Here is a 55983-nt window from a genome sequence, read left to right on the forward strand (position 1 = left end):
GCAGCAGGCGCAGTATCAGTCGCCGTACGCGCCGACCGGTGCTCCCACGCAGACGAACCCCTACGACGCCACGCCGCCGACGGACGCGGGAGCGATGCCCGGACCGGCCTACGCGCCGGCGCCGCCCCCGCCGTACCTGCCGCCGGTCGCGTACCGCCCGCAGAACCCGCGCAAGCGCGGCCCGATCCTCTTCTGGTTCACGCTCGCGCTCATTGTCCTCGCCGAGGGTGTCCTGGGCATCGTCGACCTCGCCGGCGGCGCGGTCGCCGATCCGGCGTACCCCGCGCTGGCGGTGGCGATCTCCGGCGTGATGCTGCTGGTCGGGGCCTTCTACGGGCGCGCGGGCGGCATCATCCTGCTCGGCCTGCTCTCGACGGTCGGGCTCGTCGGCGCCACCGCGGCTCACGAGTGGGACGGCGAGCGGGTCACCGAGCGTCCGACGTCCGCGGCGGCGCTCGCCGACCGCTATTGGGTGGGCGCCGGTGAACAGGTCATCGACCTGCGCGACGTGGCCGACCTGGAGGCGCTCGACGGCCGCACCCTCGAGGTCGAGGGTGGCGTCGGTCGCATCGAGATCATCCTGCCCGACGACCTCGCTGCCACGGTCGCCGCCGACGTCGACGGCCCCGGCCACATCGAGCTGTTCGGTGAGGAGCGCGGCGGGATCGACGTCAGCTTCTCGACCTCACAGGGATCCGTCACGGACCCGGAGGTCGTCATCCGCGCCCAGCTGGGCGTCGGCGAGATCGAGGTGAGCCAGCGATGAGCACCATGTCCCTTCCCACCCAGCCCCAGGCCGAGCGCCCGAGCGGCCGGCACCCCGTCAACGTCGGCCACCTGGTCATGGGGATCGCGTTCCTCGGCCTGGTCGGCGTCTGGGCGCTGATCCAGACCGATGTCGTCGGCGACGGCGACGTGCGGTGGCTGCTGCCGGTGCCGTGGGTGCTGGCGGGCCTCGCCGGCCTGCTCGCCCTGAGCCTGTCGTCGCGGCGCAAGTGGTCGACCCGCCAGGTGGGCTGGGTCGACGAGCCGCGGGCCGACGAGCCGGCGCCGGACGGCGCCGCCGAGATCCCCGACGCCCCCGAGACCACCGACGCCCCTGACACCACTGACACCCCCGACACTCCCGAGGAGCACCGATGAACACCAGCACTACCCGCCGCCTGACCCGCCGCCGCGACGACCGCATGATCGCGGGCGTCTGCTCCGGCGTGGCCTCCTACACGGGCCTCGACCCCGCGCTCGTGCGGCTGCTCACGGTCGTGGCCGCGATCTTCAGCGTCGGCACCGTCGCCCTCGCCTACATCGCCGCGTGGATCCTGATGCCGGAGGCGTAGCGGCGCCTGGCCTCCAGGGTCGTGTCCGGCTGGTCGGTGAAGAGCCCGTCCACCCCGGCATCGAGGAACGCCTGCGTCTCCTCGACGGAGTCGTGCTCGTCGCGCATCGTCCACACGTGGACCAGCAGTCCGGCCGCGTGGGCGTCAGCCACCAGGTCGGTGGGGTCGCCGAGGGTGCCGGTCGTGGGGTGACGTGGCAGCACGAGGTCCTTCTCGACACCCACCGCGTCGGCCCAGGCGGCGACCCGCCGCAGGCCGGTCGAGGTCACCAGGTCCCGCTGATCGTGAGGGAGACCGGTGGCCCCGACCAGCTGCACCAGCGGCAGCCCGGTGCGTGACCGGAGCCACTGGAGACTGACCGGGTCGAAGGACTGGACGAACACCGGCGCATCCGGCCCGCCCGACCCGTGGCGCGCCAGGGCCTCGAGGAGCGGCTCCTCCAGCCCGAGGCCGAGCTCGGCGAAGTACGCCGGGTGCTTGGTCTCGGGGTAGACACCGATCGGGCGGCCGAGCCGCTCCGACTCCGCGGCCACCAGGCCGAGGATCTCCTCGAAGGTCGGCACGTCGTACCGCCCGTCCCACCTCGCGTTGCGCGGTCGCAGCGCGGGCAGCCGCTCGACGACGCGCAACGTCTTCAGCTCCGCGAGCGTGAAGTCGTCGACGAACCACCCGGTCGCCGCGCGACCGTCGACCTCCTTGGTCGTGAGCCGGCCGGCGAACTCTGCCCGGCGGGCGACGTCCGTGGTACGCCCGATCTCCGCCTCGTGCCGGGCCACGAGCACGCCGTCCCGGGTCGACACGAGGTCGGGCTCGACGTAGTCGGCGCCCAGCGCGATCGCGAGGCGGTACGACGCCAGGGTGTGCTCCGGACGGTAGCCCGACGCTCCCCTGTGGGCGATGACGATCGGCTCGCGCATGCCCCCAGCAGACCCCGCGCGGGTGACGCCGCGACGGGCGCGACGTGAACCGGCGGTGAAGTCGGGACGGAAGCGTGGTGCCGTGCAGGATGTCCTCATGACCCCCACGCTCGGCCGCATCACGACCGTCCCCGCGCTCGACCGCCCGGACCTGCTCGCTCCGCCCGTGGCCGCGGCTCTGCGGGCGTGGGAGCACGCGGACCACGTCGGGGTGGTGGAGATCGACCCGAAGGTCGCGGACACGGCCGCGATGGCGGCGGCGTACGACATCGGGATGGACACCGGTGCCAACTGCGTCGTGGTCGGCGGGAGCCGCGCGGGCGACGAGCGGATCGCAGCCTGCCTGGTGCGCGCTGACACCAGGGCCGACGTCAACACCCGCGTGCGCAAGGAGCTCGACGTGCGGAAGGCCTCCTTCCTGTCGATGGATCGAGCGGTCGAGGAGTCCGGGATGGAGTACGGCGGGATCACGCCGGTCGGCCTGCCCGCCGGCTGGCGGCTCCTGGTGGACACCCGGGTGCTCGACATCGAGGTGGCGGTCATCGGGTCCGGCGTACGCCGCTCCAAGCTGCTGCTCCCGGGGGCACTGGCCGCCGACCTCCCGGGCGCCGAGGTGATCGAGCATCTCGCCGGCTGAGTTTGGGTAAGACTGGGCCCATGGAGGACGGAGCTTCGTCGACCGGGCGCGACGAGACCGACGACGAACGGCTCGACCGCAAGTTCAACGACCTGCTGCAGGAGCTGCGCGTGATGCAGACCGGCGCGCAGCTGACGGCCGGGTTCCTGCTCACCCTGCCCTTCCAGGACACGTTCGAGGACCTGGACGACTTCCAGGTCGGGCTGTACCTGGTCCTGGTGCTGCTGGCCGCGCTGTGCACCGCGCTCGTGATGGGCCCGGTCGCGATCCACCGCCACCTGTCGGGCCGGCACGTCAAGGAGCGGGTGGTGCGGTCCGCCCACCAGATCGTCTACGGCGTCATCGCCTCGATCTCCCTGCTGGTCGCCGGCATGGTCCTGCTCATCTGGGATGTGGTCGCCGACCGGATCTGGGCCGCGATCGCCTCCGGCGCCATCGCCGTCGTGCTGGCGCTCCTGCTCGTGGTGCTCCCCCGCCGGCTGGACGACGGTGCTGCGTAGCGTCGCGGCCCTCGTCGCGCTCGGCAGTGCGCTCGCCCTCGTCGGCTGCTCCGGCGACGGGGCGTCGTCGGGCTCGCCGACCCCGTCGCCGTCGCGCTCGGTCCGCACCCTGACCCCGCTCCCGCCTCCGCCCGAGACACCGCCGAGCGGTCGGCTGCGCGCCGACATGCGGCAGTCCTCGCGCGACGCCGCCGCGGGCCGGATGGAGGTGTGGATCGACAACGACACCGCCGACCAGATCCGGCCGACGCGCCTCACGTACGCCGACCCGCGCTACCGCACCACGCTGCCCGGCACCCGCCTGCGCCCGATCCCCTCGCAGTCAGAGCGCGGCTTCCCCCTCCGCCTCCCCCGGCGTCCTGCGTGCGACCACCCGCGAGGCTCCGGCACCGTCACCGTGACGTACGGCGACACGACGAGGACGCTCCGCGTCGCCGACTCCACCGACGTCGCCGGTCGCCACAGCCGGGCGCGCTGCCTCGAGATCGCGATCGCCCAGGTCGCCGACCTCTCCTGGGCCGACGTGGTCCCGTCGTCGGGCCGGCAGGGCGACCCGGGCACGCTCTCGCTCGTCGTACGTCCGACCGGGACGAGCGGACCGACCCTCACCATCGACACCGTCTCCGGCACGCCCGTCCTCGCTCCCGTCGGCGCCGACGTGTGGCGCCCCGAGGCGACCGTCCGCGGCACCGACCGGCCATCGCGCATCGCGCTGCCGATCAAGCCCAACCGCTGCGACGCCCACGCCTTCGCCGAGTCCGGAGGAGCCACGGCCTTCAAGATCGGACTGCACCTCGACGGCGAGCCGGGGCAGATCACGCTGCGGATGAGCGTGCCGGGCGCCAAGGCCGCCATCGACTTCGCGCGCGCCTCCTGCAGGATGCTCGAGGACATCACCGACCAGTGAGCGCCGTCACCGCGAAAACGATTCGCTGACGGCGGGGGCCGCTCCGTAGCGTTGGAGGGTGCGCCACCTGCCCCTCGACCACCCCGGAACCGCCGCCCACAGCTCGCCGGGGCGGTTCCTCTGGTGGATGGCGGGCCAGCAGTGGGTGACCCTCGCCGGCGGCATGCTCTTCGGCATCGTCTGGATGAGCGCGCAGGCCGTCATGCCGGCCGTGATCGGCCGCGCGATCGACGAGGGCGTCGCCGCCAAGGACAGCGCCCGCCTCGTCGAGTGGGCCGCCGTGCTCTTCGGCATCGGCCTCGTGCAGGCCGTCGCCGGCATCATGCGGCACCGGTTCGCGGTGACCAACTGGCTGCTCGCGGCGTACCGCGTCGTCCAGCTGGTCACCCGCCAATCGGTGCGGCTCGGCGGCACCCTGCCCCGGAAGGTCTCGACCGGCGAGGTCGTGGCGATCGGCACCAACGACCTCTCCCACATCGGCCAGGTCATGGACGTGTCGGCGCGGTTCGCGGGAGCGGTCGTGTCGTTCTTCGTGGTCGCCGCGATCCTGCTCCGGACGTCGACGACGCTCGGTCTCGTCGTGCTGATCGGTGTCCCCCTGCTCATGCTCGGCGTCGCGCCGATCCTCGGCCCGCTGCAGCGACGCAGCGCCCACCAGCGCCACCTGATGGGCCGCCTGTCCAACACCGCCAGCGACATCGTCGGCGGGCTGCGGGTGCTGCGCGGCATCGGCGGCGAGCAGGTGTTCGCCGGCCGCTACCGCCGCGAGTCGCAGACCACCCGCACGGCCGGCGTCCAGGTCGCGAAGCTCCAGTCGGTGCTCGACGCGCTCCAGGTCTTCCTTCCCGGACTCTTCGTCGTGGTCGTGGTGTGGATCGGCGCCCGGTACGCCGTGGCGGGGACGATCACCCCGGGCGAGCTGGTCGCGTTCTACGGCTACTCGGCCTTCCTGATGATCCCGCTGCGCACCGCCACGGAGTACGCCAACAAGGTCATCCGCGGCCGCGTCGCGGCCACCCGCATCTGCCGGGTGCTCGCGCTCGAGCCCGAGGTCGCCGCGCCTGCCGACCCGGCGCCGTCGCCGGCGCCCGGCTCCGACCTCGTCGACATCCGCACCGGGCTCGTCGCGCGCGCCGGGCTGCTCACCGCCGTCGTCAGCGAGCAGCCCGACGACTCCGCCGAGCTCGCCGACCGCCTCGGCATGACGGCGTCCCCCGTCGACGACGAGGTGCGGCTCGGCGGGGTGCCGCTCACCTCGCTCGACCCGGCGGAGGTCCGCGCGCGGATCGTCGTGTCCGACACCGGCGCGCTCTTCTTCTCCGGTCGGCTCGGGGACGGCCTGGACCTCAGCGGCCGCGGTGACGTGCGCCGGGCGCTCGAGACCGCCTCGGCCGGCGACATCCTCGACGCGCTCGACGACGGACTGGACACGGTCGTCGCCGAGCGGGGACGCAGCTTCTCCGGTGGTCAGCGGCAGCGACTCGTGCTCGCCAGGGCACTCGCGATCGACCCCGAGATCCTGGTGCTCGTCGAGCCGACCTCGGCCGTCGACGCCCACACCGAGGCCCGCGTCGCCGCCCGGCTGCGCGGCCACCGCGCCGGTCGCACCACCGTCGTGACGTCGTCGAGTCCGCTGGTGCTCGACGCCGCCGACGCCGTCGCGTTCCTCGACGGCGGCCGGGTCGTCGCCGTCGGGACCCATGCCGAGCTGCTCGGGTCGAGCGCGGCGTACCGGCGCGTCGTCACGCGCGAGTCCGAGCCGGAGCTGTCGGTCAGCGAGGTGTCGCGATGATCACCCCTCGACGTTCTCCGCTCCCCCGCTTCGCGCCTCCGCGAACAACGCCGTGGGGAGCCCGATGAGGACGCATCTGCCCGTCGCCGACGGACGCGCCGTGCGCGCCTACGTCGGCTCGCTGGCCCGACGGCACCCGAGGATGCTTTACGGCGCGCTGTCCCTGCACGTCTCGGCTGCGCTCGCCGCGCTCGCCGCGCCACGCCTGCTCGGCGACCTCGTGCAGGCCGTCGAGAACGGCACGACGACCGACCACGTGGACCGGATCGTCGCTCTGCTCGCGGTCTTCCTGGTGGTGCAGACCGTGCTCACCCGCTTCGCCCGCTACCTGAGCCAGGTCCTGGGAGAGCAGGTGCTGGCCGAGCTGCGGGAGGACTTCGTCGACAACACGCTCGCGCTGCCGGTCGGCGTGGTCGAGGACGCCGGCTCGGGTGACCTGCTCACCCGCACGAGCCGCGACGTCGACCAGCTCGGCTGGTCGGTGCGGATGGCCCTGCCCGAGTGGACGATCGCGGTCATCACGGCCATCGTCACGTTCGTCGCGGCGCTCAGCGTGGGCTGGTGGGTCGCCCTCCCCTGCGTGTTCGGCGTGCCGCCACTCGTGATCGGCCTGCGGTGGTACCTGCGCCGCGCCAAGGACGGCTACCTGCGCGAGAGCGCGACGTACTCCCAGATCAACGCCACCCTCACCGAGACCGTCGAGGGTGCGCGCACCGTCGAGGCGCTCGGACTCGGCCCGAGGCGCATCGCGGCGATCGACGAGGACATCGCGGCGTCGTACCGGGCCGAGCGCTACACGCTCTTCCTGCGCACCGTGTTCTTCCCGAACATGGAGATCGCCTACCTGATCCCGACGGTGCTGACGCTGCTCTTCGGCGGCTACCTCTACACGCAGGGCGAGGTCTCGCTCGGCGCGGTCACCGCGGCGACGCTGTACGTGCAGATGCTGATCGACCCGGTCGACCGGATCGTGTCGATCCTCGACGAGCTCCAGCTCGGCGCCGCGTCCCTCGCACGCCTCCTCGGCGTCGCGCAGGTGCCCGACGACCGCGAGGTCAGCGGCCGGCTCCCGGCGGGCGAGGCGATCGAGGCCGACGACGTGCGGTTCTCCTACGTCGAGGGGCGCGACGTGCTGCACGGCGTGTCGCTGGACGTCGGGGTCGGCGAGCGGATCGCGATGGTCGGGCCGTCGGGCGCCGGCAAGTCGACGCTGGGGCGCCTGCTCGCCGGCATCCACCCACCTCGCACGGGCGCGGTGACCGTCGGCGGGGTCGGGCTGGTCGAGCTGCCGCTCGACGACCTGCGCGGCCACGTCGCGCTCGTGACCCAGGAGCACCACGTCTTCGTCGGCACCGTGCGCGAGAACCTCGTCCTCGCCCGCCCCGGCTCGACCGACGCCGACGTACGCGCCGCTCTCGCCGCCGTCGACGCGCTCGACTGGGTCGACGCGCTGCCCGAGGGCCTCGACACCGAGGTCGGCTCGGGCGGGCGGTCGGTCACCGCCGCCCAGGCGCAGCAGATCGCGCTCGCCCGGCTCGTGCTCGCCGACCCGCACACGCTGGTGCTCGACGAGGCCACCTCGCTCATCGACCCGCGCGCCGCGCGCCACCTGGAGCGCTCGCTCGCCGCCGTGCTCGAGGGCCGCACCGTGATCGCCATCGCCCACCGGCTCTTCTCCGCCCACGACGCCGACCGCGTCGCCGTGGTCGAGGACGGCCGGATCTCCGAGCTCGGCTCCCACGACGACCTCGTCGCCGCCGGTGGCTCCTACGCCGCCCTCTGGGACTCCTGGCACGGCCGGGGCTGACGAGACCGGTCCCGCGGGTCGGCCGCCGGCGGCCCGTGACGGTTTCCCCGGCCCACCGGGGAAACCCGAACAGTTGGGGCGAAACTTCGGCCGACAGGCTCCGGTTTGGCCCGAGGAGTACGCCGCCGGTCAGGCCGCGCGGTCGGCCGGGAACAGCACGCTCCGGATCAGGGCCGCGGTGCGTGCGGGGTCGAAGAGGTCGGCCCAGACGATGCGGATGCACTGCCAGCCCGTGAGTCGGCAGATCAGGTCCTGGCGACGCTTCTCGCGCACCACGACATCGGAGGCGCTCTCACCGTCCCGGAGCAGCTTCTCGTACTTGACCATGCCGTCGAACTCCAGGAAGACCCCGAGCTCGGGCCAGGCGAAGTCGACGCGAGCGACGACCCGGCCGTTGTCGTCCTTGATCTCGTACTGCGGTTCGGGCATCGGCAGACCCTGGCGAAAGCACAGGTAGTAAGTGCGGCACTCCCCCACCGACTCGAACCGCGGGTCCGCCAACCGGAGGACGAGGTCCGTGCTCAGCGTGTGCGGCCACTGCTGCATGTGCTGCTGGTAGCGCGCGGCCAGCGCCTCGGGCGTCGTGTGGCGTTCGTGGAGGAGGTGGCTGACCACACAGAGGCTCGCCTCCGCGTCGGCCACGGTGGTGACCTCGAGACCCAGCCTCGTGGCAGCCATGACCGGCAGGTCGTCGCGCCGGCAGGCGTCGTCGGGCAAGATCACCCCGCTGTGCTGCTGCACACCGGCCTCCTGACGACCGGCCTTGTGGTCCTCGCGCGTCACGTGCACCTGGCTGAGGTCGATACCCCAGGTCGGGGCGTCGTAGAAGGGAAGGCCCGACGTGTGCGAGACGACAACGGGCGTCCGCGCTTGGGCAACGACGGCGCGCGTCACCAGGGCGTGCCGGTTCGCGTGGTCGAGCGCTCCCCAGGTGTGCGCCTCCGTGTAGGCACCGTGGCGGAGCTTCACCCAGGTCCCGTCCTGCACCAGCCGCGCGATGGCCTTGTCGTTGTAGCCCTCCTCGAGAAGCTGACGGCGAAGCATCACCCGGCCGCGGCGGGCGTCGTTCATCGGGATCATCATGCTGGCGGTCTGCCCACGGCTCCGCCCGCCCACGCCGGCCAATCGAGGCCTGTGGACAACCGGCGAAGCCCGCTCTTGGCCCAGAACCGGAACCTTTCGGGGGGAGTTTCCGATCAACAGTTCCGGTTTCCCCGGCCCACCGGGGAAACCCGCCTCAGGGCGCCGCCCCGAGTGGCAGGCCGAGGCGCGGCCTTGCCACCCCCGAGACCGTGACAGTTATGCTGTCACAATGAAGCTCTCGACGCCGCTGATGTACGCGGGCAACCCACGCGAGTCCGCCGACCAGGTGGTTGCCCTGGAGAAGGCCGGACTCGACACCGTGTGGGTCGCCGAGGCGTACGGGTTCGACTCCCCCACGCTGATGGGATACCTCGCCGCCAAGACCGAGACCGTCGAGATCGGGGCGGGCATCCTCAACGTCTTCTCCCGTACTCCGAGCGCGCTGCTGCAGACCGCCGCCGGACTCGACAACGTGTCGGGTGGCCGTGCGGTCATCGGGCTCGGCGCGTCCGGCCCGCAGGTGATCGAGGGCTTCCACGGCCTGCCCTACGAGAAGCCGCTCGGTCGCACTCGCGAGGTCATCTCGATCCTGCGCCAAGGGCTGCGGCGCGAGCGGCTCGAGCACGACGGCAGGATCTTCACCCTGCCGCTGCCGGCCGACCAGGGCCTCGGCCTCGGCAAGCCGCTCAAGCTGCTGACCAAGGTCGAGCGCAACAGCATCCCCGTCTGGGTGGCCGCGCTCGGCGACGGCAACGTCGCGATGACCGCGGAGCTCGCCGACGGCTGGCTGCCCTTCCTCTTCCTGCCCGAGAAGGCGCACGAGGTCTGGGGCGACGCACTCGCCAAGGGCGCCGCCAAGCGCTCCCCCGACCTGGCGCCGCTGGAGGTGTCCGCGGGCGGCATGGTCGCGATCGGCGAGGGCGAGGACACCAAGAAGCTGCTCGACCTCATGCGCCCGATGTACGCGCTCTACGTCGGCGGCATGGGCGCTCGCGGCAAGAACTTCTACAACGAGCTCGCGTGCCACTACGGCTACGAGAAGGAGGCCAGGCAGATCCAGGACCTCTACCTCGGCGGCAACAAGCGCGACGCCGAGGCGCTCGTGCCCACCGAGTGGCTGGAGGCCGGCAACCTGGTCGGCCCGGCGTCGTACGTCCGGGAGCGCCTCGCCGCCTTCCGCGAGGCCGGCGTCACCAACCTGCAGATCAGCCCGGTCACCGAGGACCCCGCTGCCACCGTCGCCCAGATCAAGGAGTGGGTGTCCTGATGGACCGTCCCAGCATCTACGAGCAGGAGCACGAGGACTTCCGCCAGACCGTGCGGGCCTTCTGCGAGAAGGAGGTAGTCCCCTTCCACGACGAGTGGGAGCAGGACGGACAGGTCAGCCGCGAGGTCTGGCTCAGGGCCGGCGAGGCGGGGCTGCTCTGCTTCGACGTCGAGGAGGAGTACGGCGGTGCCGGGGTCCGGGACTTCCGCTACAACACGATCGTGGCCGAGGAGCTGGCCCGGATCGGCGCCAGCGGCCCCGGCTTCCCGGTGCACAGCGACATCATCGTCCCCTACATCTCCTCGCTGGCGACGCCCGAGCAGAAGCAGCGCTGGCTGCCCGGCCTGGTCAGCGGCGAGCTCATCTCGGCGATCGCGATGACCGAGCCCGGTGCCGGCAGCGACCTGCAGGGCATCCGCACCAGCGCGGTCGACAAGGGCGATCACTACGTGCTGAACGGCTCGAAGACGTTCATCAGCAACGGCATCATGTCCGACCTGGTGATCGTGGTCTGCCGCACCGATCCCGACGCCGGCCACAAGGGCATCAGCCTGCTGGTCGTCGAGCGCGGCATGAAGGGCTTCGAGCGCGGCCGCAACCTCGACAAGGTGGGCATGAAGGCCCAGGACACCGCGGAGCTGTTCTTCGACAACGTCGAGGTGCCCAAGACGAACCTGCTCGGCGAGGAGGGCTCGGGCTTCATCTCCCTGATGATGAACCTGCCGCAGGAGCGCATCTCCATCGCCGCCATGGCCGTCGCCGCCATCGAACAGGTGCTGGACCTGTCGCTGTCCTACGCCAAGGAACGGCAGGCCTTCGGCAAGCCGATCGGCTCCTTCCAGCACAACCGGTTCGTGCTGGCCGAGATGGCCACCCACGCCCACGTGGCGCGGGTCTTCATCAACGACTGCATCCTCAAGCTCAACGCCGGCGAGGTCGACCCCTCGCTCGCCTCGATGGCGAAGTGGTGGACGACCGAGCTCCAGAAGCAGGTCGTCGACGCCGGCGTGCAACTGCACGGCGGGTACGGCTACATGATGGAGTACCCCATCGCCAGGGCCTTCACCGACAGCCGGATCCAGACGATCTACGGCGGCACCACCGAGATCCAGAAGGAGATCATCGGGCGCTCGCTCGGCGTCTGAGGGTCGACGTACGACGGACGGCCCCGGGCAGCTGCCCGGGGCCGTTCGGCGCATCGCTAGGGAAGCGGAGGCTCCTCACACAGGGGGTCGCTCGGGCGGACCTCGATCCAGTCCGCGATGGAGCGAACGCCGTCGGCATCGACCGCACGGAGCCCGATCCACTGCGTCGACTGGCACAGGTCGGCGATCGTGACCTCGGGCGTGCTGTAGAGGGACCCACTCTCCTGGGTCGCCGGCACCGACGCCCACGAGCCGTGGTGGTCCTCGTCCGGTCCGAAGGCGAACTCGTACGTCGTCTCCGCGGTCGCATCCGCGCCGCGGTTGAACCAGAGCCTGACCAAGGGGAGACCGGAGTCGGTGACGCTGGAGAGCTGCGGCTTGTCCGGTCCCGCGAGGCAGACGATGTCGGCAGAGTTGCTGGACGGCGAGGTCACGGTCCCCGTCACGGCCCGCAGCTGGAACGGCACCGTCCGGTCGAGGGTCTTGCTGTCGGCGCACGCCGCGGCGAGGCCGGGACTCGTGAGCGTCCCGAACCAGAAGTCGTCGATCATCAACGTGACGGACAGCGGCACCCAGTCGGTGCCGTTGATCGAGAGCTCGTAGCTGGCGGCGTCCGACGCGGACGACGGCTCGAAGACGACGCCGAAGTCGTTCGCGGCGCTCTGCTTGGCGTGCGACGCCGTCGGGGCGGACGGGACGCTGGTCGTCGGGGTGGTCACGTCGGGGACTGGGGCCGGGGCCGGAGCCGGAGCCGGAGCCGGCGCTGGCGCCGGAGCCGGGGCGGGCGCCGGGACCGGAGCAGGCGCGACCGCGCGGGTCATCTCGACCACCACGCGGCGGTTGAGCGCGCGGTCGTGGGCGCGGCCGCCCACGACGGCGGGCAGCCTGAACCCGTGGCCACGGACGGTGGTCCGCACTCCCGGCAGCAGCCTCTCCAGGCGGTCGCACACGGCGGCGGCGCGGCCCGCGGCGAGCTCACGGCCGTGCTCGCGAGTGGAGCCGTAGTCGGCGTGACCCTCGCAGCGGATCGCCGCCGCGCCCGCGAACGCCTTCGCGACACCCACCAGCTGGGTCTTCGCGACCGACGTCAGCGAGGTCGTGTTGATCACGAACAGGCCGCGGCCGTCGAGCGTGAGGGCCTGGCCCTCCTCGACCCGGTGACCGAGCGCGACACGCATCGGCACCGCCAGGCCACCGTCGGCGGTGCGGTACGCCGCGCGGGTGAGCTGAAGACGCTCGCCGGCAGCCTTCCTGCCGAACTTCTTCGGGCGAGCCGGCACCGGGATCGCACGCTTGCGCTCGGCGGGCGTCAACGGGTCGACGAACCACGCCGACGTCGACTCGGCGGTCGGCCCGCGGTGCGAGCCGGTGGGGGCCGCCGAGGCGGAGCCGCCGGCGGTGAGGACAAGGGCGGATGCCGACGCGGCGGCCGCGACCGCGGCCAGCAGCCGGCGCGAACACAGGGACACGCTCAGACCGATCTGTTGAAGACGAAAGGCAGCGCAACCACTGCCAGAAGTCAGCAATCGACCGGATCACCCGGAATCGGAGAGGTGGACCCGGGATTTCGCAGGCTCCTCTGGTGCCACCGCCCGCGATGGGCGAGGCTGTGACCCTCGCCACTTCGACTCCGTCCCCGAGGAGCAGCCGATGTCCGACGACGTACTCACCGAGCGCGCCCGCATCCAGGCCGAGATCGAGGGGCGCACGCTCGTCGACGCGCTGGCCGACACCGTCGGCGCGCACGCCGGGCAGCCGGCGTACTCCGACCGGCACCACGTGCCCGAGGGCGAGTCCTGGCGCACGCTGACCTGGGCGGAGACGCGCGAGCGGGCGCTCGACGTCGCGGCCGGGCTGATGGAGCGCGGCGTCGTGGCCGGCGACACCGTCGCGATCATGGCGTCCAACCGGATCGAGCACTTCCTCGCCGACATGGGTGCGGTGCATGCCGGGGCGACGCCGATGTCGATCTACAACACGCTGTCGCCCGAGCAGGTCGCCTACGTCGCGGGGCACGCCCGGCCGACGGTCGTCTTCCTCGAGACCGCGGAGCACCGGGCGCGCTGGGAGAAGGCGCTGGCCGAGGTCGACAGCCTCCACACGGTCGTGATGCTCGACGAGGACTGGGACGGGCTGGTGGCCGCGGGTGCGGCCCACCGCTCCGCGAACCCGGGCTCGGTCGAGGCGCGGGCCGGCGAGGTCACGCCGGACTCCCCCGCGACGATCCTCTACACGTCCGGGACGACGGGGAACCCCAAGGGCGTGGTGCTCACCCACCACAACGTGCTCTACGAGGCGATCTCCACCCAGGAGAAGGCCGGGCTGACGGATCCGCAGCGGTCGGTGAGCTATCTGCCGCTCGCCCACATCGCCGAGCGGGTGCTCGGCCTCTACGGCCCGCAGATCCAGGGCAGCCACCTGCACGCGATCGGCGACCCGGCCGAGTTGCTCGGCGCACTGGGCGAGGTGCACCCGACGGCGTTCTTCGGCGTCCCGCGCGTGTGGGAGAAGATCAAGACCGGCCTCTCCGCCAAGCTCGCCGCCGACCCCGACGCGGCCAACCGCGAGATGGTTCAGAGGGCCATGGCCGCGGGGCTCGCGTGGGTGCAGGCGCAGGAGGTCGGCGGCACGATGACGCCCGCGATCGAGGAGGCCTACCGCCAGGCCGACGAGCAGATCCTCGGCTTCCTCAAGCTGCTGCTCGGTCTCGACCAGGTCACCTGGGCGGGTTCGGCGGCCGCCCCGATGCCGCTGGACGTCGCGCAGTTCATGGCCGGCCTCGGCCTCAAGGTCTACGACGTCTACGGCATGACCGAGACCTGCGGTGCCGTCACCGCCAACGGCCCGGGCGGCTTCCGGTTGGGCACGGTCGGCCGCGCCAACCCGGGCATGGAGGTCCGGCTCGGCGACGACGGCGAGATCCTCGTGCGCGGCCCGGTGAACACGCCCGGCTACCACCTCCAGGACGACGCGACCCGCACGCTCATCGACGACGACGGCTGGATCCACACCGGCGACATCGGCACCCTCGACGACGAGGGCTTCTTCTCGGTCGTCGACCGCAAGAAGGAGCTGATCATCACCTCGGCCGGCAAGAACGTCGCACCGTCGAACATCGAGAACTACCTCAAGGAGTCGCCGCTCATCGGCCACGCGATGGCGATCGGCGACAACCGGCCGTACGTCGTCGCGATCCTCACCCTCGACGGCGAGATCGCGCCGCTGATGGCCCAGCAGATGGGCATCGAGTTCACCGACCTCGCCGACCTCGCGGAGAAGCCGGAGATCCGCTCGATCGTGCAGCAGACGGTCGATGCGGCCAACGAGCGGCTGTCGCGGCCGGAGCAGGTGAAGTCGTTCGAGCTGCTGCCCGTCGAGTGGACCGCCGAGTCCGAGGAGCTCACCCCGACGCTGAAGCTCAAGCGCCGGATCGTGAACGCGAAGTACTCCGACGTCGTGGACCGCCTCTACAGCTGAGTCGAGGCGGTCCACGACGGGCGGCTACCGGTTGCGCCTGCGCTTCGGCAGCTCGGCCGGGTTCGTGCCCTCCCGGATCTCGCGCTTGTCGCCGATCTTCCCGTGGTCGGAGTTCCAGTCGAGCGGGTTGGTCGGCATCCTGTTGAACCGCTTGTTCCTCTTGCCCGTCACCTCGGGCCGGTCGCGCAGGCCGTCGCGGTCGGAGTCCTTGCGGCGCGGGTTGCTGACGAAGCGCACGTGGTAGCGCTTGTTCTTGAACCCGCGGATCTCCTTGCGGTCCCGGATCCGATCGCGGTCGGAGTCGGCGCGCCTGGGGTTGGTGCGGACGAGACCGATCCGATGAGCCGGCTTGTGCCGCACCACGACCTTCGTGCGGATCTTCGTGCCGCGGACCTCCTTGCGGTCCCTGATCCCGTCGTGATCGGTGTCGGCGCGGCGCGGGTTGGTCGTCACCCGGCCGAGCGTCCTGACCTTGAAGCCGTTGACCTCGCGGCCGTCGTTGATCCGGTCACGGTCGGTGTCCTTCTTGACGGGAGAGGTCTTGATCAGCACCTCGCGACCGTCCGCGAGCTTGTCGCCGTCGGAGTCGGCCCGCGTCGGGTCGGTGCCGAACGTGGACTCGTTGCCGTCGGAGACCAGGTCGCCGTCGGTGTCGGGGCTCAGCGGGTCGGTGCCCTGCTGACCCTCCCGGCCGTCGGGTACGCCGTCGCCGTCGGTGTCGACGCCCGGCACGCCCGGTCCCGGCGAGGCGGGGTCGAGCGGGTCGGAGCCGTTGACGACCTCGTAGCCGTCGCCGTACCCGTCGCCATCGGTGTCGGCGTTGCCCGGGTCGGTCCCGTGGTCGGCCTCCTCGCGGTCGGTCAGGCCGTCGCCGTCGGGGTCGCGTCCGGTGCCACCGCCACCGCCACCGCCACCACCGCTGGCGCAGTCGACACCGCCGGCGGGCGCCGTAGCGCTGGCGGTCAGCGGGATCAGGTCGAGGCCGAGGATCGTGGTCGTGCCCTGCGCGACCCCGACGTGCAGGACCGTGGCCGCGCCCTCGGCCCCGGTGCCGTCGGCCGAGACGTCGTTGGTCTGCAGGCCCGGTGCCGACACCTCGAGGGTGAGGCCCGGGTTGCCCGGGATCGGAAGCGAGACCGGCGCCCCGTTCGACGGCACCTCGACGGCCTGACCACCCGCGACGAGGGTGATCGCCGGCGCGTCGTAGGTGACCGAGGCGTCGCCGGCGCTGCCACCGGCAAGCGCGGTGAGCGTCGGGACCGAGCCCACCCTCACCTGAGCGGCGCCGCCGAAGAGGCGGAGATCGAGGGTCGATGCCGACGCGGTGGCTCGTACGGCGTGGCCGCCGTCCCGCCCCACCAGCTCGGTGCGCTGGGACGTCGCCACGTTGTCGGGCAGGGTCAGCAGGTCGCCCACGCCGGGGACGCCGTTCGGCAGGACGGCGGCATCGGCGGTGCTGGCCACCGAGGCCGAGGACGCCTGTCCGCTGGGAACGCACGAGCCATCGGCCGTCGCGCGCGCCTGCGCGGTCGAGGTCGACACCCCGAGGTCCAGCAACGGCGCCGCGTTGGCCGGGACCGTGGTCTGCGTCGTCGGGCCCGGGTCGGGCGACGTCGGCGTCGCCTCGCTGTGGGCCGCGGAGAGCAGCGGCAGCAGGGTGCCGGCGACTCCGGAGCCCCCGATGTTGCGTGCGTCGGCCACGGCCCGCGGACTGATGGTCGCACCGCTCGAACCGGTGACCGCGGCCACGGAGAGGTCGGCCAGCGTGGGCGCGGGCAGGCCACCGACCGCGGTCACGTGGGCCACCTGCGCGCTCGTCGCGGCGGCGTACGCGCCCGGGTCGCGGGCGGCGGCGGCCGCCGTCGTCGTCCCGCCCGCGCCGACCAGGAGACCCGTGCAGCCCACCGCCAGGGCCGTGGTCGCAGCAGAGACCTTCTTCCTTCGCGTTCCAGTCATCGTCATCCCCATGTGTTCCGATGCCGACGCGGCGACTCCGCGCCGTTGCCCGGTCGGTGACCGATCCGTGCCGCGCTAAACCGTCGCACCGGGCGCGCGAATTGGACGGCCACGAGCCGGCCGAGGCCGTAGCCTCACTCACACGCCCGCCTTCGACCTCGGGAGGACCGCTGCCATGAGCACCCTGTCGACCCACGTCCTCGACACCAACGCCGGCGTGCCGGTCGTCGGGCTCCGGGTGCACCTCGGCAACGCCGCCGACGAGGCGCTGGAGACCGGCTCGACCGACGACGACGGCCGGGTGCGCTTCGCCGCCGACCTCCCGGGCGGCGTCTACGTGCTGACGTTCGAGACCGGGCCCTGGTACGGCGGCCAGGGACGCGAGACGTTCTTCCCGGTCGTCGGCATCGCCGTCGAGATCGATCCCGGCCGGCCGCACCACCACGTCCCGCTGCTGCTCAGCCCGTTCGCCTACACCACCTACCGAGGGAGCTGACGTGGCCGACGACCAGTGGCTCGCGCGGGCCGTCGAGCTCGCCGTCGAGAACGTCGCCGCCGGCGGCGGGCCGTTCGGGGCCGTCGTCGTGCGCGACGGCGCACTGCTCGCCACCGGGCAGAACCGGGTCACCCGAGACCTCGACCCGACGGCCCACGCCGAGATCGAGGCCATCCGCGCCGCCTGCGCCGAGGTCGCCGACTTCTCGCTGGCCGGCTGTGAGCTGTACACCTCCTGCGAGCCCTGCCCGCTCTGCGTCGCTGCCTGCCTGTGGGCGCGCCTCGACCGGGTCGTGTACGCCGCCGACCGCCACGACGCCGCCCGCGGGGGCTTCGACGACCGGGAGTTCTACGAGCTGTTCGACCGCGACCGCTCGACGTGGCCGACGCTGGTCCAGCCCGGCTCCCACCCCGCCTCGTTCGCGCCGTTCGACGCCTGGCTGGGCAGGTCCGACCGCGTTGACTACTGAACCCCGGCCAGCGCCTGGGCCGCGCGGGCGAGGTCGTCGACGCCGCGGGCGAGCTCGTCGGGACGGTCGGTGGCGAGATCGAGGTGGAAGCCGTACAGCGCCGAGTCGACCAGGGTGACGATCCGGCCGGCGCGACGCGCGGGCGCGCCGCTGCGCACCAGGTAGGCGCGCAACGACGCCGACCAGTGCTCGTTGCTGGCACGGGCCTCGCTCAGGTAGGGCTCGCTCCCGAAGAGTCCGGTGGCGGCCGCCTGCACGTAGACGTGCATGCAGCCGGCAAGCGGCTCCTCGCCGTACGCCGTCCAGAGCCGGTTGATCGCCGCTCGCACCGACGGAGCGGCCGGCAGCGCGTCGATCACCGCGACGCTGCGCTTGCCCGTGCGGGCGACGACAGCGGAGACCAGGCCGTCGCGGCTGCCGAAGTGGTAGATCAGCATCCGGTCGCTGGTGCCGATCGCGGCCGCCACCGGGCGCAGGGTCAACCCGACCAGCCCGTGCTCCAGCACGTGGTCGGTCACCAGGTCGAGCAGCTCCTCGCGACGGCTCACGGCGCCAGCGTAGCGAATGCTACAGTCATGTAGCAGTCGCTACACACGGAGGGAAGACAGTCATGCTCGCCGGGATCCTGCTGACGCTCGCCATCGCGGTGGAGGTCGCATCGAGTGCCCTGCTGCCGAAGGCCAAGGGCTTCACCGACATCCCGTGGACGATCGCGGTGGTGATCGGGTACGCCGTGGCGATCTGGCTGCTCACCGTCGTCGTGAAGACCGTGCCCGTGTCGATCGCCTACGCCATCTGGGCCGGCGCCGGCACCGCCCTCGTCGCCGTCGTCGGCTACCTCTTCCTCGGCGAGTCGATGGACTGGGTCAAGTTCGCGTCGCTGACGATGATCGTCGCAGGCGTGATCGGCCTGAACCTCACCGGCGCCCACTGATCGCCCGGGCGCCTCGCTCGTCTCCCCGGCCGCCCGGTGAAACGAGCTCGACACGACGTGCTTCTGCGGCAATGCCTGCGGTTCTCGGGTGTTGCGTTGCCCCAGAAGTGCGGGAATACCCGGTGCACCGGGTATTCCCGCACCGGGCGCCAGCCCGCTACACAGCGCCGGCGGCCGCGCGGCCCGCCGTACGCCCGGAGAAGAGACAGCCACCGAGGAAGGTGCCCTCCAGCGCGTTGTAGCCCATCATGCCGCCACCGCCGAAGCCGTTGACCTCGCCCGCGGCGTAGAGGCCGGGCAGCGGCTCCCCGGCAGACGTCAGGCAGCGACCGTCGAGATCGGTCTCGAGGCCGCCGAGCGACTTGCGGGTGAGGATGTTGAGGCGGACGGCGATCAGCGGGCCGGCCTTCGGGTCGAGCAGCTTGTGCGGGGTGGCGACGCGGATCAGCTTGTCGCCGCGGTACTGCCGGGCGCCGGATCGCGGTCACCTGCGCGTCCTTGGTGAACGCGTTGTCCATCTCGCGGTCGCGCTGCTCGACGAGCTCCCGCAGCTCGGCCTCGACGATCGACGGTGCCTCGGAGTCGCCGATCTCGTTCATGCCCCGCACCAGCTCGGCAAGGGTGTCGGCGACGACGAAGTCGTCGCCGTGCTGCTTGAACGCCTCGATCGGACCGGGTGCGCCCTTCCGCACCCGCGACAGCAGGAGCTTGAGGTCCTTGCCCGTCAGGTCGGGGTTCTGCTCCGAGCCGGAGAGCGCGAACTCCTTCTCGATGATCTTCTGAGTGAGCACGAACCACGAGTAGTCGTAGCCCGTCCGGCGCAGGTGCGCGAGCGTGCCGAGGGTGTCGAAGCCGGGGAAGTACGGCGCGGGCAGCCGCCTGCCGGTCGCGTCGAGCCACAGCGACGACGGACCCGGGAGGATCCGGATGCCGTGGTTGTCCCAGATCGGGTCCCAGTTGCGCAGCCCCTCGACGTAGTGCCACATCCGGTCGGGATTGATCACCCGGGCCCCGGCGGACTGGGAGATCTCGAGCATCCGGCCGTCGACGTGCGCCGGCACGCCGGACACCATCGTCTTCGGGGGCGTGCCGAGCCGGGCCGGCCAGGTCCTGCGGACCAGGTCGTGGTTGCCGCCGATGCCGCCGCTGGTCACGATGACCGCCTGGGCGCGCAGCTCGAAGTCGCCCGCACCGGTGCGGCTCGACGCCTTGCCCCGCTCGACGGAGCTCGGCTCCAGCACGGTCCCGCGCACGCCGACCACGACGCCACCCTCGACGACCAGCGCGTCGACCTGGTGGCGGAAGGCGAACCGCAGCCGGCCGGACGCCGCGTGCTCTCGGCAGCGCCGCTCGAACGGCTCGACCACGCCGGGACCGGTGCCCCACGTGATGTGGAAGCGCGGCACGGAGTTGCCGTGGCCGTCGGCCCGGCCGTCGCCGCGCTCGGCCCACCCGACCACCGGGAACACCCGGAGCCCCATCGCCCGCAGCCACGCCCGCTTCTCGCCGGCGGCGAAGTCGACGTAGGCCTCGGCCCAGCGCCGCGGCCAACGGTCCTCGTCGCGGTCGAACTGCGCGCTGCCGAGCCAGTCCTGCAGGGCGAGGTCGCGCGAGTCCTTGATGCCCATCCGGCGCTGCTCGGGGCTGTCCACGAAGAACAGGCCGCCCAGGCTCCAGAACGCCTGGCCGCCCAGCGACTGCTCGGGCTCCTGGTCGAGCAGCACGACGCGCTTGCCGGCGTCGGCGACCTCGGCGGCCGCGGTCAGGCCGGCGAGCCCGGCGCCCACGACGATGACGTCAGCGATCTCGTCCACGGCGGGATCCTCGCAGATCCGGCCGTCCCGGCGAACGCCAGGTTACTCGTCGGTCAGCCGAGGCCGACGAGGCGCAGGTACGCCGAGGCGAGCGGCTGCCCCGCGATCAGGCCGAGCAGCGCACCGCTGAGCAGGAACGGTCCGTGCGGGACCGCGGTGCCCCGCCGCGCGACTCCGCCGGCGAGGAGCACCCCGCCGACCAGCGCACCGACGACGAACCCGGCCGCCAGTCCGACCAGGGACGCGCCCCAGCCGTGCCAACCCAGGGCGAGGCCGAGGACGGGCGCGAGCGCCACGTCGCCGAGGCCCATCCCGCGTCCGCGGGTCGCCAGCCACACGCCGCCGTAGACCCCGAGCCAGAGCAGCAGCGACAGCAGGGCGACGGGCACCGGACCGGTGCCGTGGAACGCGACGTCGATCGCCAGCGCGACGACCGTCCCGACCGCCATCGCCCCGGTGACGGGGAAGGGCAGCCGGCGGTGGTCGAGGTCGATCATCGCCAGCGCGACCCCGGCGGCGACGACGACCAGCACCGCGGCGGCGTACGGCGTGGCTCCGAACCGCCAGCCCGCCACGACGAAGAGCGCACCCGTCGTTGCCTCGACGAGGGGGTAGCGCACCGCGATCGGCGCCGCGCAGTCGCGGCAGCGACCGCGCAGCAGCAGCCACGAGACGACGGGCACGTTGTCGATCGGACGCACGGCGTGCGCGCACGCCGGGCAGGCCGAGCCGGGTGAGACGACGGACAGGCCGGCGGGCACCCGGTGGATCACCACGTTGAGGAACGACCCGACGACGAGCCCGAGCAGGCCGAGGGACGTGAGGTACGCCGAGGTCACCGCGCCTCGCCGGTCAGCTGTCGGAGGAGCGCGGTGCGCTCGGCCGCGCCGACCACCGCGGCCAGTCGCTGCCGTCGTCGGTCGCCGGTGCGCTGCTCGCCGGCGACCAGGGCCCAGCGCAGCTCGACGGTGGCCAGCGCCTCGTCACCCGCGGTCGCGGCCGCCGCGCGCAGGTAGGACTCGAACGCCGCCGCGTCGGACCGCGTGGCGAGCAGCTCCGCGGCGTCCGCATCGCCCTCGGCGGCGAGCGCGCCCGCCGCCGCCGCGCAGTCGGCGGCCTCGACCGCCAGCAGCTGCGCACGATCGGGGTCGGGGGTCCTCGGTGGTGGGGTCGGGACGACACGCGCACCGAGGCCGCTCAGGTGGTCGAGGCTCGGGAGTCGAGCGGCGAGCAGGTCGTGCACCGACTCGTCGAAGGCGTGGACCAGCGCCCGCCGCGCGATCTCGGCGACCTCGCGGGCGTCGAGACGGGCCTCGGGCCGAAGGTCCTGGGCCACCGCCTCGAGGGAGGCGGCCACGGAGTCGCCGACGGCGGCGAGCTCGGCCGCAGGGTCGGGGGCGAGGTCGAGTCCGTTCTCCATCAGCAGGTCCTCGAGCGCGTGCACGTCGGCGAGCCAGGCGGCGAGCTGGGCACGCCGGACGTCGCCCTGGCGGGCGTGGGCCTGCGACAGCGCGGCGTACTCGTCGGAGAGACTCATGCGGGGTCCCCGCGGAATCGTGCGCTGGAGGAGCGCAGCGGGGGAAGCGTGCGATTTCGTGGGGTGCTCATGCGGCACTCCCGCGGTGCCGACGGCGCTGGCGTCGCGGCTCGGGGCTGGCCGGCGGCGGCACGGGCAGCACCACCTCCGGCGTGTCCACGGCGGCGAGCACCGGTACGGCGGCCGCCTCGGCGACCTCGGGACCGTCGACGACGACCTCGTCGAGCTCGCCCGACGTCGCCTCCAGCACGGGCATCTCCTCGCCGGCGACGAGGGGTCGGGCCAGGCCCGGCTCGGCCGACAACTGCTCGAGGCAGGCCGTCACGCGTGCGGCGGCGAGCCTCGGGTCGTCGTCCGGCGCGATGCGCGAGGCGACTACGCGGGCGACGAGCAGGGCGCGGCGCAGCCCGTCGCCGGCGTCGGCGGCCACGGCGGCCACGGTGGGCGCGGGTGCGGAGACCGGCGGCGCGGGCGCCGGGTCGGTGACGGCGGCCAGTGCCTGCTCGAGGGAGCGGACCTGCGCGCGCAGCACCCGCAGCTCGGTCTCCGGTGCCAGGTCGGCGGTCAGGTCGACGGTCGGGTCGGCGGCGACCTCGGTCGCCGGCTCGGCTGCTCGGGTGCGGCGCGATCGCAGGCCCATCTCAGTCCTCCTCCGGGGTAGCGCTGACCAGGTCGACGACCTCGCCGGGATCCGGCACCGGTGGCATCACGAACATGTCACCCGACACGGTGGTCGTGTAGATGCCCGACTCGGTCGCCGCAACGTCCAGCCCGGTGATCAGGTAGGCGCGGTCCATGTGCTCGAGGTTCTTCAGCAGCTTGCGGGTCTGGTCGTAGCTGCCGGTGATCGAGACCGTCACCGTCTGCCGGGCGAGGCCGGACCGAGGCTCCGGGGCGGGCGTCGTCGTCCCTTCGGCCTGGGTGGCGTCGCCGACGACCGGCGGCGTCGGGGCCAGGGTGGTGACCCCGTCGGATCCGATGCCGGCGTCGACCGCCGCCGCCGTGACCTGCTCGAACAGCCCGGGCTGGTCGGCGGTCGCCGGGAACGACGCTGCCAGCTTGCTCGCCGTACGCCGGGTCTCCTCGAGGCCCTCCTGCTGCCGCTGCAGCTGGGCGAGCTGGAGCGTGAGCAGGGCGTTCTGGTCCTGGGTGGTGGTGATCTGCTCGCGGACCTCCGCGAGGTCGTCGGTCTCGGGTCCGACCACGAGGATCCAGCCGAGCGCTGCCAGCACGAGCATCGTGAGGCCGCCGACGACCTTGGTGGCGGCGGGGCTGCGCAGGTTCATCACGAGCCACCCTTCGTCGGGTCGGCGTACCTGCGGCTGTAGACGCGGTCCGACAGCCCCACCGAGCCGCTGAACGTGACCTCGGAGGAGTCCGCCGTCGTGGTCGTCGAGATGAACGGCTCGACGAAGCGCCGGGACTCGCCGAGCGCGATGACGAGCTCGCCGACGTCGGCGCGGCTCGGTGCCGTGCCCGACAGCAGGACGCAGCCGATCACGGGGTGCGTGGCGAAGGGGTCCGGTCCGGGGCACGCGTTGACCGAGGCGTCGGCGGCGGGGTTCGGCGCCGTACCTTCGCCGGCCGGGTCGGTGGCCACGGGCGGGGCGACGGTCACCGCGATCGTGGTCAGCTCCGCGCCGTCGGGAGCGGCGTCGCGGATGCCCTCGAGCACCTCGGAGAGGTGGACGTCGCCGGCCATCGCCAACGCGGCCATCGCCTGCTGTGCGGCGATGCCGTTGACGAACGTGCGCACGGGCGCGAGGCGCTGCGTCTGGACCGTGAGACGGTCGGTCTCGGCCCGCTCGACCGCGAGGGCGTCCTCCGCGTCCCGGACGCGCAGGTGCTGCGCGCCCCAGGCGAGGCCGACGACGAGCAGCACGGCCAGGCCTCCGGCCACGAACCACCGTCGCAGCCGGCGCGCGGCGAGTCGGGCGAACGCCGGCTCGGAGAGCAGGTTGACCGACGGCAGGGTCGGCGGGGCGGGCGAGCGGGTCATCGCGGCACCCCCAGCCCGAGGCCCGAGGCGACCGTCAGCGCGGGGGCGTCCGCCTCGGTGATCCGCAGCCGGCCGGGCACGCGCAGGCCGGGGCGCACGTCGAGGTGCTCCACCGGCACCTGGAGGGCGGCCGTGAGGTGCTCGTCGAAGCCGCCGAGCCGCGAGGCGGCACCGGTGAGCACGATCCGCTCGATGCCCGCGACGGCGGGGTCGGCGCTGTCGCGGTAGAAGTCCAGCGTGGTCGCGATCTCCGACACGAGCCGGTCGACGGTGCCCGCGACGACCTGCTGTGCCGCGTGGTCGAGGCCGTCGCGGCCCGGACCGAGGACGCTGCGCTGCGAGTCGTCGAGGCGCGCGTGGCCGGGAAGGCCGACGAACACCTTCGTCCGCTCGGCGTCCTCCCAGGCCCACTCGTAGGTGTCCTGGATCGCCTTGGTGATGGCCTCACCACCGACGCCCGGGATGATGCGTGCGTACGCCGGGACGCCGGCGGTGTGCACGACGACCGCGATGACGTCGGAGCCGACATCGATGAGCGCCTCTGGTCGGTCGCAGGCCGGTCCGAGGCGGTGCCGGGCGCGCAACGCGGCGAACGGCACCAGGTCGACGCCGCACACCCGGAGCCCGGCGCGCTCGGCCGCGGCCACCAAGCCGTCGATCATCTCGCGGGACGCGGCGACGAGCAGGATCCGGGCGACCCGACGCGGCGTACCGTCCACGCCGGCGACCTCGAGGTCCTCGACGAGGTGGTAGTCGAGGTTGGCCTCGTCGACCGAGAACGGCAGCACGTCCTGCACCTGGTAGCGCAGGGCCTTGCGGAAGTCGGCCGGCGGCATCCAGTCGAGGTCGAGCTGACGCACCAGCACCGCGCCGTTCGCGACCCCGAGCCGCACGTCCTTGGTCGAGAAGCGACCCCGCGACCACAGCTCACGCAGCGCGCCCGCGAGCGCTTCGGGGTCCCCCACGGTCCCGGCGCGCACGACTCCCGGCCGCAGCGGCACCTGCGCGAACCGGCGCAGCTGCGGGCGCCGGCCGCCGGCCAGCTCCGCTGCTCGGACGCCGGAGCCGCCGACGTCCAGGCCGATCTGAGTCCGGGACATGGATTCCTCTAGTTCGGGATATCGAGGCCGATGGGAAGCACGTGACATCTCCCCTATCGCCCGGTACCGCCCGGACCTGACCCCCGCGACCCAGAAATCTGATGACACTCCAGATCACGCCGCTTCTCCAGGCGGTCGTCACCCACCAGGGGTCCGACCTGCACCTGAAGGCCGGCGTCGCGCCTCGAGTCCGCATCTCCGGCACGCTCGTCCCGCTCCAGTGCGACCCGCTCGGCGGCGACCAGCTCGAGGCCCTCGTCCGGGAGACGATGACCGCCGAGGTCGCGGACGGCTTCGCCGCCACCAACGAGGCCGACTACGCCCTGCACGTCGACGGGGTCGGCCGGTTCCGGGTCAACGCGTTCCGCGCTCGCGGCGGGGTCGGGTGCGTCCTCCGCTCGGTCGGCGACGAGCCGCGCACGCTGGCCGAGCTCGAGATGCCCGAGGCCGTGCACCGGCTCGCTCTCGAGCACCGCGGCCTGGTGCTGGTCACGGGCCCCACGGGGTCGGGCAAGTCCACCACGCTCGCGGCGATGATCGACGCGGTCAACGAGACCCGCGCGGCCCACATCCTCACCGTCGAGGACCCGATCGAGGTCGTGCACCGCGACAAGCGCGCGAGCATCAGCCAGCGCGAGCTCGGCACCGACACGGCGAGCTGGCCGGTCGCGCTGCGCGCCGCCATGCGCCAGGACCCGGACGTGATCCTGATCGGTGAGATGCGTGACGCCGACACCGTCCGGGCGGCCGTGTCCGCCGCGGCGACCGGCCACCTGGTGCTCTCGACGCTGCACACGACCGACGCCCGCGAGACCGTCAGCCGGGTGGTCGACTTCTTCCCGCCGTACGAGCAGAAGCAGGTCCGCCTCGCGCTCGCCGCGTCGCTGCGCGGCATCGTCTGCCAGCGCCTCGTGCGTCGCGCCGACGGCTCCGGGCGGGTGGCGGCGCTCGAGATCGCGGTCAACACGCCGCGGCTGGCCGAGGCGATCGCCACGCCAGACCTGACCGAGACGATCCCCGCGCTCGTCGCCGAGGGCGGCTACTCGGGGATGCAGACCTTCGACGACCACCTGGTGCGGCTGGTGCTCGACGGCACGGTGACCATCCGCGACGCCAAGGCGACCTCGTCGAACCCGCACGACTTCTCCGTGCTGCTCAAGCGCGCCGGGGTCGACCCGACGCTGGTGGACCAGACGTGATGCAGGAGTGATGCAGGAGTGATGCAGCCATGACGATGCGCGCCAACCCCTCCGTCGACACCGTCCGCGCGCTGCTCGAGAACGGCCTGATCACCCAGGCCCAGCTGGAGCAGGCGGAGGCGCGCGCGGCCGAGCACGGCCAGCCGGTGCTCGAGGTGCTGCTCGAGAGCGGCTGGGTCGAGCGGGGCAGTGTGCTGGCCCTCGCGGCCGCCTCGGTCGGGCTGGACTACGTCGACCTGTCGGACTTCATCGTCGACATGTCGGCGGTCAGCCTCCTGCCGGCGGAGTTCGCGCGGCGCGCCCGGGTGCTGCCGATCTCCCGCGACGACGGTGAGCTCGTGGTCGCCGTCGGCATCCGCCAGGCGGGCGACATCGACCTCAAGGACGACCTGGCCCGCCTGACCCGCTGCCGGGTCCGGTTCGCGATCTCGACGCGCGCCGAGATCGACGCCCGGATCAACCAGGTCTACCGCGCCGAGGGCGAGCTCGACGACCTCACCTCCGACCTCACGCTCGAGGAGGAGGTCGACGACCTGGCGACGCTGACCCAGGTGTCCGACGAGGCGCCGGTCGTGCGCTTCGTGAACCTGCTGATCAGTCAGGCGATCAGCGACCGCGCCTCCGACATCCACATCGAGCCCACCGAGCGCGACATGCGGGTCCGCTACCGCATCGACGGCGTGCTGCACGACGCGCACCGGTCCCCCAAGAACATCCAGAACGGCGTGGTGTCGCGGCTCAAGATCATGGCCGACATGAACATCGCCGAGCGGCGGCTCCCCCAGGACGGACGACTCTCGGTCACCCACGAGGGACGCCGCGTCGACCTGCGCGTCGCGACCCTGCCGACCGTGTGGGGCGAGAAGGTGGTCGCGCGCATCCTCGACACCGAGCACGCCCACCTGGGGCTCGACGAGCTGGGTTTCAGCCAGGACAACTTCGAGCGCTACCAGGCGGCTTACACCAAGCCGTACGGCATGATCCTCGCCACCGGCCCGACCGGGTCGGGCAAGTCGACGACGCTCTACGCCACGCTGAACCTGCTCAACCGCTCCGACGTCAACGTGATCACGGTCGAGGACCCGGTCGAGTACCGGCTGCCCGGCACCAACCAGGTGCAGACCAACGTGCGGGCCGGCCTCACGTTCGCGTCGGCCCTGCGCTCGATCCTGCGTTCGGACCCCGACATCGTGCTGATCGGCGAGATCCGCGACCGGGAGACCGCGCAGATCGCGGTCGAGGCGGCGCTGACCGGGCACCTCGTGCTGTCCACGCTGCACACCAACGACGCGCCCTCGGCGCTGACCCGGCTGGTCGAGATGGGCATCGAGCCGTTCCTGGTCGGGTCGGCGCTCGACGCCGTACTCGCACAGCGGCTCTGCCGTGCGCTGTGCGAACGGTGTCGGGAGGCGTACGTGCCCGAGCCCGCCGAGCTGGTCCGGGTCGGCTACCCGTGGCAGGAGGACCGGCCGCTGCCGACGCTCTACCGGCCGGGCGGCTGCTCGGCGTGCGCAGGCACCGGCTACCGCGGCCGGATGGCGCTGCAGGAGGTGATGACGGTCAACGAGGAGATCTCCCGGCTCGCCGTCGCCCGGGTGTCCACCGACGAGGTGGCCCACGTCGCGCGCACCCACGGGATGGCCACGCTGAAGCAGGACGGCTGGCTCAAGGTCGCCCAGGGTCGCACCTCGATCGAGGAGATCCTCCGCGTCGTCGCCTGACCGCAGCCCCGACCGCTCAGGTCGGCAGTCCGGCCTGCCGATAGGGGCAGGGAGCACCGTCCGCCCTGCTCGGAGGAGACCCGTGACCGAACAGCCTCGCAGCGGCTTCGGGCTGCCGCTCGCCGGCGCCCGCCGGGCCGCGCCCGTCCCCGTCGTCGCCGCCGTGCCTGCGGTGCCTGCCGTGCCTGCCGTGCCTGCCGCGCCCGTCACGACGCCCGTGGCGGCCACGACCGCGCCCCCTCTCGCCGTCGCGGACCGCCCGCTCGTCCTCGACGACCTGCTCGGTCAGGTGCTCGACCTCGGCGCCTCCGACCTGCACCTCACCGTCGGCGTACCGCCGTCGGTGCGCCGCCTCGGCGAGATGGAGCCGCTTCCCGGCTACGCCCCGCTGGGCGCCGAGCAGCTGCGCGGCCTGCTGTACGGCGTCCTCACCGAGCGGCAGCGCAAGGCCTTCGAGGAGGACCTCGAGCTGGACCTCGCGTACGCCGTGCCGGGACGCGCCCGGTTCCGCGTCAACCTCTTCCGGCAGCGGGAGGCGGTCGGCGCCGTGCTCCGCACGATCCCCTGGAGGATCGTGCCGCTGGAGGACCTCGGCATGCCCGAGGCCGTCTCGTCGTTCGCCTCGCTCAAGCGCGGCCTCGTGCTGGTGACCGGACCGACCGGCTCGGGCAAGTCCACGACGCTGGCGGCGGTCATCGACCAGGTCAACCGCTCCCGCCGGGGTCACATCGTCACCGTCGAGGACCCCATCGAGTTCCTGCACGAGCACCGTGGCTGCGTGGTCAACCAGCGCGAGGTCGGCAGCGACACCCACGACTTCCGCGCCGCGCTCAAGCACGTGCTGCGCCAGGACCCGGACGTGATCCTGGTCGGCGAGCTGCGCGACCTGGAGACCATCTCGGTGGCCCTCACGGCGGCCGAGACCGGCCACCTGGTGCTCGCCACGCTGCACACGCAGTCGGCGCAGGACACCGTGAGCCGGGTGGTCGACGTCTTCCCCGCCGACCAGCAGCAGCAGGTGCGTACGCAGCTCGCGGCGACGCTCCAGGGCGTCGTCTGCCAGACGCTCGTGCCCACCATCGACGGCGACGGCCGGGCGGCAGCGGTCGAGGTGATGGTCTGCACGCCGGGCATCCGCGCGATGATCCGCGACGACAAGCTCCAGCAGATCCAGGGCGCGCTCCAGGCGGGCGCGAAGGAGGGGATGCAGACACTCAACGCACACCTGGCCACCCTCGTCCGATCGGGCCGGATCTCCTTCGCCGCCGGCCTCGAGCACTGCTCGAACCGCGACGACTTCGAGACGCTCGTCGGGCCCGCGGTGACCCGCTCCGCGTCGGCGTGGCAGTGACCATGGCCGCGACGCAGTACAGCTACAAGGTCCGCGACACCCAGGGGCGGTTCGTCGAGGGCAAGGTCGAGGCGGCCTCCGAGGCGGCGGTCGCCGACCGGCTGCGGTCGATGGGCTACGTGCCCCTCGAGGTGCGGCCGGCCAACGTCGGCCTGCAGCGCGAGATCTCCTTCGGCCTGCGCAAGCGGATCAGGACCAAGGACCTCGCCATCTTCTCGCGGCAGTTCGCGACGATGATCGACGCGGGGCTGACGATGCTGCGCGCGCTGACGATCCTGGCCGAGCAGGTCGACAACACCGAGCTGCGCCGGGTCCTGCACGGAGTGAAGCAGGAGGTCGAGGCGGGACAGAGCCTATCGGCCGCGCTGGCGCGCGAGCCCGGCGTGTTCCCGCCGCTGATGGTGAGCATGGTGCGAGCCGGCGAGGCCGGCGGATTCCTCGACACGGCGCTGCGCCAGATCGCCGAGAACTTCGAGGCCGAGGTCAAGCTGCGCGGCAAGATCAAGGCCGCGCTGACCTATCCGGTCGTGGTCTTCTGTCTCGCCATCGCGATGTGCATCGGCCTGCTGGTCTTCGTCGTCCCGGTCTTCGAGGGGATGTTCGAGGACCTCGGCGGCGAGCTGCCGGTGCCCACGAAGGTCCTGGTCCTCCTCTCGCAGGCGATGCGCTACCTGCTGCCGGTGCTGGTCGTGCTCGGCATCGGCGCCGGGTGGCTGTGGCGCAAGTACGGCCGCACCGAGCGGGTCCGCAACGTCGTCGATCCGCTCAAGCTCCGGCTCCCGGTCTTCGGCAAGCTGGTGCAGAAGCTCGCGCTCGCCCGCTTCGCCCGCAACTTCGGGACGCTCCTGGCCTCCGGGGTGCCGATCCTCCAGTCGCTCGACATCGTGTCGGAGACGACCGGGTCGGTGGTGATCTCGCGCGCCCTCGAGGAGGTCAAGCGCTCGGTGAGCCAGGGCGAGTCGGTCGCCGGACCGCTGGCCGCGCACGACGTCTTCCCCCCGATGGTCGTGCAGATGATCGCCTCGGGTGAGGAGTCCGGCTCGATCGACCAGATGCTCGCCAAGATCGCGGAGTTCTACGACGAGGAGGTCGAGGCCACGACCGAGGCCCTCACCGCGCTGATCGAGCCCCTCATGATCGCTGTCCTCGGCGCCATCGTCGGGTCGATGATCATCGCCCTCTACATGCCCATGTTCAAGATCTTCGACATGATCGGTTGACTCGTGGGCGACAGCGGGAGCAGGAGCCGGCGCCACGCCGACGAGGGGATGACCCTTGTCGAGGTCGTCGTCGCGTTCGGCCTCTTCGCGGTCATGGCGACCGCCGTCCTCGCCGTGCTGGGGGCGGCGATCGCGACCACGATCGACGACAAGGCGCGCCTCACCGCGGTCAACCTCGCGACCCGCGAGATCGAGATCGTCCGCGACGCGTTCAACGACATGAACCCGACCCGGGCCCGCGGCCCGGCGTTCGCCGAGGCGCTGCAGGGCACCAACCGCAACCCGTTGGCGGGCGGGGTCGACGGCGATCCCTACGAGGTCGACGGGGTGCCCTACACCGTGGAGCTCGAGGCGCGCTGGGTGTCGGTCGGCAGCGCCGAGAGCGACCGCGGCTCGGCCTGCGACGACGCCGACGCCGACACCAACGACGACGCCGAGGACGAGCTGCCCTACCTGCACGTGACGGCGAACGTGACCTGGCCCGCGCTCGGCGACCGCCCGCCCGTCACGGTGGACACCCTGATGACGCCCGAGCTCCAGTGGTCGGGGACCAGCCACATCGCGCTGCGGGTCATCGACGCCGCCGGCCAGGGCCAGCAGGGCGTCACCGTGACTGCGTCGTCCCACGCTGCGCCCACCACCGCGGCCCGCTACACCGACAGCAGCGGGTGCGTGACGATCCCCGTCGAGCCGGGCCGCTGGACGGTGTCCGCCTCCCACCCCGGCTTCAGCACGCCGGCGGGCGAGCCGACCGCCCAGGTCGACATCACGGTGGAGCGCAACGAGCTCGCCGGGGAGACCGTGGAGTACGGCATGCCGGCGACGATCACGGCCGCCCTCGGCTGGCATCCGGGGTACGCCCCCGCCGACGCGGTGCTCGCACTGCCGATCACTCTCGGCCACAGCGCCCTCCAGCCGATCGGCGCCGGCGTCACGTGTCTCGACGAGCCCGCCGACCCCGACGACGCGCCCCGGTGGCCCTGCCAGCGCACGGGCGACACCCGCACCATCTCCGGCCTGTGGCCCTACCCGAGCGGCTACGCGCTGTGGCTCGGCGGCTGCGAGGACGGGAGCCCGACCTCCACCGGTGTGTCGGTCATCGCCTCGGCCGACGGGTCGGGGCCACCTCCGGTGCTGACGCTCGGCGCGGTCGAGGTGCACGCCGCGCCCGGCACCACGATCACCGCCACCCATGCCGCCGACCGGCTCTGCACCGCGCCGACGACCGTCGAGCTCGGTCAGACCGTGCCGGAGGAGGAGGGGGAGGCCGACCCCACCGCCGACCCCACCGCCGATCCCACCGCCGATCCCACCGCCGACCCCACCGCCGACCCCACCGCCGAGTCGACGGAGGAGCCGACCCAGGAGCCGACCACCACCGGCGGGGTGCTCAGGACGAGCCTGCCCTACGGCGTGTGGACGATCGGCGGCACCGAGGTGATCGTCGGCCCCGGCGAGCCGACCACGGTGGTCCTGCCGTGAGCCGGGAGCCGGACCGGCAGCCGCGGGACGCCGGCATGACGCTCGTCGAGGTGCTGGTCGCGAGCGGGCTCTTCGGTCTGCTCACGACGATGATCGCGACGGTCGCCATCATCGGGATGCGCACCGCGTCCGGGCTGCAGGTGCGTCTCGACAACAGCAGCCAGGCCAACCTCGGCCTCGCGGCTGCGGGGACGCTCCTGCGCAGTGCGGCGCCGGTCGACGGGGTGATGATCATCGACGCGACGAGCACCTGTGTCACCTTCTACGCCGAGCTTCGCGACGACGGGCCGCGGAAGCTCATCGTCCGGTACGACGCCGCGGACTCGGCCCTGGAGCAGACGACGCTCCCCACGGCCACCGCCGGCGACTGCGACACCGCCCCCTCGGGTGCACCCGCGGTGCGCACGCTCGCGCGCGGGCTGGACGTCCCCGCCGGAGGCATCTTCCGCTACTTCAGCTTCGCCGGTGCGCGTACGTCGGGTCCGCCCGTGCCCGGGGACGAGCTCGGGACGATCGCCACGATCGACGTCGTCCTCAGCATCCAGACCGTGCCGGGTCGCGGCGACGACACGTCCGCCGAGATGGAGCAACGGATCCGCCTCCCCAACGCCCGGGAGGAGACATGAGGAGGCGTGACGAGGGGTCCGCGCTGATCCTCGTGCTGTGCGGCATGACCATCGCGATGGTGGTGGTCACGGTGGCCCTCACCGGGAGCCTCCAGGTGTCGGGCCAGGCCAAGCGTGCGACCGCCTGGTACCAGGCACTGGCGGCCGCCGAGGCCGGGGTCGACGACTACCTCGCGCGGCTCAACGACGACGACGACGGCTTCCAGTACTGGGCCATCACGCCCAACGACGACTACCGGCCGCGCGCCGCCGACGACGACGCCTGGGACTGCGAGAACCTCGCCCTCCAGCGCCCGCTCACGGGCAGCAGCCCGCCCTGCGGCTGGGGGCCGTCGACCTCGGTGGGTTGGCTGCCGGTCCGCAGCGAGACGCCCGGCGAGTTCCACTACGACGCGGACCTGTCGACCACGCCCGCCGACGGCACGGTCCGGCTCGTCTCGACCGGACGCGTCCGCGAGAGCACCGACGACTACATCACCCGCAGCGTGAGCGTCACCCTGCGCCGCGACGGGTTCGGCGAGTTCCTCTACCACACCATGTACGAGACCAAGGATCCGGCGGACTACGTCTCCGGGATCGACGGCATGAGCCCCGGGCAGGCTGCCGATCGATGCACGCGCTACTACTGGCGCGGCCCGGCGGACAGTGGCGTGCGGAACAGCGACTGCGTCGACATCAACTTCGTCGGCGGCGACGTCCTCGACGGCCCCGTCCACTCCAACGACACGATGCTGATGCTGAACCGGAACGGGACCGGGCCCAGGTTCAAGGACAAGGTCACGACCTCCGACCCGGCCTGCCGCAACCGGACCTCGCAGTCGGCCTGCTACCGCCGGAAGCCGAACACGGCGGCGACGCCCCAGTTCGACAAGGACATCGCCTACCGGGAGGTGCTCGACCTGCCCGCCAGCATCGGGGACCTGAAGCAGTACGTCGACCCCGCGCAGACCGATCTGGCCGGGTGCCTCTACACCGGCCCGACGCGGATCCGATTCAACGCCAGTCCGAGCGGGACCATGACGGTGTGGAGCCCCTACTCCCGGCTCAGCACCCTCAACCCGGGGTGCGCCGGCGACTACGTCAGTGAAGGCAGCGCTCCGAGCGACACCGGCACCTGGCCCCGCCGCGTCGCGGTGCCGCAGAACAACCTGATCATGGTCCAGAACGTGCCGGCGACACACCCGCTGCAGCCCCCCAGCGGGTCCTGCGCGGCCCGGAGCATCGGCGGCTTCCCCCACGCCGACGACTACAACCAGACGCTGACCGAGTCGAGCTGCCGCTACGGCACGGTCTACGTCGACGGGACGCTGCAGGGCCGGGTCACGATCTCCGCCGAGCACAACGTGGTGATCACCGGGAGCCTGCTCTACCGCAGCGGCAAGACCGGCACCGACGTGCTCGGCCTGATCGCCTCCAACTCGGTGCAGATCTACCACCCGATCAGCAAGGGCCAGTGCACGCAGTACGACGGCCACTGGGAGCGCCGGTACGGCGACTGGGTCTGGGTCAGGGACGAGTGCGTCGCCTGGGCCCGTGGCTCCAACAACCTGACCGGCTCGGTGTCGAGCCCGACCATCCACGCGTCGATCCTGACCCTCCAGCACAGCTTCGAGGTGCAGCAGTACGACGTGGGCTCCAGCCTCGGCACGATCCATCTCTTCGGGTCGATCGCGCAACGCTTCCGCGGCCCGGTGGGCACCTCGAACTCCAGTGGCGGAGCCGTCTCCGGCTACCTCAAGGACTACCAATACGACACCCGGCTCAGGTTCTCCCCGCCACCGTTCTTCCTGGACCCGGTCGGCTCGCGCTGGAACCAGCAGCGGTTCAGCGAGATCGACGCGCAGTACGTCGCCGACTGACTGCGGCGGGACTGCTCAGGTCGGGGTCGCCGCGGCCGATGGGAAGAGCCGATCGACTCATCGCCGTCGCTCGGGAGCGGCAGATCCACTCTCGGTTCCCGGCACACCCCCCAGGAGAAACAATGCTTGCACGGATGCAGAAAGCCCTGAAGGAGAAGGACCAGGGCTTCACCCTGATCGAGCTCCTCGTCGTCGTCGTGATCATCGGCATCCTCGCCGCGATCGCCATCCCGCTGTTCCTCAGCCAGCAGAAGAAGGGCGTCGACGCCAGCCTCAAGACCGACCTGAAGAACGCGGCCACCACGGTCGAGACCTGGGTCGTCGACAACCCGACCTCCGCGATCGTTGGCGAGACCGTCGACGACGATAGCCCGGGCGCGGCCGAGCTCAAGGACTTCAAGGTCAGCGATGGCAACACTGTCCAACTGGTGAAGTCGACCGCGACCACTGGCGGCTACTGCCTCTACGGGTACAACTCGAAGGCGTCGGACGCCAAGAGCAACACCAACGTCTACATCTACCGGTCGCTCGACGGCGGTCTGCAGGACGACCCCGCTACGCCGACCTGCCCCTGAACGAACGCCCCGGCCCGGGACTCGCACGAGTTCCGGGCCGGACTCATCCCAGGAGCCCTGACATGACCGAGGACGCCCGCGCAAGGCTGAGGGAGCTGGCCGCGGTGGCGCGCACCGTGTTCGCCGTACCGGCATCCGCGCGGCCCGCGGCACCGACGCCCGTGGCGCCGGTGGCGCCGGTGGCGCCGGAGGCAGCTCCGGCCGCGGCGCCCATCCCGCTCGCCACTCCCCTGTCGACGGAGCCGCCGCCGCTGGCGCTGCTCCAGGAGATCGCCTTCCTCGACGACTGACGACCCGTCTCAGCCCAGCGCGGCGCGCTGCGACGCGACGATCGCGGCCATCGCCGGCCGCGCCGCGTGGGCGAGGTACGGGAAGCTCAGGAACCCGTGCGGCATCTGGTGGAAGTCCTCGACCCTGACCGCGTTGCCCGCGTCGGCGAGGGCCTGCGCGTAGCGGACCCCGCTGTCGTGCAGCGGGTCGAGCCCGGCCACGACGACGACCGCCGGCGGCAGGTCCGCGAGGTCGGCGCGGATCGGCGACAGCCGCGGATCGGCGCGATCGTCGGCGTCCGCGAGGTAGTGGTCGCGGAAGACGTCGATGTCCTCGTTGCTGAGCACGATGCCGCGGGTGTTGGCGGCGTACGACGCGTCCTCGAGCGCCGCGTCGGTCATGTCGGTCGCCGGGTAGATCAGCGCCTGGTGGCGCACGGACGGGCCGCGCTCGTCGCGCGCGAGGATCGAGACGACCGCGGCGAGGTTGCCGCCCGCGCTGTCGCCCATCACGGCGATGCGGGCGGGGTCGCCACCGAGGTCGCCGGCGTGTGCGGCGGTCCACAGCAGCGCGTCGTAGCAGTCCTCGACGGCGGCCGGGTACTTGTGCGCCGGCGCCAGCCGGTAGTCGACCGAGACCACGATCGCGTCGAGGTCGGCCGCCACCACGCTGCAGATCCAGTCGCCCTGGCGGGCGCTGCCGAGCACGAACCCGCCGCCGTGGAAGTTGAGCACGACCGGGCGCGCCGTCCGCGACCACGCCTGCGGCGTGTAGATGCGGAGCGGCAGGTCACCGTGCCGGGCCGCGAAGCGGCTCACCCGGATCTCGACGCCCGGACGCGGGCGCCCCAGGAGCAGCGCGGCCGGACCGCCGTCCGGGATCACCGCGTGCTGCACCTCCGACAGCCGGTCGGGCGTCATCCGCGCGACGGACATCGAAGGAATCGACTTCATCAGCCGATCTAGGAGTCGGATGCCCGGACGAACAGCGGGCCCGGACCTGGTGCTCACACGTCGAGTCTAGGTGCCGCCCGACCACGCCGGTCGGGCCATGGGGGAGGAGATCGTGTCGCTGACCCTGCGCGCGCCCGCGCTCGGGTGGCTCGGCCTCGCCGCGGGCCTGCTCGTGCTCCTCCACCTCCGGACGCCGACCGGGCCGATCGGCGACGCGTCGTACCTCCTCGGCATCTGGGCGGGCCCGGTCCTGGCCTGGTGCGGCACCCGCCGCGCCGCGCCGGAGCGGCGCCTGGTGCCCGGCCTCATCGCCGCCGGCCTCACCCTGTCGGCGGTCGGCGACCTGAGCTGGCTCGTCTACGCGTGGGTCGGCCTCGATCCGGACGTCTCCCTCCCCGACGTGCCCTTCCTCCTCAGCTACCCCGCTGGGCGCCGCCCTGCTGGTCGCCGCGGTCCGTCGCGGAGACGGCGCACGCGCGACCCGGATCGACCCGGACGCGCTCATCGACGCGTTCACGGTCGTCACGCTCTGCCTGCTGCTCTTCTGGAACTTCTCGATCGCCGAGATGATCGCCGACCAGCCGGCCACCACCTCGGTCCAGATCGTCCTCGCCGCCTACCCGGTGGCCGACGCCGTGCTGCTGGCCCTGGTGCTCCGCCTGTTCGCCGTGCGCCGGGCGCGGAACTGGCTCGGCCTCGGCTTCCTGCTCGGCGTCTGCTGCTGGCTGGCCGCCGACCTCGCCTACTACGTGCTCGGGCTGGACGGTGCGGTGATGGACGCCGGCTGGATGGTCGGGTCGATGCTGATGGGTGCCGCCACGCTGCGTCCGCTCACGACTCCGGCGCTGCATGCCGTCGTCGCGGGCGACGCCGGCGCGGCGTACGGCAAGCTCGGGCTCGCGGTGGTGCCGCTGCTCGTCCCGCCCGGCCTGCTGCTGTTCGACTCCCTCCTCGGCCGCCCGGTCCGCCCCACGGCGGCGCTGGCGGGGATGCTCGTCCTCGTCCTCCTCACCTTCGTCCGGATGGCGCGGCTGCTGCGGTCCGAGAGCGAGGCCCGCTCCGAGCTGGCGCTGGCGCGGGACACCGCGGTCGCCGCCTCGCGTGCCAAGTCGGAGTTCCTCGCCACCATGAGCCACGAGATCCGCACGCCGATGAACGGCGTCATCGGGCTCACCGAGCTCCTGCTCGCCACCGATCTCGATGCGCGCCAGCGGGAGTACGCCGAGGGGCTGCGCACGGCGGGCTCGGCACTGCTCACGGTCATCACGGACGTCCTCGACTTCTCGAAGATCGAGGCCGGCCACCTGGAGCTGGAGACGATCGCCTTCGATCCCGAGCAGGTGCTGGCCGAGGTCGTCGGGCTCGCCGCCGAGCCCGCGCAGGAGAAGCACCTGGCGCTGTCGTGCGACTGCTCCCCCGACGTGCCCGTCGAGCTCCGGGGCGACCCAGCCCGACTGCGGCAGGTGCTGCTCAACCTCGTGGTCAACGCCGTGAAGTTCACCGCGACCGGTGAGGTGGTCGTGCGCGCGCTGCTCGAGTCGCGCTCGCAGGACGACGTGGTCGTCAGGTTCGAGGTGTCCGACACCGGGATCGGGATCGACCCGGAGGCCCGCAGCCGCCTCTTCGAGCCGTTCTCGCAGGCCGACTCCTCGACGACCCGCCGCTTCGGCGGGACCGGCCTCGGGCTCGCCATCTGCCGACAGCTGGTCGACGCGATGGACGGGACGATCGGTGTCGACAGCGAGCTCGGTCTCGGCAGCACGTTCTGGTTCTCGGTGCCCTTCCCGGCGGTGGACGATGCGAGAGCGGTGCGCGCTCCCGCGACCACGACTCCAGTGCTCGCTCAGCGGCACGCCGACCTGGCACCGCGACGCGGGCGGGTGCTCGTGGTCGAGGACGGCGAGATCAACCAGATCGTCGCCGAGGGGGTCCTGAGCCGGCTCGGTTTCGAGGTCGACCTGGCCGACGACGGGGTCGCCGGGCTCGAGGCGCTGGAGCGCACGACGTACGACGCGGTGCTGATGGACGTGCAGATGCCGGTCATGGACGGCTACGAGGCCACCCGGGAGCTGCGCCGCCGGGAGGGCATGCTGCGGCACACCCCGGTCATCGCGATGACCGCGGGTGCCCTTCCCGGAGACCGCGAACGCTGCCTGGCGGCGGGCATGGACGACTACGTCGCGAAGCCCATCTCGCCGACCGAGCTGGCCGATACCCTCGACCGATGGGTGCCCGTCCACTGACCTCGACCGGCGTCGTCTTCCGTCCCCAGTCGCCTCCCGAGGACCTGCGCGCCGTGGTCGAGGCCGTCGACGGCTCCGGCGTCGACGAGCTGTGGCTCTGGGAGGACTGCTTCCTCGAGGGCGGCCTGACCACGGCGGCGGCCGCGCTCGCGTGGTCGTCCCGGGTGCGCGTCGGCGTCGGGCTGCTGCCGGTGCCGCTGCGCAACCCGGCGCTCGCCGCGATGGAGATCGCCACGCTGGCCCGGCTCTTCCCGGACCGGCTCACCGTCGCGCTGGGCCACGGCGTGCAGGACTGGATGGGCCAGGTCGGCGCCCGCGCCGACTCACCGATGACGCTGCTGCGCGAGCACACCGAGGCCGTCCGCGACCTGCTGCGCGGCGAGACCGTGTCGGTGTCCGGGAGCTACGTCCGGCTCGACGAGGTTGCCCTCGACTGGCCGCCGCCGACACGGCCACGGCTCCTGCTGGGCGCGCGCGGCCCTCGCACGGTGGCGCTGGCCGGCGAGGTCTCCGACGGCGTGCTGCTCGACTCTGTCACCGACCCCGACGTCGTACGCGGGGCCCGTGCGGCGGTCGGCCCGAAGTCCCATGTCGCCGCCTACACCGAGGTGGCGCCCGACGCCGCCGACGTCCGCGGCTGGATCGACGAGCTCGGCGCGGCCGGCGCCGACACCGTGGTGCTCCAGGCGCCGGGCGACGCCCCCGACCCGCGTCCTCTGCTCGGGCTCTTCGGCTGATCGATCTCACTGTCGGCGGCCCGCCGTACCGTCTGACCATGACCGAGACGAAGGCAGAGAAGAAGAAGGCGTTCCTGGTCGTCGACCTCCAGCGGGGCGTGCTGGCCGACGACGGCACCTGGGACGCCGACGGCGTGGTGTCGCGGGTCGCCGGCCTGGTCGACAGGGCCCGGGCCGCCGAGGTGCCGGTGGTGTGGGTCCAGCACAACAGCGGCGAGCTCGTCGCTGAAGAGGAGCCGTGGCAGCTGGCCCATGGCCTGGAGCCGGCCGGCGAGGAGCCGGTCGTGCAGAAGCGGTACGGCGACTCCTTCGAGGAGACCGACCTCGCCGACGTGCTGTCCCGCCTGGGCGCCGACCACCTCGTGGTCGCCGGTGCGCAGACCGACGCCTGCATCCGGTCGACGATCCACGGGGCGCTCGTGCGCGGCTACGACGTCACGCTCGTGTCCGACTGCCACACGACCGGCGAGATCCCGGCGCAGTACACCGGCGGCGAGCTGATCTCGGCGCGCACCAAGATCAACTTCACCAACACCTACGCGAGCTGGATGATGGACTACCCCGGCCGGTCGGGCACGACTCAGCCGTCGGGCGAGGTCGAGTTCTGACCGGTTCTGGTTGAGGTCTCAAGCGTCCGCGGAGATGGCCGATGGATGAGGTATGACCACCTCCGTCGACACCCAGACCTCGGTCGCGCACTGGCTCGACGACTTCCGCGCCTGCCTGGCCGGCACCCACGGCCCCGCGTGGCGGGCCCGCGCCGAGCGGGAGCTGCGCTCCACCAGCACCGCCCTGGCCAGCGACCGGCAGCGCGCCGCGTCCTGGCGACGTACCCGCGAGGAGATCATCGGGTCCGCGGCCTGACCACCGGCTGGTTGCCGCACGGGCGCCGCTCGTGGCGCGGCCGACAGACTGGGTCGGGAAGCGGCGTCGTGTGAGAGTCAGGTGCGCCGCGCCACGAGGATCGTGACGTCGTCGCGCTGACGACGGGCGTGGTCCCGGACCGCCGACCGCATCCGCGTCGTGATCAGGTCGGGTGCACCGTCGGCGCCGTCCCGCAGCACCGCCGCGACGCCGTCGGTGCCGAACTCAGCACCCGTCTCGTCACGGGCCTCCAGCAGCCCGTCGGAGAAGGCGACGAGCAGGTCGCCGGCGCGGAACGGGCACGCGGCGACCGACCAGGTCCCCTCGGTGATCACTCCGCTCACGAGAGGACCGGTCGGACCGAGCTCGGTCACCCCGTCGGCACTGACGACGCACGGCGGCGGGTGGCCGGCGTTGACGTAGTCGATGCGGTCCGCCCCGGGGTCGACGAGCGCGACGAAGATGGTCGCGAACAGCTCCGGCTCGCCGGCCAGGCCGTCCCGGACCGCTGCGAGCACCTCGGGGGCGGCGGTCCGCTGGAGCATCGTCGACAGTGCGCTCTTCAGCCGCAGCCCGACGACGGCCGCCTCGTGCCCGTGCCCGGAGACGTCGCCGAGAACCACCGCGGTCCGCCCGCCGTCGAGGCGCACGATGTCGAGGAAGTCACCGGCGAGCACGCCCTCGGCGGACTCGATCTGGGCGGCGACCTCGAGCCCCGGACCGGGCGGTGAGAGCCGGGAGAGCGCCGCCTGCAGGGCCCGGACGGCGGGCTCGCCGAGGACCAGCGCCTCCGACGCGCGCCGGCTCGCGTCCAGCTCGTCGAGCAGGTGCCGGCGCATGGTGTCGACGTCGTCCGCGACTTCGGAGATCTCGCGCGGCCCGCTCCCCTGCACCGCGTGGTGGAGCTCGCCCTGCGCCACGGACCGGCTGCTGCGGCCGAGCTCCGCGAGCGGACGCAGCACCGCGCGACTGAACGCGCCGGCCCCCGCCAGGATGGTCGCGAGGAAGGCGACGACGGTCAGCGCGAGCAGCACCGACAGCCGCCGCAGCAGGGAGTCCGCTCGCCTCGACGCATCGTCCTGCTCGGCGCGGACCGCCTCGTCCGCCCGCTCGTGGGCGGCCCGGACCTGGTCGAAGAGCCGGCGCCCGTCGCCGGACCCGACGAGCTCCACCGCGCCCTCGCGGTCACCGCTGCGGGCCGCGGCGAGCTCGGGCTCCGCGGCGGCGCTCAGCCACGCCCGGTGCGCCTGGTCCATCGCCGCGACCCGCTCCCGGACCACCGGCGACACCTGGCCGTCCAGGTCGTCCAGCGTCTCGTCGATCCGGGGCGCGGCCTCGTCGTACGGCTCGAGGAACTCCGAGCGCCCGGTCAGGATGTAGCCGCGCTCCGCGGTCTCCTGGTCGACGTAGAGCGCCAAGATCGTGCTCAGCTCCACGCGCGCCGGGTTGAGCTCGTGCTCCAGGCGGTCTTGCACGACCACGAACTGCCGGACGGTCACCGCGAGCAGGACGCCGACGACCACGGAGAGCAGCACCACCAGCGCCGACACGACGCGCACCACCGCGCGGGCGGAGTACGGCGGTCGACGGGCGGGCACGCGCGAATTCAACCACCGCGCGCGGCGGCCCACGCCCGGACGCCGGGTCAGTCACCCGTTCAGGCGAACGCGAGGCCCGACGACCGGTCAGGCGCCGAGCCGCTCCGCGAGCTCGACCAGCGATGCCGCCTCGACGTCGGGCGGGCGGAAGTGGCCGGGGTACGGCGCGCTGCCGCGGTTGATCCACGCGCTCGCGAGCCCCGCGCGGGAGGCACCGTCGATGTCCCACGGGTGGACCGCGACCAGCATCGCCGCAGCTCGCTCGACGCCGCACGAGGACACGGCGTACTCGTAGGCGCGGGCGGAGGGCTTCCACACGCCTGCCTCCTCGACGCTGAGCAGCCGCTCGAACCCGTCCGCGACGTCCCCCCGGGCCAGCAGCCGCTCGGCGATCGCGGACGAGCCGTTGCTCAGCGTCACCAGCCGGAGGCCGAGGCCACGCAGCGCCCGGACGCCGTCGGGTACGTCGTCGTGTACGTCGAGCTCCTGCAGGCCGGCCAGGACGTGCTCGACGGCGTCATCGAGGCTCGTCGTCAGCTCCCGTCCGGTCAGCACGGTGCGCAGCACGTCGGCGCCGATCTCGGAGAACGGTGCCTGCTCTCCCGCGACCGCGAGCGCGAAGCCGTCCCGCAGGAGCGTGGCGAACCAGGCCGCCGCCACCTCTCCCGGGACGCCGACGTCCTCGAAGCGCGCCCCCATCGGCGACATGTCGGACAGCGTCTCGTTGACGTCGAAGACCAGCAGCTCCACGCACCGTGGGTACCCGTTCGCGCGCGAGACAACGGCGAGGACGAGGACGGCGGCACGCCGCGTCGTGGCGGCGTACCACGAGGAGATCCTCGGGTCCGCGGCCTGATCTCAGCTCCGACGATGCGGTGTCGCGCGCCGAGCGACGACCGCGAAGGCCGGCCCGTTGGGATGGTCGGGCTGGTCGAACCCGGTCTCGACGTCGTCGTACCCGAGCGTCCGCAGCGCGGCCAGGATGTCGTCGCGCTCGAGCCAGTTCGCGTAGGTCGCCCCGCCACCGGAGAAGCCGCCCCACCCGAGTGCCTCCAGGTAGTCGCGCCGGTGCAGCGTGTAGGTCCGGTCGTCGCGCACCACCGTGTCGGGAGGTCGGCTGAACTGCCGCGCGATCGGCGCGGCCCCGATGATCGCGGCGTCGTAGTAGTGCGTCCAGAGGACGAGCGCGTCGGCGACGGATGCGACCAGCTCGAGCAGCCGGAGCGGGTCGATCATGTGGTAGAGCACCCCGCTCGCGAGCACGACGTCGTACGACGGCCGGTCCCGCTCGAGGTAGGCGACGAAGTCGCCGCGCAGGAACCTGCTCCGCTGCAGCCCCATGATCTCCTTGGTGACCAGGCACTTCAGGTAGGACCTGCTGTTCGCCTCGACGGCCGTGACGGTGGCGCCGGCCCGCTCGAGCATGGTCGTGTGCCCGCCCTCGAGCGGCCCCAGCTCGAGGACCGACCTGCCCTCGACGCCGCCGAGCCGGTCGATGGCCCAGGCGATCCGCGCGTCCTCGAAGAGGGCAGCGTGTCCACCGGAGTCACCGTTCCCGGCCGGGAACGTCGACGACCACTCGCCGGCGAAGATGTCGATCGCGAGCTGGGGTGTCGGCGCCTCGGAGGCGTAGCCGTCCAGGATCGGAGGCACCGCCGGCACCTCGGTGGTCGACGGCCGGGACCCTGCGCGCGACGGGTGTCGACTCAGCCGAGATCTGGACACGACGAACCTCCTCGTGGAGCGCCCGATCGTGGCACACGGAGTCGGCGCCGAGCAACGGCGCCGGAGCGCGCCACGTGACCTGCAAGGAGCAGTCTCTCCGCATCGAGCAGGTCGCGCCGCCGAGGGAGGCCGCAGACGATGGGAGCGGCTGCGAACGAGTTCCTCACACTCACCCGTTCCGGATGAGGCCGAAGCGCCCTCGATCTGGAGAACTGGGTCCATGACGACCGAACCGCGCGCCGCCAGCCGCACCATCATCGAGCAGCAGGCGCACCTCGAGTCAATCCTCCCGTTCGCCGACACCCAGGACTTCGAGGACGCCCGGCGCGGCCTGATCGCCCCGATCGAGCAACCCGTCGTCGCCGAGGACGGCACGGTGCTGTGGGACAACTCGACCTACGACTTCCTCGAGGGCGAGCGACCGGACACCGTGAACCCGAGCCTGTGGCGGCAGTCGCAGCTCGCAGCGATCGACGGCCTGTTCGAGGTCGTCCCTGGCGTCTACCAGGTCCGCGGCATGGACCTGTCCAACACCTCGATCGTCGAGGGCGACGAGGGCGTCATCATCTTCGACACCCTGCTGTCCGTCGAGACCGGCGCGGCCGCCCTCGCCCTCTACCGGAAGCATCGCGGCGACCGGCCGGTCAAGGCAGTCGTCATCACGCACTCGCACGCAGACCACTTCGGCGGCATCAGGGGATTCGTGACGCAGGAGCAGGTCGACGCGGGCGAGGTGCGGATCTTCGCTCCGGAAGGATTCGTCGAGCACGCCGTCGCGGAGAACGTCTACGCCGGCACGGCGATGAACCGGCGTGCCGCCTACATGTACGGCGCCGCGCTGACGCGCGGACCCCGGGGCGGAGTCGGCGCCGGGCTCGGCCAGACCATCTCGACCGGGACGGTCTCGCTGATGGAGCCGACCGACATCGTCACCGAGACCGGACACGAGGAAACCGTCGACGGCGTACGGATGGTGTTCCAGATGGCCCCCGACACCGAAGCACCGTCGGAGTTCCTGATCTACCTGCCCGACTTCAAGGCGCTGTGCGCGGCCGAGGACGCCACGCACAACCTGCACAACGTCCTCACGCTCCGAGGTGCGGTCGTTCGCGACCCGCACGGCTGGTCGAAGTACCTCACCGAGACCATCGACCTCTTCGGGGCCGAGGTCGAGGTCGTCTTCGCCTCGCACCACTGGCCGACGTGGGGCAACGAGCGGGTCGTCGAGTTCCTCTCGCTCCAGCGAGACCTCTACGCCTACCTGCACGACCAGACCCTCCGGATGCTCAACCAGGGCCTGGTCGGACCCGAGATCGCCGAGCAGATCCAGCTGCCGCCGGCCCTCGAGAACGCCTGGAGCACCCGTGGCTACTACGGCTCGGTCAGCCACAACGTGAAGGCGATCTACCAGCGCTACCTGGGCTGGTTCGACGGCAACCCCGCCCACCTGTGGGAGCACCCGCCGGTCGAGCGGGCGAAGCGGTACGTCGAGCTCGCCGGCGGCATCGACGCTGCCGTGTCCGCGGCACGCCGTGCGTTCGACGAGGGCGACTTCCGCTGGGCGGCCGAGATCGGCAACCACGCGGTCTTCGCCCAACCCGACCACCAGGCCGCCCGTGACATCCTCGCCGACACCTACGAGCAGCTCGGCTACGGCTCCGAGAACGGCACCTGGCGCGACTTCTACCTCTCCGCCGCGACCGAGCTGCGCAACGGCCAGTTCGGGACGCCGACCGAGACGAACGCGCCTGACGTCGTCGCCCAGCTCACCCCCGAGATGCTCTTCGACGCCCTCGCGATCCAGATCGACGGACCGGCGGCGTGGGATGAGAACCTCAGCATCGACGTCGTGCTCACCGACGCCGACGAGCGCTACCGGGTGCGGCTCGCCAACGGCGTGCTGACCTACAGTGCGCGGCCGCAGCGCGGTGACGCCGACACGATCGTCAGAACGACGCGACGGGCACTGCCCGCTCTTGCCACCGGCAACCTCGCCCAGACCGGGATCGAGGTGACCGGCGACGAGTCGGCCATCGGCCGCCTTCTCGGGGTGCTGCGACCCGGCGACAAGAACTTCTCGATCGTCACTCCGTGACCCGCGACGCCATCGGGTGGTGGCTGCGAGCCAGGCTGACTCGGACGTCGGCGGGCTGAGACCTCGACGAGACCGATGAAATCGCGGCCGTGGTCAGGTCTGAGCGAGCGCTGACGAGATCAGATCCACCCCCAGACCGAGAAGGAATCCGCGATGACGAAACCCACCGACGTGTGGCTCACGACCGACGAGGTCATCGACCGCTTCAACCGGGCGTTCCAGGAGCGGGACGCCACACTCCTCGTGGACATCATCGCCCCCGACTGCGTCATGGAGAGCGTCCAGCCGGCACCCGACGGCACCCGCGACGAGGGCTACGAAGCTTCGTTCAGCTCGTGGAAGGCACTCATCGACGACACCACCAGTCACTTCGAGGTCGAGGACGTCCACACCGGCGACGAGTGGGCGCTCATCCGCTGGCGCTACGTGTGGGGTCCAGGCCACGACGACTCGGTCCGTGGCGTGAACGTCATGCGCGTGGTCGACGGCAAGATCGTCGAGGCCGCCGGCTACTCGAAGACCGCGCCGGTCGTCGCCGCCCTGGATAGCTGAGGAGACCGGTTGACCACCATCCGGGCCAATCGGGTCGCGCTGGGCATCGAGTCCTTCGGTGACGAGGACGCACCACTCGTGCTGCTCGCGGGCGGGACGACGATGCTCTCCTGGCCCGACTCGCTGTGCGAGCGCCTCGCCGCCGCCGGGCGTCGCGTCGTGCGCTACGACCTGCGCGACAGCGGCGAGTCGACGACCGCGGACCCGACGGCGCCCACCTACACCCTGCGCGACCTCGCCGCCGACGCGGCGGCCCTCGTCGACGTCCTCGGCGGCGGAGCGGCGCACCTTGCGGGGGTCGGCGTCGGCGGGATGGTCGCCCAGATCGCCGCGCTCGACCATCCCGGCGCGTTCTCGGCGCTCACGCTGGTCGGCACCCGGCCGGTTGCGCCCGGCAGGGTCGACGCCGACCTTCCCGACCACGACCAGGAGATGACGAAGCGCCTGTTCGCGCTCCCGATGCCCGACTGGGCCGACCGCGAGGCCGTCGCGGCGTTCGGCGCCGCCCGCGCGGAGATCCGTGGCGACGACCCCGTTGCCGCACGCGCGACCGCGGCGCGCATCTGGGACCGCACACCCGAGACCGCACCGCCGGTCCAGATGGCGAACCAGGTCGGCGTGGTCTTCGCCAGGCTCGACTGCAAGCCCCGCTGGCGCGAACGCCTACCCGAGATCGAGGTCCCCACGCTCGTCGTCCACGGCCGCCGGGACCGGTTCTTCCCCGTCGGCAACGGCGAGGCGATCGCACGCGCCATCCCCCGGGCACGGCTCCTCGTCCTCGAGGAAGCGTCCACTGCGATCCCCGATGCTGCGGCCGGCGCGATCGCCGAGGCCATGGTCACGCTGGAGTAGCGGGCGACGTGTGCCGCGCCGGCGCGGCATCCGTGCCGCCGCGGGCGGGGCCGCCTGAGCACGCAACCTTCCACGGCGATCGAATGGTTGCTGACTCACCGCCGACCGGGGCTGCCGTGCTGCGGGCAGGGCTTCGCTCATGGAGCTCCGGACGATGCTCCCCGTACGCCGCGGTTCGCTACATGTCGCGGGACCCGGCCTCGAGCCCAATCATCCTCAGCCGCGCCGCTCGCGACGGCATCGCGGGCGGCGCGGTTGACGCCGATGAGGGTCGCGGATGCCGGTCCGCACCAGTCGCCGGTCATCACACCGCGTAACCCGTGCCGGTGGATGCGGCGGCCGACAAGGAGACCGACGCAGGCGGCGACCAGTTGCGCGAGGGTGAAGGCGCCCACGACGGCGGTCGTGGGCCAGCCGGTGTCGTCGCTGATGGACGGGGCGAGCACCGGGAAGGCGTAGTACAAGATCCCGCAGGACACGATCTCGGTCGCGCACAGCACGACCGTGACCCGGCACAGCGCGGCGCGCGGGAGCCCTCGGTCGAGAGTGACCGCGGGCTCCGCGCTCCCTGTCGTCGGGTGCACCGAGCGCGACTCAGCCGCAGCTGGGGCCGCAACCGCCAGCTACCGCGCCCGTCTCCTCCGACGGGCCAACCTGTGCAACCGAAGTGCCGGCGGGGGCGCCGATGGTGATGAGTTCCGGCTCCGCGGACGTCCCGCAGCAGCCGCCGTCGGCGGGTGCACCGTCGAAGAGTCCGGAACCACCGCAGACCCCGGTGTCCGGCAGCACCAGCTCGACCCGGTCGGCAGCCTCCTGATCGCCAGCGATCTCGGCGACGATGCTGCGGACCTGCTCGAACCCGGTCATCGCCAGGAAGGACGGGGCGCGGCCGTAGGACTTCATCCCGGCCAGGTACAGGCCCGGCTCAGGCTGGCGAAGCCGGTCCGCCCCATGCGGCGAGACACTTCCACAGGAGTGCCAGGCCGGGTGGATCTCGCCGGCGAGCTGGGTCGGGGCGTCCAGCTCACCGTCGAGGTCGAGCTGAACCTGGCTGAGCCAGGAGTGGTCGGGGCGGAACCCGGTGACCACGATGACCTCGTCGACGCCATCGACGACCTTGCCGTCGGCACTCGGAGCGTCGCCGGCGCCGAGGTCGGCGAACGAGGTCAGCCGCAGCCGGCCGTCCTCGGACAGCTCGACGTCGCTGGTACGGAACGAGGTCACGACGGTGACCGCGCCGTCCGTCACGGCGCGCTTGGCGCTGCTGCCGAGCGCGCCGCGCTGCTCGAGCTGATCATTGTCGCCGCCTCCGAACGCGTCGTCGGTGCCTGGACGGCGAACCAGCCAGATCACCCTGGTCTCGAGCTGCTCCTTTGCCAGGGCGCCGAGGCCGACCAGGACGTTCTGGGCCGAGGCTCCAGCGCCGGCCACCGCGACGCGCTTCCCGGCGTACCGGGTGGCGACTGCCGGATCGGTGAAGTCGGGGATGCCGTAGGTGATGCGCTCGGCGTGCTCGTTCTCACCGGCCGCCGGATAGCCGTCTCCACCGAGCCAGTTCTGGTGGGTCCAGGTGCCGGAGGCGTCCACGAGGGACGCGGAGTTCAACCGGGTGCGGGCACCAGCGGGGGCTTGGGTGTGGATGGTGAACGGCAGCTGCTCGCGGTCGGCGGCGACCAGCCGGTCCCGGCCGTAGCGGGCGACCCCGACCACGCGCTGGCCGTAGCGGATCTCGACCTCGTCGGTTGCCTCGAGGGCCGCCGCGAGAGGGGCGAGGTACTGCTCGACCCACTCGACTCCGGTGGGGTAGCCGTCCGGGTCCGGAGATGTCCACCCGGTAGCGGCTAGCAGCTCCTCGGCGACCGGGTCGATCAACTCGCGCCACGGCGAGAAGAGCCGCACGTGACCCCACGCGCGCACCGAGGCACCAGCGGAGTCGCCGGCCTCGAGAACGACCGTCGGAAGTCCGCGCGACTGAGCCTGCGCTGCGGCGGCCAGGCCGATCGGGCCGGCGCCGACCACGACCAGTGGTAGGTCTGGGCTGGGGGTCAAGGCGGACGAAGCGGAGGGGGTGCTCATGGTGACTCCTGGCGACGGATGGACACTTCATCGACAACGGTCGATGAAGCAGGACTGTATCGAGCAGCGTCGATCTGCGCAACCATCGATATATGTCGATGAAGAGGGTAGGCTGCGACTCATGAGCGTCGACACCACGCCACCCGCCGGCCGCGTTGAGCTCCCGCTCGCTGACGGCGACACGGACTGCGCCGACTCACGCAGCTTCCCGGCGACCGCTCCTTTCACGCTGGGCGAGGACGCGGCCGCGACGTACGCCGAGTGGTTCGCGACGCTGTCGGATGCGACGCGCGTCCGTCTGCTGCACGCGGTGTCGACGGCACCGACCGGTCACATGCGGGTCGGAGACCTCGCCGTAGAGCTCGGCATCAGTCAGTCGACGACCTCCCACCATGTCCGCAAGCTCGCCGAGGTCGGCTTCGTCGCCGTCGACAAGGTCGGCACCTCCTCGGTCGTCAGCGTCAACCCGGCCTGCTGCACCGGCCTGCCGCACGCCGCCGACGTGGTCATGGGGACCCTCGCGTCGGCCCCGTGCTGCCCCGAGGACCTCCCCGCCGACGTCACGACCCGCGCCCTGGTCGACGACGACCTCCCGGTCGTGCGCGACATCTACGCCGAAGGCATCGCCACCCGCAACGCCACCTTCGAGACCCGAGTCCCATCGATCTCCGCGCTGGCGAAGAAGTGGCTCCCCGGCCACGCGTGGGTCGCCGAGCTCGACATCGACGGACACCAGCAGGTCGTCGGGTGGACGGGGACGTCGCCGACCTCCACTCGCGCCTGCTACGCCGGAGTCGGGGAGACCAGCGTCTACGTGACCGAGGCGGCCCGCGGTCGCGGCGTCGGCAAGACGCTGTTGCACCGCCAGGTCACCGAGGCCGACGCCGGGGGGCTCTGGACCCTGCAGACCTCGATCTTCCCCGAGAACCGGGCCTCACTCGCCCTGCACCACTCCGCCGGCTACCAGACCCTCGCCGTTCGCTCCCGCATCGCACAGCTCGACGGCGTCTGGCGCGACACCGTCCTGCTCGAACGCCGCCGCGAGAGCGACTGACCTGGGTCCGGCCCGGCCACGTTCCTCATGCAGACGCTGATGCGCAGCCGCCTCATGGCGAAGCTGCGCCGCCTGCCGGGCTACGACCGCTGCGACGGAGAGGACTCCGCGAGCTGACCTGCTGCCGACAGCAGATCGCCGCACGTCCTCCCCGCCCACCCGCGGCGCGTTTCCGCGCCGCCACTCCTCCGGAGCGCACCCATGGCCCGACCCACGCACCCCAGCATGTCCACCCATCGTCCCCACCGATGGCAGTACCCGAGTGCCGTCATGCTCGTCGCCGCCACCGCCTGCTGGGGCACCGGCACCGTCGTCACCAAGCAGGTCCTCGACGACATCGACCCACTCGCCCTGCTCCCGATGCAGCTGGCAGCCAGCTGCCTGTTCCTCCTCGCTGCCTGTGGACTGGCGCGGACGAAGATCACCTGGACACCCGACACGAGGCGACTGACTGCACTGGGCATCCTCAACCCGGGAATCGCCTACGCGCTCGGTCTCCTCGGCCTCGCGACGATCACCGCCAGCATGTCCGTCCTGCTCTGGGCGGCCGAGCCCGTCCTCATCGTGGTCCTGGCCGCCGCGCTGCTTCGCGAGCACATCTCGGCGGCCCTCGCAGCGGGACTCGGGGTCTCGGTCGTCGGCGTGGTCCTCGTGGTCTACCAACCAGGCGCTGCCGGTGCCGCGAGAGGCATCGCCCTTACCCTGGCTGCGGTCGCCGCGTGCGCCCTGTACAGCGTCCTGACGCGGCGGTTGCTCGTCGACGACGCCTCGCTGCCGGTGGTCCTGCTCCAACAGGCAGCGGCGCTCGGATTCGCGCTCGCGCTGGCGGTCGGGGCCGGACTGGCGGGTTGGCAAGAGTGGTGGCCTGCGGAGATCTCACCGGGGGTCGCCGTGGCGTCCGCGGCTTCCGGGATCCTGTACTACGGGGCCGCCTTCTGGTTCTACCTCGCCGGCCTGAGGCAAGTTCCCGCCTCCGTGGCCGGATCGTTCCTGCCGCTCATCCCGGTCTTCGGCGTAGCAGCCGGCCTCGTCGCCGGTGAACGGCTTGGCAGCGCTCAGTGGGTGGGCGCGGCCTTGGTGGTCGCAGGCACCGTGCTCGTCGCTCGTCGAGCCCGCTAGGCCGAGGCCGAAGCGCCGTGTTCACCCGGTGTTCGCCCCGCCGGCTCGCGCTCAGACATAGATGGATGTAAGTGTCCACGTATGTCGATGTCTGGTTCCCGGGCCTGCAACCCCGACGACGTGCTGGCGTGCTGCACTCCGCTCGCTCGAGAGCCCATGAGCGCCGAACAATCGGCCCACGTGGTGCCGCTTCTCAAGGCGCTCGCGGACCCGGTGCGGCTCCGGCTGATGTCGATGGTGCTCTCGCACGAGAACGCCGAGGCGTGCGTGTGCGACCTGCTGCCCGCCTTCGACCTGTCACAGCCCACGATCAGCCACCACCTCAAGGTGCTGCACGAGTCCGGGCTGCTGAACCGCGAGAAGCGCGGCGTCTGGGTCTACTACCAGGCCCGCCCCGCTGCGATGGAAGCGATGGCGACCCTCTTCACCACCGCCGGTCTCTCTCTGCCCGCGACCGCCCAGCGGGTGGGGGCCGGAGCATGAGCGAGCTGTCCCAGGACACCGACCGCACGGCCCCGGATGGCGCGACGGCGGACGACGCGGCCGTCCTCCAGCGCCTCTCGGTGCTCGACCGGTTCCTGCCGGTCTGGATCATCGCCGCGATGGTCATCGGGCTGGTGCTCGGCCGGTCGGTCGACGGTCTCGACGACGCACTGTCAAGGGTCGAGGTCGGGTCGGTGTCACTCCCGATCGCGATCGGGTTGCTCGTGATGATGTACCCCGTCCTGGCCAAGGTCCGCTACGACGAGCTCGGCCACGTCACCGGCGACCGGAGGCTCCTGGTCTCCTCGATCGTCCTGAACTGGGTCGTCGGGCCTGCGGTGATGTTCGCCCTGGCCTGGCTACTTCTGCCTGACCTGCCCGAGTACCGCACCGGGCTCATCATCGTCGGGCTGGCCCGCTGCATCGCGATGGTGCTGATCTGGAACGACCTCGCGTGCGGCGACGGCGAGGCGGCGGCGATCCTGGTCGCGCTCAACGCGGTCTTCCAGATCATCGCGTTCGCCGGCCTCGGCTACTTCTACCTCGAGCTGCTGCCCGGCTGGCTCGGGCTCGGCCAGACCGGCCTCGACGTGTCGGTGTGGGGCATCGGGAAGTCCGTGCTGATCTTCCTCGGCATCCCACTCCTCGCCGGGTTTCTGACCCGCACGCTCGGCGAGCGGGTCAAGGGTCGGGCTTGGTACGAGTCCCGGTTCCTGCCGAAGATCGGACCCACCGCGCTCTATGGGCTGCTGTTCACCATCGTCATCCTCTTCGCCCTCCAGGGCGACACCATCACCAACCGGCCCCTGGACGTCGCCCGGATCGCCGTACCGCTGCTGGTCTACTTCGCCCTGATGTGGACCGGGTCGTTCTTCCTCGGCTACCGGCTCCGGATGACGTACCCGCGGACCACGGCGCTGGCGTTCACCGCCGCCGGGAACAACTTCGAGCTCGCCATCGCGGTCGCGATCGGCGTCTTCGGGGTCGCCTCCGGCGAGGCGCTCGCCGGAGTCGTCGGGCCGCTCATCGAGGTCCCCATCCTCGTCGCCCTGGTGTATGTCGCCCTCTGGGCGCGGCGCCGGTACTACCCGTCCGACAGAAGCCGAGGAGCTCTCTCGTGACACCTGAACTCGACCGGGACCCCGCCGCTCGCTGCGCACGGACTTCACTGGGTGGCACCTGCTCGAGCCCGCTCAACTGCTGCACCGCATCGCCGAAGCCCTGACACCGGAGTTCGACGGCATCTTCGGCCCCGAGACGACCTACGCCTACGTCGCCGACGCCTACGAGCGCATCGCCCACGAAGCCCGCATCTAGACCTAACTGCCCACCCTCACCGCCCAGATCGCGCACACCGCACTGGTCGAACAATCCCGCACCCAGAAGGACATCCACATGACCACCACCCCTGAGGTCCTCTTCGTCTGCGTCCACAACCAGGGCCGCTCGCAGATGGCCGCCGCGCTCCTCAACCACCACGCTGCCGGGCGCGTCCACGTCCGCTCCGCCGGCTCCGCCCCGGCCGACTCCGTCAACCCGGCCGTCGTCGAGGTCATGGCCGAGGTCGGGCTCGACATCTCGCAGGAATTCCCCAAGAAGCTCCTCACCGAGGACGTCGCCGCCTCCGACGTCGTCATCACCATGGGCTGCGGCGACGCCTGCCCCATCTTCCCCGGCAAGCGCTACGAGGACTGGGCGCTCACCGACCCCTCCGGCAAGGGTCCCGACGCAGTACGAGCCATCCGCGACGAGATCGACCAACGCGTCCAGAAGCTCCTCGAAAAGCTGCTCACCGACGCCGTCTAACCGGGGCAGTCACCCGAGCCGGCTCTCCCACGGACAGGCCGAGCACGACCCTGGAGACCTACAGGCACCCTGACCGTCCGCCGAGGACAGGACCAGGAGGGCCGCCGCAACCCTCACCGAGGAAGTCCTCGTCGCTGACGGGGGCAAGAACGGGGCAAGAAGGGTCGATGAGCTGACCTGGGCCTTTACACGTTGAAGCGGAACGATCACGCGGGGTTTTGGCCGTTGTTGGTCATCGCCGGTCGCTGCCGAAAAACACGGTCTGACCTGCGCAAACGCGTTCTCGAGACCGTTGGACGTCGTCGGTGAGAATCGGTCTCGGCCGAACTTCTTGCGGACTATTTGCGGACCGCTGGACCTCAGTCGTCGACGTCCAGCTCGAGGATCTCGCTGGCGATCTCGGACGGGAACAGCGTCGACCAGATGATCTCGCCCGAGCCAGGATTCATCTCGGCAAGGGGCGACGGTTCGGGCTGCCAGTCTTCGGGCGCAACTCCCGGGACGCAGTCGAGAAGCAATGCGAACATCTGCGGGTCCGGCACTCCCTCGGCAATGATCGCGAGGTAGGCCTCGTGGCCGTTCTCTGCCCGGACGAGAGCCTTGATCCGATGATTGCGGAACTCGGCGACTGCAAGGCTGCCGCTCTTCAGGGACATCGCAACGAGGCGGATGACGATGCTCTTCATCTTGCGACGCCACGCGACGGCCTGTTCTGCAGCGAGGCGCTTCCAGTCCCACTCCGCCGGGAGCAGGTGGTCCGAGGAGACGGTCTTCCCCGTCGTGCACTCTCGCTGCAGCGTGGCGTAGAAGTCGCGCTGGGCGCTGTCCGCTTGACGCCGGCCAGCGGCCCCGATCCACCATGCCCCTCGGCTCGGGCGCACCCAGTCCGGGAGATCAACGCCGCGGAGCTCGGTCACTGCAGCCCGACCTTGAACCAGACACGGTCGGTCAGAGAAACGACGCGCTCCGCTCCACCGGCGTCTCGCTGCTCGGGAACAGTCTGAGCACTGACGATGATCGGATGATCGATCTCTTCCAGGCGGACACCGAGGTCGGGCAGCTCGGCCCCCAGATCACCAAGGGAGCGCTTCGTCGGACGCACGCCGATCGGTTCCGAGGTCATGCAGGGAACCTAGCGGCCAGGTCCGACGGTCCAGCCGAAGGCGATGCGTCGGTTACTTCGGCAGTCCGCCGAGGTCGTCGAGCTCTTCGACGCTGAGGCCCGTCATGAGCGACACTGCAGCTGAGTCGGTGCCGTTGAGCTGGCCGAGTGCAGCCTTGATCCCGGCGTTGATCTCATCGCGGTGCGCGTCAATGTACTCACGCACGGCAGCGTCAACGATGTCCTTCTTCGAGCGGGACATGAAGTGAGCTGCGTGCGACACGAGCTCGTCAGTGGCGGCGTCGACCTTGATCGGCGCAGTAGCGGTAGCCATGGGGCTGCCCTCCTTCTCAGGTACCAAAGTACCAGCGCCTACCGTACCGAGCAATACTGAGCCCAACTGCATAGGCTGCCGACTGGGATCGAGTGGCATCGACCCGGACTACGATGGCGTCACAGGCCAGTGACAAGAGGTCCAGGGGACTTCTTCTCGGGCAACCGAGATAGCTGGTCTTCTTCGCTGCCACCCACTGGCTAACCCCAGAAGATCGGGTCGCCGCTCGTCTCAATGTGGTCCAGAAGCGCCTGGACGTTCTTGGTCGGGCGCTTGCGCTGGTACTGGTGGAACTTGAGGTTGCGATCGCGCCAGTAGATCGCCCACAGGCCCGTCGCCTTGGTGTAGCGAGCCGCGCGATCGGCAACCGCGTTTGCTCGCCGACGTCGTCCCACGGCGGGCGCACCTCGACGATGTCGACGTGTCGGTCGGAGACATCGGCCTCGACCTTCAGCTCGTCCCACAGGTGCTCGGGCACCCGCTCACGTGCCCACAGCCGGATGCGGCGCAGGTCAGTCTCTGGAAGTGCCATGACACCAGTCCATAGCGCATAACCTACGAGGCATCATGAACCTCGGGGATGACGCCAACCGCCTTGCCGCGGAGGCGCGCGCCCGCGTATTGATCGACCGACAGCTCACCGAGGCGGGCTGGTCGGTGCAGGACAGCAGGTCGCTTAACCTCTTCGCTGCCCAGGGCGTCGCTCGCCGTGAGGCGACGATGGCGACCGGGCACGGTCGAGCCGACTACCTGCTCTACGTCGACCAGAGGGTCGTCGGGGTGATCGAGGCCAAGCCGGAAGGCACTCCCCTGTCAGGTGTGGAGTGGCAGTCCGCGATGTACGCCGAAGGCCTCCCTGCGGATGTCAGGTTGGCGGCCCAGACCAAGGACGGCCGGCTCCCGTTCGTCTTCG

General features: G+C 71.9%; 57 protein-coding genes and 1 pseudogene (1 of these 58 only partly in view). 36 read left to right on the forward strand and 22 right to left on the reverse strand.

All coding sequences use genetic code 11. The features are described from left to right. From PZ894_RS07820 to PZ894_RS07830, 3 genes are all read left to right on the forward strand, one after another. Positions 1–766 (forward strand): LiaF domain-containing protein (locus PZ894_RS07820; protein ID WP_275743938.1); only part of this gene is annotated, 766 nt, incomplete at its 5' end. After that, positions 763–1143: a hypothetical protein gene (locus tag PZ894_RS07825; RefSeq protein WP_275743939.1), complete on the forward strand. Its 381-nt coding sequence runs from the start codon at positions 763–765 to the stop codon at positions 1141–1143. The genes PZ894_RS07820 and PZ894_RS07825, both read left to right, overlap by 4 nt. After that, positions 1140–1337, forward strand: coding sequence for a PspC domain-containing protein (locus tag PZ894_RS07830; protein ID WP_275743940.1), 198 nt, complete (start codon positions 1140–1142; stop codon positions 1335–1337). The genes PZ894_RS07825 and PZ894_RS07830 overlap by 4 nt, the downstream gene beginning before the upstream one ends. Here the strand turns inward: PZ894_RS07830 and PZ894_RS07835 are convergent. Beyond that, positions 1301–2254, reverse strand: coding sequence for a glycerophosphodiester phosphodiesterase family protein (locus tag PZ894_RS07835; protein WP_275743941.1), 954 nt, complete (start codon positions 2252–2254; stop codon positions 1301–1303). The genes PZ894_RS07830 and PZ894_RS07835 overlap by 37 nt on opposite strands. A 97-nt stretch (positions 2255–2351) precedes the next feature. Here PZ894_RS07835 and PZ894_RS07840 point away from each other — a divergent pair, with 97 nt between their 5' ends. The 5 genes from PZ894_RS07840 to PZ894_RS07860 all read left to right on the forward strand — a co-directional run bounded on the left by PZ894_RS07840 (position 2352) and on the right by PZ894_RS07860 (position 7897). Continuing rightward, positions 2352–2891, forward strand: a complete 540-nt coding sequence (locus tag PZ894_RS07840; protein WP_275743942.1) for a YbaK/EbsC family protein — start codon at positions 2352–2354, stop codon at positions 2889–2891. A gap of 20 nt (positions 2892–2911) precedes the next feature. Continuing rightward, positions 2912–3391 carry a DUF6328 family protein gene (locus PZ894_RS07845; RefSeq protein ID WP_275743943.1) on the forward strand — a complete coding sequence of 160 codons (480 nt, stop codon included), beginning with the start codon at positions 2912–2914 and terminating at the stop codon, positions 3389–3391. Continuing rightward, on the forward strand, positions 3381–4298 hold the full coding sequence (locus PZ894_RS07850; protein ID WP_275743944.1) for a hypothetical protein: 918 nt from the start codon (positions 3381–3383) through the stop codon (positions 4296–4298). Before PZ894_RS07845 ends, PZ894_RS07850 begins: the two co-directional genes overlap by 11 nt. Positions 4299–4356: 58 nt before the next feature. Further along, positions 4357–6090 carry an ABC transporter ATP-binding protein gene (locus tag PZ894_RS07855; protein ID WP_275743945.1) on the forward strand — a complete coding sequence of 578 codons (1734 nt, stop codon included), beginning with the start codon at positions 4357–4359 and terminating at the stop codon, positions 6088–6090. Positions 6091–6154: 64 nt separating this feature from the next. After that, complete coding sequence (locus tag PZ894_RS07860) at positions 6155–7897, forward strand: ABC transporter ATP-binding protein (RefSeq protein ID WP_275743946.1); 1743 nt, start codon at positions 6155–6157, stop codon at positions 7895–7897. 129 nt (positions 7898–8026) lie between these two features. On the opposite strand, the gene PZ894_RS07865 is transcribed toward PZ894_RS07860, so the two are convergent. Next, positions 8027–8968 carry a type IV toxin-antitoxin system AbiEi family antitoxin domain-containing protein gene (locus PZ894_RS07865; protein WP_275743947.1) on the reverse strand — a complete coding sequence of 314 codons (942 nt, stop codon included), beginning with the start codon at positions 8966–8968 and terminating at the stop codon, positions 8027–8029. A 241-nt stretch (positions 8969–9209) separates the two neighbouring features. Here PZ894_RS07865 and PZ894_RS07870 point away from each other — a divergent pair, with 241 nt between their 5' ends. Together PZ894_RS07870 and PZ894_RS07875 are read left to right on the forward strand one after the other, a co-directional pair. Then, positions 9210–10247: an LLM class F420-dependent oxidoreductase gene (locus PZ894_RS07870; protein WP_275743948.1), complete on the forward strand. Its 1038-nt coding sequence runs from the start codon at positions 9210–9212 to the stop codon at positions 10245–10247. Continuing rightward, a complete protein-coding gene (locus PZ894_RS07875) occupies positions 10247–11392 on the forward strand; it encodes an acyl-CoA dehydrogenase family protein (protein ID WP_275743949.1) in 1146 nt (381 codons plus the stop codon). The genes PZ894_RS07870 and PZ894_RS07875 overlap by 1 nt, the downstream gene beginning before the upstream one ends. Before the next feature lie 56 nt (positions 11393–11448). On the opposite strand, the gene PZ894_RS07880 is transcribed toward PZ894_RS07875, so the two are convergent. Then, on the reverse strand, positions 11449–12861 hold the full coding sequence (locus PZ894_RS07880; protein WP_275743950.1) for a hypothetical protein: 1413 nt from the start codon (positions 12859–12861) through the stop codon (positions 11449–11451). A 181-nt stretch (positions 12862–13042) separates the two neighbouring features. Here PZ894_RS07880 and PZ894_RS07885 point away from each other — a divergent pair, with 181 nt between their 5' ends. Then, on the forward strand, positions 13043–14869 hold the full coding sequence (locus PZ894_RS07885) for an AMP-dependent synthetase/ligase (RefSeq protein WP_275743951.1): 1827 nt from the start codon (positions 13043–13045) through the stop codon (positions 14867–14869). Between the two features lie 24 nt (positions 14870–14893). On the opposite strand, the gene PZ894_RS07890 is transcribed toward PZ894_RS07885, so the two are convergent. Further along, positions 14894–16825, reverse strand: a complete 1932-nt coding sequence (locus tag PZ894_RS07890) for a binary toxin-like calcium binding domain-containing protein (protein ID WP_275743952.1) — start codon at positions 16823–16825, stop codon at positions 14894–14896. A gap of 175 nt (positions 16826–17000) precedes the next feature. Between PZ894_RS07890 and uraH the strand changes: the two genes are divergently transcribed. Further along, positions 17001–17321, forward strand: coding sequence for a hydroxyisourate hydrolase (gene uraH / locus PZ894_RS07895; RefSeq protein ID WP_275743953.1), 321 nt, complete (start codon positions 17001–17003; stop codon positions 17319–17321). Between the two features lies 1 nt (position 17322). After that, positions 17323–17790, forward strand: a complete 468-nt coding sequence (locus PZ894_RS07900) for a nucleoside deaminase (protein ID WP_275743954.1) — start codon at positions 17323–17325, stop codon at positions 17788–17790. On the opposite strand, the gene PZ894_RS07905 is transcribed toward PZ894_RS07900, so the two are convergent. Next, positions 17784–18338, reverse strand: coding sequence for a TetR/AcrR family transcriptional regulator (locus PZ894_RS07905; protein ID WP_275743955.1), 555 nt, complete (start codon positions 18336–18338; stop codon positions 17784–17786). The two genes, PZ894_RS07900 and PZ894_RS07905, sit on opposite strands and share 7 nt — an antisense overlap. A gap of 62 nt (positions 18339–18400) precedes the next feature. On the opposite strand from PZ894_RS07905, the gene PZ894_RS07910 reads away from it, so the two are divergent. Continuing rightward, a complete protein-coding gene (locus PZ894_RS07910; protein ID WP_275743956.1) occupies positions 18401–18724 on the forward strand; it encodes a multidrug efflux SMR transporter in 324 nt (107 codons plus the stop codon). Positions 18725–18881: 157 nt separating this feature from the next. On the opposite strand, the gene PZ894_RS07915 is transcribed toward PZ894_RS07910, so the two are convergent. From PZ894_RS07915 to pilM, 8 genes and pseudogenes are all read right to left on the reverse strand, one after another. Then, entirely contained in the window at positions 18882–19172 is a 291-nt protein-coding gene (locus PZ894_RS07915; protein ID WP_345799142.1) for an FAD-binding protein, read from the reverse strand. A gap of 79 nt (positions 19173–19251) precedes the next feature. Beyond that, a pseudogene (locus PZ894_RS07920) lies at positions 19252–20538 on the reverse strand (FAD-binding dehydrogenase); the annotation flags it as partial. A 53-nt stretch (positions 20539–20591) separates the two neighbouring features. Next, positions 20592–21377, reverse strand: a complete 786-nt coding sequence (locus PZ894_RS07925) for an A24 family peptidase (RefSeq protein ID WP_275743957.1) — start codon at positions 21375–21377, stop codon at positions 20592–20594. Next, complete coding sequence (locus PZ894_RS07930; protein WP_275743958.1) at positions 21374–22075, reverse strand: hypothetical protein; 702 nt, start codon at positions 22073–22075, stop codon at positions 21374–21376. Before PZ894_RS07930 ends, PZ894_RS07925 begins: the two co-directional genes overlap by 4 nt. Positions 22076–22142: 67 nt before the next feature. Beyond that, entirely contained in the window at positions 22143–22715 is a 573-nt protein-coding gene (locus tag PZ894_RS07935) for a hypothetical protein (RefSeq protein WP_275743959.1), read from the reverse strand. 1 nt (position 22716) lies between these two features. Next, positions 22717–23361, reverse strand: a complete 645-nt coding sequence (locus tag PZ894_RS07940) for a hypothetical protein (RefSeq protein ID WP_275743960.1) — start codon at positions 23359–23361, stop codon at positions 22717–22719. Then, entirely contained in the window at positions 23361–24074 is a 714-nt protein-coding gene (locus PZ894_RS07945) for a hypothetical protein (RefSeq protein ID WP_275743961.1), read from the reverse strand. The genes PZ894_RS07940 and PZ894_RS07945 overlap by 1 nt, the downstream gene beginning before the upstream one ends. Then, positions 24071–25174 (reverse strand): type IV pilus assembly protein PilM, encoded by a 1104-nt coding sequence (gene pilM, locus PZ894_RS07950; protein WP_275743962.1) that lies wholly within the window; start codon positions 25172–25174, stop codon positions 24071–24073. Before pilM ends, PZ894_RS07945 begins: the two co-directional genes overlap by 4 nt. A 101-nt stretch (positions 25175–25275) precedes the next feature. Between pilM and PZ894_RS07955 the strand changes: the two genes are divergently transcribed. The 9 genes from PZ894_RS07955 to PZ894_RS07995 all read left to right on the forward strand — a co-directional run bounded on the left by PZ894_RS07955 (position 25276) and on the right by PZ894_RS07995 (position 35497). Further along, positions 25276–26373: a PilT/PilU family type 4a pilus ATPase gene (locus PZ894_RS07955; RefSeq protein WP_275743963.1), complete on the forward strand. Its 1098-nt coding sequence runs from the start codon at positions 25276–25278 to the stop codon at positions 26371–26373. A 29-nt stretch (positions 26374–26402) separates the two neighbouring features. Next, positions 26403–28094 (forward strand): ATPase, T2SS/T4P/T4SS family, encoded by a 1692-nt coding sequence (locus tag PZ894_RS07960; protein ID WP_275743964.1) that lies wholly within the window; start codon positions 26403–26405, stop codon positions 28092–28094. Between the two features lie 82 nt (positions 28095–28176). Continuing rightward, positions 28177–29445 carry a type IV pilus twitching motility protein PilT gene (locus tag PZ894_RS07965; RefSeq protein ID WP_275743965.1) on the forward strand — a complete coding sequence of 423 codons (1269 nt, stop codon included), beginning with the start codon at positions 28177–28179 and terminating at the stop codon, positions 29443–29445. 2 nt (positions 29446–29447) lie between these two features. Then, on the forward strand, positions 29448–30665 hold the full coding sequence (locus PZ894_RS07970) for a type II secretion system F family protein (protein WP_275743966.1): 1218 nt from the start codon (positions 29448–29450) through the stop codon (positions 30663–30665). 48 nt (positions 30666–30713) lie between these two features. Next, on the forward strand, positions 30714–32147 hold the full coding sequence (locus PZ894_RS07975; protein ID WP_275743967.1) for a carboxypeptidase regulatory-like domain-containing protein: 1434 nt from the start codon (positions 30714–30716) through the stop codon (positions 32145–32147). Beyond that, complete coding sequence (locus PZ894_RS07980) at positions 32144–32773, forward strand: type II secretion system protein (protein ID WP_275743968.1); 630 nt, start codon at positions 32144–32146, stop codon at positions 32771–32773. The genes PZ894_RS07975 and PZ894_RS07980 overlap by 4 nt, the downstream gene beginning before the upstream one ends. Then, positions 32770–34632, forward strand: a complete 1863-nt coding sequence (locus PZ894_RS07985) for a pilus assembly PilX N-terminal domain-containing protein (protein WP_275743969.1) — start codon at positions 32770–32772, stop codon at positions 34630–34632. The genes PZ894_RS07980 and PZ894_RS07985 overlap by 4 nt, the downstream gene beginning before the upstream one ends. A gap of 134 nt (positions 34633–34766) precedes the next feature. Next, positions 34767–35207, forward strand: coding sequence for a prepilin-type N-terminal cleavage/methylation domain-containing protein (locus PZ894_RS07990; RefSeq protein WP_275743970.1), 441 nt, complete (start codon positions 34767–34769; stop codon positions 35205–35207). 62 nt (positions 35208–35269) lie between these two features. After that, entirely contained in the window at positions 35270–35497 is a 228-nt protein-coding gene (locus tag PZ894_RS07995; RefSeq protein WP_275743971.1) for a hypothetical protein, read from the forward strand. A gap of 9 nt (positions 35498–35506) precedes the next feature. On the opposite strand, the gene PZ894_RS08000 is transcribed toward PZ894_RS07995, so the two are convergent. Continuing rightward, positions 35507–36430 (reverse strand): alpha/beta hydrolase, encoded by a 924-nt coding sequence (locus PZ894_RS08000; protein ID WP_275743972.1) that lies wholly within the window; start codon positions 36428–36430, stop codon positions 35507–35509. 566 nt (positions 36431–36996) lie between these two features. On the opposite strand from PZ894_RS08000, the gene PZ894_RS08005 reads away from it, so the two are divergent. From PZ894_RS08005 to PZ894_RS08020, 4 genes are read left to right on the forward strand one after another with little or no spacing between them, the layout of a single operon-like run. Continuing rightward, positions 36997–38673 (forward strand): ATP-binding protein, encoded by a 1677-nt coding sequence (locus PZ894_RS08005; RefSeq protein WP_275743973.1) that lies wholly within the window; start codon positions 36997–36999, stop codon positions 38671–38673. Next, positions 38655–39410: an LLM class flavin-dependent oxidoreductase gene (locus tag PZ894_RS08010; RefSeq protein ID WP_275743974.1), complete on the forward strand. Its 756-nt coding sequence runs from the start codon at positions 38655–38657 to the stop codon at positions 39408–39410. Before PZ894_RS08005 ends, PZ894_RS08010 begins: the two co-directional genes overlap by 19 nt. A gap of 38 nt (positions 39411–39448) precedes the next feature. Next, positions 39449–40018, forward strand: a complete 570-nt coding sequence (locus tag PZ894_RS08015; RefSeq protein ID WP_275743975.1) for an isochorismatase family protein — start codon at positions 39449–39451, stop codon at positions 40016–40018. 52 nt (positions 40019–40070) lie between these two features. Continuing rightward, entirely contained in the window at positions 40071–40274 is a 204-nt protein-coding gene (locus PZ894_RS08020) for a hypothetical protein (RefSeq protein ID WP_275743976.1), read from the forward strand. A 77-nt stretch (positions 40275–40351) separates the two neighbouring features. Here the strand turns inward: PZ894_RS08020 and PZ894_RS08025 are convergent, their stop codons facing one another. From PZ894_RS08025 to PZ894_RS08035, 3 genes are all read right to left on the reverse strand, one after another. Further along, positions 40352–41872 (reverse strand): SpoIIE family protein phosphatase, encoded by a 1521-nt coding sequence (locus PZ894_RS08025; protein ID WP_275743977.1) that lies wholly within the window; start codon positions 41870–41872, stop codon positions 40352–40354. A gap of 87 nt (positions 41873–41959) precedes the next feature. Next, positions 41960–42622, reverse strand: a complete 663-nt coding sequence (locus PZ894_RS08030; protein ID WP_275743978.1) for a haloacid dehalogenase type II — start codon at positions 42620–42622, stop codon at positions 41960–41962. Positions 42623–42730: 108 nt separating this feature from the next. Next, positions 42731–43525 carry a methyltransferase domain-containing protein gene (locus tag PZ894_RS08035; RefSeq protein ID WP_275743979.1) on the reverse strand — a complete coding sequence of 265 codons (795 nt, stop codon included), beginning with the start codon at positions 43523–43525 and terminating at the stop codon, positions 42731–42733. Positions 43526–43817: 292 nt separating this feature from the next. Between PZ894_RS08035 and PZ894_RS08040 the strand changes: the two genes are divergently transcribed. From PZ894_RS08040 to PZ894_RS08050, 3 genes are all read left to right on the forward strand, one after another. Next, the gene (locus PZ894_RS08040) at positions 43818–45692 is read left to right on the forward strand and encodes an alkyl sulfatase dimerization domain-containing protein (protein ID WP_275743980.1); all 1875 of its coding nucleotides are present in this window, start codon (positions 43818–43820) and stop codon (positions 45690–45692) included. 153 nt (positions 45693–45845) lie between these two features. Beyond that, positions 45846–46244 carry a nuclear transport factor 2 family protein gene (locus tag PZ894_RS08045; RefSeq protein ID WP_275743981.1) on the forward strand — a complete coding sequence of 133 codons (399 nt, stop codon included), beginning with the start codon at positions 45846–45848 and terminating at the stop codon, positions 46242–46244. Positions 46245–46253: 9 nt separating this feature from the next. Beyond that, positions 46254–47096: an alpha/beta hydrolase gene (locus tag PZ894_RS08050; RefSeq protein ID WP_275743982.1), complete on the forward strand. Its 843-nt coding sequence runs from the start codon at positions 46254–46256 to the stop codon at positions 47094–47096. 594 nt (positions 47097–47690) lie between these two features. Here PZ894_RS08050 and PZ894_RS08055 read toward each other — a convergent pair. Then, positions 47691–49172: an FAD-dependent oxidoreductase gene (locus PZ894_RS08055; protein WP_275743983.1), complete on the reverse strand. Its 1482-nt coding sequence runs from the start codon at positions 49170–49172 to the stop codon at positions 47691–47693. A 121-nt stretch (positions 49173–49293) separates the two neighbouring features. Here PZ894_RS08055 and PZ894_RS08060 point away from each other — a divergent pair, with 121 nt between their 5' ends. From PZ894_RS08060 to PZ894_RS08080, 5 genes are all read left to right on the forward strand, one after another. Continuing rightward, positions 49294–50226 (forward strand): metalloregulator ArsR/SmtB family transcription factor, encoded by a 933-nt coding sequence (locus PZ894_RS08060; protein WP_275743984.1) that lies wholly within the window; start codon positions 49294–49296, stop codon positions 50224–50226. A 270-nt stretch (positions 50227–50496) separates the two neighbouring features. Then, positions 50497–51345 carry a DMT family transporter gene (locus tag PZ894_RS08065; RefSeq protein WP_275743985.1) on the forward strand — a complete coding sequence of 283 codons (849 nt, stop codon included), beginning with the start codon at positions 50497–50499 and terminating at the stop codon, positions 51343–51345. A gap of 156 nt (positions 51346–51501) precedes the next feature. Then, entirely contained in the window at positions 51502–51828 is a 327-nt protein-coding gene (locus PZ894_RS08070) for a metalloregulator ArsR/SmtB family transcription factor (protein WP_275743986.1), read from the forward strand. Next, on the forward strand, positions 51825–52949 hold the full coding sequence (gene arsB, locus PZ894_RS08075) for an ACR3 family arsenite efflux transporter (protein WP_275743987.1): 1125 nt from the start codon (positions 51825–51827) through the stop codon (positions 52947–52949). Before PZ894_RS08070 ends, arsB begins: the two co-directional genes overlap by 4 nt. 274 nt (positions 52950–53223) lie before the next feature. Beyond that, entirely contained in the window at positions 53224–53634 is a 411-nt protein-coding gene (locus tag PZ894_RS08080; protein WP_275743988.1) for an arsenate reductase ArsC, read from the forward strand. A gap of 359 nt (positions 53635–53993) precedes the next feature. On the opposite strand, the gene PZ894_RS08085 is transcribed toward PZ894_RS08080, so the two are convergent. The 4 genes from PZ894_RS08085 to PZ894_RS08100 form a co-directional block, all read right to left on the reverse strand. Beyond that, the gene (locus PZ894_RS08085) at positions 53994–54551 is read right to left on the reverse strand and encodes a hypothetical protein (RefSeq protein WP_275743989.1); all 558 of its coding nucleotides are present in this window, start codon (positions 54549–54551) and stop codon (positions 53994–53996) included. Then, on the reverse strand, positions 54548–54757 hold the full coding sequence (locus tag PZ894_RS08090) for a hypothetical protein (protein WP_275743990.1): 210 nt from the start codon (positions 54755–54757) through the stop codon (positions 54548–54550). Before PZ894_RS08090 ends, PZ894_RS08085 begins: the two co-directional genes overlap by 4 nt. A gap of 52 nt (positions 54758–54809) precedes the next feature. Next, positions 54810–55070 (reverse strand): hypothetical protein, encoded by a 261-nt coding sequence (locus PZ894_RS08095; protein WP_275743991.1) that lies wholly within the window; start codon positions 55068–55070, stop codon positions 54810–54812. A 200-nt stretch (positions 55071–55270) separates the two neighbouring features. After that, the gene (locus PZ894_RS08100) at positions 55271–55465 is read right to left on the reverse strand and encodes a DUF3024 domain-containing protein (RefSeq protein WP_275743992.1); all 195 of its coding nucleotides are present in this window, start codon (positions 55463–55465) and stop codon (positions 55271–55273) included. Between the two features lie 172 nt (positions 55466–55637). On the opposite strand from PZ894_RS08100, the gene PZ894_RS08105 reads away from it, so the two are divergent. Further along, on the forward strand, positions 55638–55983 hold the start of the coding sequence (locus tag PZ894_RS08105) for a DEAD/DEAH box helicase family protein (protein ID WP_275743993.1). It continues 2444 nt past the right edge of the window; 346 of the gene's 2790 nt are visible here — the first part of the coding sequence; its start codon is at positions 55638–55640; the stop codon falls past the right edge of the window.

This window comes from Nocardioides sp. YIM 152315, from assembly GCF_029210375.1.
Classification (GTDB): Bacteria; Actinomycetota; Actinomycetes; order Propionibacteriales; family Nocardioidaceae; genus Nocardioides.

What these genes read in the sequence shown, in the direction of transcription:
- PZ894_RS07870 (WP_275743948.1), top strand. Translation starts at nt 9,210, where the DNA reads ATGAAGCTCTCGACGCCGCTGATGTACGCGGGCAACCCACGCGAGTCC.
- arsB (WP_275743987.1), top strand. Translation starts at nt 51,825, where the DNA reads ATGAGCGAGCTGTCCCAGGACACCGACCGCACGGCCCCGGATGGCGCG.
- PZ894_RS07835 (WP_275743941.1), bottom strand. Translation starts at nt 2,254, where the DNA reads ATGCGCGAGCCGATCGTCATCGCCCACAGGGGAGCGTCGGGCTACCGT.
- PZ894_RS07930 (WP_275743958.1), bottom strand. Translation starts at nt 22,075, where the DNA reads ATGAGTCTCTCCGACGAGTACGCCGCGCTGTCGCAGGCCCACGCCCGC.
- uraH (WP_275743953.1), top strand. Translation starts at nt 17,001, where the DNA reads ATGAGCACCCTGTCGACCCACGTCCTCGACACCAACGCCGGCGTGCCG.
- PZ894_RS08040 (WP_275743980.1), top strand. Translation starts at nt 43,818, where the DNA reads ATGACGACCGAACCGCGCGCCGCCAGCCGCACCATCATCGAGCAGCAG.
- PZ894_RS07975 (WP_275743967.1), top strand. Translation starts at nt 30,714, where the DNA reads ATGACCCTTGTCGAGGTCGTCGTCGCGTTCGGCCTCTTCGCGGTCATG.
- PZ894_RS08055 (WP_275743983.1), bottom strand. Translation starts at nt 49,172, where the DNA reads ATGAGCACCCCCTCCGCTTCGTCCGCCTTGACCCCCAGCCCAGACCTA.
- PZ894_RS08020 (WP_275743976.1), top strand. Translation starts at nt 40,071, where the DNA reads ATGACCACCTCCGTCGACACCCAGACCTCGGTCGCGCACTGGCTCGAC.
- PZ894_RS07955 (WP_275743963.1), top strand. Translation starts at nt 25,276, where the DNA reads ATGACACTCCAGATCACGCCGCTTCTCCAGGCGGTCGTCACCCACCAG.
- PZ894_RS08010 (WP_275743974.1), top strand. Translation starts at nt 38,655, where the DNA reads ATGGGTGCCCGTCCACTGACCTCGACCGGCGTCGTCTTCCGTCCCCAG.
- PZ894_RS07890 (WP_275743952.1), bottom strand. Translation starts at nt 16,825, where the DNA reads ATGACTGGAACGCGAAGGAAGAAGGTCTCTGCTGCGACCACGGCCCTG.
- PZ894_RS07960 (WP_275743964.1), top strand. Translation starts at nt 26,403, where the DNA reads ATGACGATGCGCGCCAACCCCTCCGTCGACACCGTCCGCGCGCTGCTC.
- PZ894_RS07865 (WP_275743947.1), bottom strand. Translation starts at nt 8,968, where the DNA reads ATGAACGACGCCCGCCGCGGCCGGGTGATGCTTCGCCGTCAGCTTCTC.
- PZ894_RS07945 (WP_275743961.1), bottom strand. Translation starts at nt 24,074, where the DNA reads ATGACCCGCTCGCCCGCCCCGCCGACCCTGCCGTCGGTCAACCTGCTC.
- PZ894_RS07840 (WP_275743942.1), top strand. Translation starts at nt 2,352, where the DNA reads ATGACCCCCACGCTCGGCCGCATCACGACCGTCCCCGCGCTCGACCGC.
- PZ894_RS07845 (WP_275743943.1), top strand. Translation starts at nt 2,912, where the DNA reads ATGGAGGACGGAGCTTCGTCGACCGGGCGCGACGAGACCGACGACGAA.
- PZ894_RS07875 (WP_275743949.1), top strand. Translation starts at nt 10,247, where the DNA reads ATGGACCGTCCCAGCATCTACGAGCAGGAGCACGAGGACTTCCGCCAG.
- PZ894_RS07985 (WP_275743969.1), top strand. Translation starts at nt 32,770, where the DNA reads ATGAGGAGGCGTGACGAGGGGTCCGCGCTGATCCTCGTGCTGTGCGGC.
- PZ894_RS07970 (WP_275743966.1), top strand. Translation starts at nt 29,448, where the DNA reads ATGGCCGCGACGCAGTACAGCTACAAGGTCCGCGACACCCAGGGGCGG.
- PZ894_RS08005 (WP_275743973.1), top strand. Translation starts at nt 36,997, where the DNA reads ATGATCGCCGACCAGCCGGCCACCACCTCGGTCCAGATCGTCCTCGCC.
- PZ894_RS08015 (WP_275743975.1), top strand. Translation starts at nt 39,449, where the DNA reads ATGACCGAGACGAAGGCAGAGAAGAAGAAGGCGTTCCTGGTCGTCGAC.
- PZ894_RS07940 (WP_275743960.1), bottom strand. Translation starts at nt 23,361, where the DNA reads ATGAACCTGCGCAGCCCCGCCGCCACCAAGGTCGTCGGCGGCCTCACG.
- PZ894_RS07990 (WP_275743970.1), top strand. Translation starts at nt 34,767, where the DNA reads ATGCAGAAAGCCCTGAAGGAGAAGGACCAGGGCTTCACCCTGATCGAG.
- PZ894_RS07825 (WP_275743939.1), top strand. Translation starts at nt 763, where the DNA reads ATGAGCACCATGTCCCTTCCCACCCAGCCCCAGGCCGAGCGCCCGAGC.
- PZ894_RS08060 (WP_275743984.1), top strand. Translation starts at nt 49,294, where the DNA reads ATGAGCGTCGACACCACGCCACCCGCCGGCCGCGTTGAGCTCCCGCTC.
- PZ894_RS08090 (WP_275743990.1), bottom strand. Translation starts at nt 54,757, where the DNA reads ATGACCTCGGAACCGATCGGCGTGCGTCCGACGAAGCGCTCCCTTGGT.
- PZ894_RS08045 (WP_275743981.1), top strand. Translation starts at nt 45,846, where the DNA reads ATGACGAAACCCACCGACGTGTGGCTCACGACCGACGAGGTCATCGAC.
- PZ894_RS08070 (WP_275743986.1), top strand. Translation starts at nt 51,502, where the DNA reads ATGAGCGCCGAACAATCGGCCCACGTGGTGCCGCTTCTCAAGGCGCTC.
- PZ894_RS07830 (WP_275743940.1), top strand. Translation starts at nt 1,140, where the DNA reads ATGAACACCAGCACTACCCGCCGCCTGACCCGCCGCCGCGACGACCGC.
- PZ894_RS07910 (WP_275743956.1), top strand. Translation starts at nt 18,401, where the DNA reads ATGCTCGCCGGGATCCTGCTGACGCTCGCCATCGCGGTGGAGGTCGCA.
- PZ894_RS07885 (WP_275743951.1), top strand. Translation starts at nt 13,043, where the DNA reads ATGTCCGACGACGTACTCACCGAGCGCGCCCGCATCCAGGCCGAGATC.
- PZ894_RS08080 (WP_275743988.1), top strand. Translation starts at nt 53,224, where the DNA reads ATGACCACCACCCCTGAGGTCCTCTTCGTCTGCGTCCACAACCAGGGC.
- pilM (WP_275743962.1), bottom strand. Translation starts at nt 25,174, where the DNA reads ATGTCCCGGACTCAGATCGGCCTGGACGTCGGCGGCTCCGGCGTCCGA.
- PZ894_RS07995 (WP_275743971.1), top strand. Translation starts at nt 35,270, where the DNA reads ATGACCGAGGACGCCCGCGCAAGGCTGAGGGAGCTGGCCGCGGTGGCG.
- PZ894_RS08000 (WP_275743972.1), bottom strand. Translation starts at nt 36,430, where the DNA reads ATGAAGTCGATTCCTTCGATGTCCGTCGCGCGGATGACGCCCGACCGG.
- PZ894_RS07935 (WP_275743959.1), bottom strand. Translation starts at nt 22,715, where the DNA reads ATGGGCCTGCGATCGCGCCGCACCCGAGCAGCCGAGCCGGCGACCGAG.
- PZ894_RS08095 (WP_275743991.1), bottom strand. Translation starts at nt 55,070, where the DNA reads ATGGCTACCGCTACTGCGCCGATCAAGGTCGACGCCGCCACTGACGAG.
- PZ894_RS08065 (WP_275743985.1), top strand. Translation starts at nt 50,497, where the DNA reads ATGCTCGTCGCCGCCACCGCCTGCTGGGGCACCGGCACCGTCGTCACC.
- PZ894_RS07860 (WP_275743946.1), top strand. Translation starts at nt 6,155, where the DNA reads ATGAGGACGCATCTGCCCGTCGCCGACGGACGCGCCGTGCGCGCCTAC.